This window comes from uncultured Kluyvera sp. (assembly GCF_902485085.1).
Classification (GTDB): domain Bacteria; phylum Pseudomonadota; class Gammaproteobacteria; order Enterobacterales; family Enterobacteriaceae; genus Kluyvera; species Kluyvera ascorbata.
The window spans coordinates 1-47,440 of record NZ_CABTJS010000074.1 but is presented as its reverse complement, the minus strand read 5'-3'; the positions used below and the strand labels follow the sequence as shown (position 1 = coordinate 47,440).

General features: G+C 53.7%; 47 protein-coding genes and 1 tRNA gene. 21 read left to right on the top strand and 27 right to left on the bottom strand.

Annotated elements, in window-relative coordinates; genetic code table 11:
- Positions 1 to 8: 8 nt before the first annotated feature.
- Genes RDN66_RS08510 through RDN66_RS08500 form a run of 3 tightly spaced genes read right to left on the bottom strand, consistent with a single transcriptional unit; the run spans position 9 to position 1,261 of the window.
- On the bottom strand, positions 9 to 437 hold the full coding sequence (locus RDN66_RS08510) for a DUF2787 family protein (RefSeq protein WP_049012548.1): 429 nt from the start codon (positions 435 to 437) through the stop codon (positions 9 to 11).
- A 46-nt stretch (positions 438 to 483) separates the two neighbouring features.
- Positions 484 to 915 carry a hypothetical protein gene (locus RDN66_RS08505; RefSeq protein WP_308537774.1) on the bottom strand — a complete coding sequence of 144 codons (432 nt, stop codon included), beginning with the start codon at positions 913 to 915 and terminating at the stop codon, positions 484 to 486.
- The gene (locus RDN66_RS08500) at positions 908 to 1,261 is read right to left on the bottom strand and encodes a hypothetical protein (RefSeq protein WP_020838591.1); all 354 of its coding nucleotides are present in this window, start codon (positions 1,259 to 1,261) and stop codon (positions 908 to 910) included. The genes RDN66_RS08505 and RDN66_RS08500 overlap by 8 nt, the downstream gene beginning before the upstream one ends.
- A 518-nt stretch (positions 1,262 to 1,779) precedes the next feature.
- On the opposite strand from RDN66_RS08500, the gene RDN66_RS08495 reads away from it, so the two are divergent.
- The gene (locus RDN66_RS08495; RefSeq protein ID WP_308537773.1) at positions 1,780 to 3,102 is read left to right on the top strand and encodes a tyrosine-type recombinase/integrase; all 1,323 of its coding nucleotides are present in this window, start codon (positions 1,780 to 1,782) and stop codon (positions 3,100 to 3,102) included.
- 71 nt (positions 3,103 to 3,173) lie between these two features.
- The gene (locus tag RDN66_RS08490; RefSeq protein ID WP_123282586.1) at positions 3,174 to 5,105 is read left to right on the top strand and encodes a DUF927 domain-containing protein; all 1,932 of its coding nucleotides are present in this window, start codon (positions 3,174 to 3,176) and stop codon (positions 5,103 to 5,105) included.
- Positions 5,106 to 5,149: 44 nt separating this feature from the next.
- Here RDN66_RS08490 and RDN66_RS08485 read toward each other — a convergent pair whose 3' ends face one another.
- The 3 genes from RDN66_RS08485 to RDN66_RS08475 form a co-directional block, all read right to left on the bottom strand.
- Positions 5,150 to 6,337, bottom strand: coding sequence for a site-specific integrase (locus tag RDN66_RS08485; protein WP_104457553.1), 1,188 nt, complete (start codon positions 6,335 to 6,337; stop codon positions 5,150 to 5,152).
- Positions 6,338 to 7,053: 716 nt separating this feature from the next.
- Positions 7,054 to 7,129: transfer RNA gene (locus RDN66_RS08480), tRNA-Phe, on the bottom strand.
- Between the two features lie 105 nt (positions 7,130 to 7,234).
- The gene (locus RDN66_RS08475; protein WP_308537772.1) at positions 7,235 to 7,942 is read right to left on the bottom strand and encodes a DUF554 domain-containing protein; all 708 of its coding nucleotides are present in this window, start codon (positions 7,940 to 7,942) and stop codon (positions 7,235 to 7,237) included.
- Positions 7,943 to 8,360: 418 nt separating this feature from the next.
- On the opposite strand from RDN66_RS08475, the gene RDN66_RS08470 reads away from it, so the two are divergent.
- The gene (locus tag RDN66_RS08470; RefSeq protein ID WP_202217188.1) at positions 8,361 to 10,496 is read left to right on the top strand and encodes an ornithine decarboxylase; all 2,136 of its coding nucleotides are present in this window, start codon (positions 8,361 to 8,363) and stop codon (positions 10,494 to 10,496) included.
- Between the two features lie 29 nt (positions 10,497 to 10,525).
- On the opposite strand, the gene RDN66_RS08465 is transcribed toward RDN66_RS08470, so the two are convergent.
- Both RDN66_RS08465 and RDN66_RS08460 read right to left on the bottom strand, forming a co-directional pair.
- Positions 10,526 to 11,218, bottom strand: a complete 693-nt coding sequence (locus RDN66_RS08465) for a response regulator (protein ID WP_035892051.1) — start codon at positions 11,216 to 11,218, stop codon at positions 10,526 to 10,528.
- Positions 11,208 to 12,845 (bottom strand): sensor histidine kinase, encoded by a 1,638-nt coding sequence (locus tag RDN66_RS08460; protein ID WP_035892050.1) that lies wholly within the window; start codon positions 12,843 to 12,845, stop codon positions 11,208 to 11,210. Before RDN66_RS08460 ends, RDN66_RS08465 begins: the two co-directional genes overlap by 11 nt.
- A 348-nt stretch (positions 12,846 to 13,193) precedes the next feature.
- Between RDN66_RS08460 and RDN66_RS08455 the strand changes: the two genes are divergently transcribed.
- Genes RDN66_RS08455 through citG form a run of 8 tightly spaced genes read left to right on the top strand, consistent with a single transcriptional unit; the run spans position 13,194 to position 20,497 of the window.
- Positions 13,194 to 14,555 carry a 2-hydroxycarboxylate transporter family protein gene (locus RDN66_RS08455; protein WP_035892049.1) on the top strand — a complete coding sequence of 454 codons (1,362 nt, stop codon included), beginning with the start codon at positions 13,194 to 13,196 and terminating at the stop codon, positions 14,553 to 14,555.
- Between the two features lie 13 nt (positions 14,556 to 14,568).
- Complete coding sequence (locus tag RDN66_RS08450) at positions 14,569 to 15,432, top strand: fumarylacetoacetate hydrolase family protein (RefSeq protein ID WP_035892048.1); 864 nt, start codon at positions 14,569 to 14,571, stop codon at positions 15,430 to 15,432.
- Positions 15,433 to 15,445: 13 nt separating this feature from the next.
- Entirely contained in the window at positions 15,446 to 16,465 is a 1,020-nt protein-coding gene (gene citC / locus RDN66_RS08445) for a [citrate (pro-3S)-lyase] ligase (RefSeq protein ID WP_202217189.1), read from the top strand.
- A gap of 16 nt (positions 16,466 to 16,481) precedes the next feature.
- Positions 16,482 to 16,772, top strand: a complete 291-nt coding sequence (gene citD / locus RDN66_RS08440; protein WP_035892045.1) for a citrate lyase acyl carrier protein — start codon at positions 16,482 to 16,484, stop codon at positions 16,770 to 16,772.
- Positions 16,772 to 17,647 (top strand): citrate (pro-3S)-lyase subunit beta, encoded by an 876-nt coding sequence (citE, locus tag RDN66_RS08435; RefSeq protein ID WP_035892044.1) that lies wholly within the window; start codon positions 16,772 to 16,774, stop codon positions 17,645 to 17,647. Before citD ends, citE begins: the two co-directional genes overlap by 1 nt.
- A gap of 10 nt (positions 17,648 to 17,657) precedes the next feature.
- On the top strand, positions 17,658 to 19,175 hold the full coding sequence (gene citF / locus RDN66_RS08430; RefSeq protein WP_308537771.1) for a citrate lyase subunit alpha: 1,518 nt from the start codon (positions 17,658 to 17,660) through the stop codon (positions 19,173 to 19,175).
- 4 nt (positions 19,176 to 19,179) lie between these two features.
- Positions 19,180 to 19,719 carry a citrate lyase holo-[acyl-carrier protein] synthase gene (citX, locus tag RDN66_RS08425; protein ID WP_035892042.1) on the top strand — a complete coding sequence of 180 codons (540 nt, stop codon included), beginning with the start codon at positions 19,180 to 19,182 and terminating at the stop codon, positions 19,717 to 19,719.
- Positions 19,697 to 20,497, top strand: a complete 801-nt coding sequence (gene citG, locus RDN66_RS08420) for a triphosphoribosyl-dephospho-CoA synthase CitG (RefSeq protein ID WP_202217191.1) — start codon at positions 19,697 to 19,699, stop codon at positions 20,495 to 20,497. The genes citX and citG overlap by 23 nt, the downstream gene beginning before the upstream one ends.
- Before the next feature lie 45 nt (positions 20,498 to 20,542).
- Here the strand turns inward: citG and RDN66_RS08415 are convergent, their stop codons facing one another.
- The 4 genes from RDN66_RS08415 to mutY all read right to left on the bottom strand — a co-directional run bounded on the left by RDN66_RS08415 (position 20,543) and on the right by mutY (position 24,521).
- Positions 20,543 to 21,799: a nucleoside permease gene (locus RDN66_RS08415; RefSeq protein ID WP_123652540.1), complete on the bottom strand. Its 1,257-nt coding sequence runs from the start codon at positions 21,797 to 21,799 to the stop codon at positions 20,543 to 20,545.
- A gap of 240 nt (positions 21,800 to 22,039) precedes the next feature.
- Entirely contained in the window at positions 22,040 to 23,119 is a 1,080-nt protein-coding gene (mltC, locus tag RDN66_RS08410; RefSeq protein WP_202217192.1) for a membrane-bound lytic murein transglycosylase MltC, read from the bottom strand.
- A gap of 47 nt (positions 23,120 to 23,166) precedes the next feature.
- On the bottom strand, positions 23,167 to 23,442 hold the full coding sequence (locus RDN66_RS08405) for an oxidative damage protection protein (RefSeq protein WP_035892037.1): 276 nt from the start codon (positions 23,440 to 23,442) through the stop codon (positions 23,167 to 23,169).
- 26 nt (positions 23,443 to 23,468) lie between these two features.
- A complete protein-coding gene (gene mutY / locus RDN66_RS08400) occupies positions 23,469 to 24,521 on the bottom strand; it encodes an A/G-specific adenine glycosylase (RefSeq protein WP_202217193.1) in 1,053 nt (350 codons plus the stop codon).
- Between the two features lie 156 nt (positions 24,522 to 24,677).
- On the opposite strand from mutY, the gene trmB reads away from it, so the two are divergent.
- The 4 genes from trmB to RDN66_RS08380 all read left to right on the top strand — a co-directional run bounded on the left by trmB (position 24,678) and on the right by RDN66_RS08380 (position 27,618).
- Positions 24,678 to 25,397, top strand: a complete 720-nt coding sequence (trmB, locus tag RDN66_RS08395; protein ID WP_123652543.1) for a tRNA (guanosine(46)-N7)-methyltransferase TrmB — start codon at positions 24,678 to 24,680, stop codon at positions 25,395 to 25,397.
- 1 nt (position 25,398) lies between these two features.
- Positions 25,399 to 25,725: a YggL family protein gene (locus tag RDN66_RS08390; RefSeq protein ID WP_035892034.1), complete on the top strand. Its 327-nt coding sequence runs from the start codon at positions 25,399 to 25,401 to the stop codon at positions 25,723 to 25,725.
- Between the two features lie 52 nt (positions 25,726 to 25,777).
- Positions 25,778 to 26,497 carry a DUF2884 domain-containing protein gene (locus RDN66_RS08385; protein WP_202217194.1) on the top strand — a complete coding sequence of 240 codons (720 nt, stop codon included), beginning with the start codon at positions 25,778 to 25,780 and terminating at the stop codon, positions 26,495 to 26,497.
- A 116-nt stretch (positions 26,498 to 26,613) separates the two neighbouring features.
- Positions 26,614 to 27,618, top strand: coding sequence for a DUF1202 family protein (locus RDN66_RS08380; protein ID WP_308537770.1), 1,005 nt, complete (start codon positions 26,614 to 26,616; stop codon positions 27,616 to 27,618).
- Positions 27,619 to 27,766: 148 nt separating this feature from the next.
- On the opposite strand, the gene hemW is transcribed toward RDN66_RS08380, so the two are convergent.
- From hemW to RDN66_RS08355, 5 genes are read right to left on the bottom strand one after another with little or no spacing between them, the layout of a single operon-like run.
- Complete coding sequence (hemW, locus tag RDN66_RS08375; protein WP_123652546.1) at positions 27,767 to 28,903, bottom strand: radical SAM family heme chaperone HemW; 1,137 nt, start codon at positions 28,901 to 28,903, stop codon at positions 27,767 to 27,769.
- Positions 28,896 to 29,489, bottom strand: a complete 594-nt coding sequence (locus RDN66_RS08370) for an XTP/dITP diphosphatase (protein ID WP_202217195.1) — start codon at positions 29,487 to 29,489, stop codon at positions 28,896 to 28,898. Before RDN66_RS08370 ends, hemW begins: the two co-directional genes overlap by 8 nt.
- An 8-nt stretch (positions 29,490 to 29,497) precedes the next feature.
- Entirely contained in the window at positions 29,498 to 29,788 is a 291-nt protein-coding gene (gene yggU, locus RDN66_RS08365; protein ID WP_035892030.1) for a DUF167 family protein YggU, read from the bottom strand.
- Positions 29,785 to 30,351: a YggT family protein gene (locus RDN66_RS08360; protein WP_035892029.1), complete on the bottom strand. Its 567-nt coding sequence runs from the start codon at positions 30,349 to 30,351 to the stop codon at positions 29,785 to 29,787. The genes yggU and RDN66_RS08360 overlap by 4 nt, the downstream gene beginning before the upstream one ends.
- Positions 30,352 to 30,369: 18 nt before the next feature.
- On the bottom strand, positions 30,370 to 31,074 hold the full coding sequence (locus RDN66_RS08355; protein WP_308537769.1) for a YggS family pyridoxal phosphate-dependent enzyme: 705 nt from the start codon (positions 31,072 to 31,074) through the stop codon (positions 30,370 to 30,372).
- A 16-nt stretch (positions 31,075 to 31,090) separates the two neighbouring features.
- Here RDN66_RS08355 and RDN66_RS08350 point away from each other — a divergent pair, with 16 nt between their 5' ends.
- Positions 31,091 to 32,071 (top strand): type IV pilus twitching motility protein PilT, encoded by a 981-nt coding sequence (locus RDN66_RS08350; protein WP_202217196.1) that lies wholly within the window; start codon positions 31,091 to 31,093, stop codon positions 32,069 to 32,071.
- 523 nt (positions 32,072 to 32,594) lie between these two features.
- Complete coding sequence (locus RDN66_RS08345) at positions 32,595 to 33,248, top strand: LuxR C-terminal-related transcriptional regulator (RefSeq protein WP_035892026.1); 654 nt, start codon at positions 32,595 to 32,597, stop codon at positions 33,246 to 33,248.
- A gap of 101 nt (positions 33,249 to 33,349) precedes the next feature.
- Here RDN66_RS08345 and ruvX read toward each other — a convergent pair whose 3' ends face one another.
- The 8 genes from ruvX to metK form a co-directional block, all read right to left on the bottom strand.
- Positions 33,350 to 33,769 (bottom strand): Holliday junction resolvase RuvX, encoded by a 420-nt coding sequence (gene ruvX / locus RDN66_RS08340; protein WP_035892025.1) that lies wholly within the window; start codon positions 33,767 to 33,769, stop codon positions 33,350 to 33,352.
- Positions 33,769 to 34,332 carry a YqgE/AlgH family protein gene (locus tag RDN66_RS08335; protein ID WP_035892024.1) on the bottom strand — a complete coding sequence of 188 codons (564 nt, stop codon included), beginning with the start codon at positions 34,330 to 34,332 and terminating at the stop codon, positions 33,769 to 33,771. The genes ruvX and RDN66_RS08335 overlap by 1 nt, the downstream gene beginning before the upstream one ends.
- A gap of 145 nt (positions 34,333 to 34,477) precedes the next feature.
- Complete coding sequence (gene gshB, locus RDN66_RS08330) at positions 34,478 to 35,425, bottom strand: glutathione synthase (RefSeq protein ID WP_035892023.1); 948 nt, start codon at positions 35,423 to 35,425, stop codon at positions 34,478 to 34,480.
- Positions 35,426 to 35,437: 12 nt separating this feature from the next.
- Positions 35,438 to 36,169, bottom strand: coding sequence for a 16S rRNA (uracil(1498)-N(3))-methyltransferase (gene rsmE / locus RDN66_RS08325; RefSeq protein ID WP_123652550.1), 732 nt, complete (start codon positions 36,167 to 36,169; stop codon positions 35,438 to 35,440).
- A gap of 78 nt (positions 36,170 to 36,247) precedes the next feature.
- Complete coding sequence (gene endA, locus RDN66_RS08320) at positions 36,248 to 36,955, bottom strand: deoxyribonuclease I (RefSeq protein WP_064542663.1); 708 nt, start codon at positions 36,953 to 36,955, stop codon at positions 36,248 to 36,250.
- Between the two features lie 94 nt (positions 36,956 to 37,049).
- The gene (locus tag RDN66_RS08315; RefSeq protein WP_072011338.1) at positions 37,050 to 37,550 is read right to left on the bottom strand and encodes a SprT family zinc-dependent metalloprotease; all 501 of its coding nucleotides are present in this window, start codon (positions 37,548 to 37,550) and stop codon (positions 37,050 to 37,052) included.
- A gap of 77 nt (positions 37,551 to 37,627) precedes the next feature.
- A complete protein-coding gene (locus RDN66_RS08310; protein ID WP_035892019.1) occupies positions 37,628 to 39,022 on the bottom strand; it encodes a sugar porter family MFS transporter in 1,395 nt (464 codons plus the stop codon).
- Positions 39,023 to 39,411: 389 nt separating this feature from the next.
- Positions 39,412 to 40,566 carry a methionine adenosyltransferase gene (gene metK, locus RDN66_RS08305; RefSeq protein ID WP_202217197.1) on the bottom strand — a complete coding sequence of 385 codons (1,155 nt, stop codon included), beginning with the start codon at positions 40,564 to 40,566 and terminating at the stop codon, positions 39,412 to 39,414.
- A 648-nt stretch (positions 40,567 to 41,214) separates the two neighbouring features.
- Here metK and yqgB point away from each other — a divergent pair.
- From yqgB to speB, 3 genes are all read left to right on the top strand, one after another.
- On the top strand, positions 41,215 to 41,346 hold the full coding sequence (gene yqgB, locus RDN66_RS08300; protein WP_147281523.1) for an acid stress response protein YqgB: 132 nt from the start codon (positions 41,215 to 41,217) through the stop codon (positions 41,344 to 41,346).
- Positions 41,347 to 41,354: 8 nt separating this feature from the next.
- Positions 41,355 to 43,331 (top strand): biosynthetic arginine decarboxylase, encoded by a 1,977-nt coding sequence (speA, locus tag RDN66_RS08295; RefSeq protein ID WP_072011337.1) that lies wholly within the window; start codon positions 41,355 to 41,357, stop codon positions 43,329 to 43,331.
- Between the two features lie 216 nt (positions 43,332 to 43,547).
- Entirely contained in the window at positions 43,548 to 44,468 is a 921-nt protein-coding gene (speB, locus tag RDN66_RS08290; protein WP_123652553.1) for an agmatinase, read from the top strand.
- Between the two features lie 103 nt (positions 44,469 to 44,571).
- Here the strand turns inward: speB and RDN66_RS08285 are convergent, their stop codons facing one another.
- Positions 44,572 to 45,840, bottom strand: a complete 1,269-nt coding sequence (locus RDN66_RS08285; protein WP_308537768.1) for an OprD family porin — start codon at positions 45,838 to 45,840, stop codon at positions 44,572 to 44,574.
- A 388-nt stretch (positions 45,841 to 46,228) separates the two neighbouring features.
- Positions 46,229 to 46,987 (bottom strand): M48 family metallopeptidase, encoded by a 759-nt coding sequence (locus RDN66_RS08280; RefSeq protein WP_202217200.1) that lies wholly within the window; start codon positions 46,985 to 46,987, stop codon positions 46,229 to 46,231.
- Positions 46,988 to 47,255: 268 nt separating this feature from the next.
- On the opposite strand from RDN66_RS08280, the gene RDN66_RS08275 reads away from it, so the two are divergent.
- Positions 47,256 to 47,440: hypothetical protein (locus RDN66_RS08275; protein WP_308537767.1), on the top strand; the 185-nt coding region annotated here is incomplete at its 3' end.

Below are 47,440 nucleotides of genomic sequence, written 5' to 3'. Positions count from 1 at the left end.
GTGAACACTCAGCTTTCCCACAACGTACGGACCGTGAAAACCCCCATATCGTGGTAAGCCATAAAGTTACTTTCCCATAGCGACCAGAACTCACGGGCGTCGACATGAGAGATATCGCCACAACGGGAAAGCCACGTGTATTGTTGCGTCCAGCTCACATCGACATCTTTTTCAAGCTCAGGCCACGGATGCCCTGCATAGTGAAAATCGGTGACGTAATCGAGCTGCCAGTCTTCTCCGGCAGGGATGAGGCGTATTTCGACCGGATGCCAGCCGCCCTTTTCTGGTGAGTATTCAGGGTCACGGAAGTTAATGGTTAATCCGGTGATGGGGTGACGATGAGGCGGTTTTTGCGCGAGGATATCCAGAAGCAGTTGGGTAAACGACCGGGAGAGAGGCAGCACATAGCCGCCCTGCAATATTACGGGTGATGACATAGTGAATTTCCTGATTTTTGGTTAACAGAACACAGAAAAAGCGGGGTTAGTCCTGGCTGAGCGTAGCAAGCTGCGTTAGACGATGCTGCCAGTCGGAATAGCAGCGGTGCATAAAGAGTCTGCTGCTGTCCGCTTCGATAAGGCAGATATCCGGACTTCTGAGCACAGCAGCAAGAAAACCTGCGTTATTGGTGCTGCCCTGACCAAACAGTGGGCGAAATACACGGGATGGAAAGCTGTCTGGCTGCTGTTCCAGAATGGCGTGAATCGCATCAAGCGCTATCCATTCACGGGAGAACAGGCCCCCTTCGCCATTGGCGGTTAAGCGTAGGGCAAGACTCCCGGTTTCACCCTCTTTACCCAGCTCATACGTCAGCAGTCCCTTGCTGTGGGGGCTGATTTTCTCGGCTTCACCCCTGTAGAACACGGTATAGCTTTCGGTGACGGCGGCTTCGGTAGCGACTTTTTTCTTACTCATGGTTCAGCGCCTCAATCAGGTTCTGGAGTTGAGTGATAACTGTCGTGTCCGGGAACACCAGATAGATACCCTGTCCGTTATCGCAGACGATACCGAGCAGGAGATACCAGCCATCATCAAGTGCGGTGACGTATTCCGGGTTAGCCAGTGCCACTGCCAGCAGCGGGTCTTCGGGGAGTGTGTCATCGTGGTTGAGATGCCAGAGCAGGGTTCCCGTTTCGTTCCAGAAGGCGGTAAACAGGTCGATATCATCGACAGGGCCAAGGATTTCATTGCTGAGGGCCACCAGTGCGGAGGCGGGCAGGTTGAGAAGGGGAAGACTGGTGGGAGTCGTGAGTTTAAACATGATTATCTCCATAAGTAATTGATTCATATTGATAATATGTTTTCAAATGACTTTTAGTTACATTTTTTTTACGTTGTTTGCTTTTTATGGATTATGCCCTTAAATTTAGTTCTAACCTGGCATTAAATCCCGTTTTTTTTAGATTTTTAGCGTTTTATAAAGAAATTAGCATGTGCTGTTTTAACTGAAAATGAGAGAAGGCTTGCGCACAATTGCTATTGATTTTCTTACTTATTTTCTCAATCACAAAACGCCTTAAATAGTTCAAAAAACAATCAACACCCCATAATCGATATTATTTATGGGGAGAAACGACGTTTAAGCCTGAAAGTGGGGGAGTGGCACTTTCAGGAGATTAAGGAGGCAAACAGGCCTCTTTAACGCGTGTTTTTCTCACCAAAATGTCAGAACCGGTGATTTGCACTTCAGTATTTCTGCCAATACTATTCGCTCCATGTGCTGGCCAGCATCTAACTCAATACCCTTAATCTGTATTAATTGAGCGAGATGTATGCATTATGAAACCCGATAGTTCTTTAAACCAAATAACGCAGACAATGAAACGGAATGATGTTGATTCTGTGGATAGTCGCTTTTTTGAGTCAGCGCAAAACATGAAAACCAGCGTTGACGTTGAAGATTGCTGCGTTGAAGTGATGGTTCGACATCACAGCCCAAAGAATCAAAGAGAGGCATTCACTAAAGCTTTTTTTGATGAGTGTAAAATCCGTGCAGTACAAACTGGCCGGACTATCGAAGCCAGCGATACAAAATGTACCGGGCTTAAGGCTATATTCCACTCATCAGGACGCATTAAGTTTATTGTCCGCAAAAGTATTCGCGGAAAGAATGTTTACGTTGCAGTAGGAAGTTACCCTGAATTTTCCATTAATAACGCAAGGGAACATGCCTTTAAAATAATTCAGGAGCTTAAGGCTTCCGTTGAGACTTATGGTGAGCGTTTTCTTACGCACAGCAAAATAACGTTTAATGAACTTGTGGAACAGTATGTGAAATGCGTACTTAACACGGGCGTTAAGCGTTCAGCTAACACCGACCTTTCTAAGATCCGTAAATACCTGCGCCCTCTTCTCGGTGACAAAAAGCTGGCAGGTATGACGGAGGCAGATGTTCTGAGCTATCTGCACGATCTCGATCTTAAGCCTGCCACACGCAACCGCCACCTGGCGCTCATTAAAGCGGTCTTTACCTGGGCTATACGCATGGGATACACCAGCCGCTCTCCGGCGCTTTATATCAAAGCGCTGCCTGAAGTGACGTCAGATCGCCGCGCCATGGATGACTCCCAGCTTCAGCGCTGGATGGAAGTCTGTGAGTGCTGGCGTAATGGTAAACCCGATCATGAAGCCCTTGCTCTGCTCATGTTCCTTGCCCTGACGGGGCTGCGTCTGGGGGAAACCCGTCACCTTCGTCTTGAAGATGTGGACTGGAGCCGCAAGGTTATCACCCTTCGCCATACCAAAAACGGCAAACTCCGCCGTGTACCGGTATGTGATAAGGCTTTCGTTCTTCTGACAGAACAGCGTCAGCATCTGGGTGATGAAGGCTGGGTATTTCCGGGCAAGGGGACCGACAATCCGGTTTCTGAGCCGCGTCGCCTGCAAAAACGGCTTTGTGAGGCTGCGGGTATTCCACCGTTCACCATCCATGAGATGCGCCATACCTTTGCGACAAAACTCATTGAGAGCGGGGCCGACATTCACACCGTCAAAGACTTACTGGGTCACAGCACTATCAAAGTAACCGAAATATATTTGCATTCGAGCCCTGCGCGTTATCACGAAGCCGTTAATCGGGCGATGAACAGTTTTCCGGCATAAGCAGAATTTTATTCAGGCTGGAGCATTCTGCGTTCTCCTGCCTGTATCCCCCCTTTTAAAGGACCAGATAAATGAACAAAACAACAACGCTGTCCCCTTTGACTACAATGGCCCCGGCTCTTTTTACCTGCCTGAAACTGAACGCATTTCTCGCCCGCCGTGCGTTACATCTGGCTAATGCACAAAAAAGTCTTAACAAAGCGGCTGCTATCAATATTGGGGCTGATGACATTGCTGAAAATGGATGCCGTGATGGTCTGCCAGATGATTTTGTGAATACGTCAACAGGACTTTTTTATGACAATGGCAAGAAACTGACACAGTTCAGTTCGACGCCCATTGTTCCTGTTAACAGGCGTTACTCTGATTGTAAAACGCGCAATATGGGCATTGAGTTGATGACAATCAACCATGCCGGAGAGTTCGTCTGCGCTGAGATCTCATTGAGTGATGTGACGGTAAATCCCGATAATGTGATTGCATATCTTGCAGGCAAGGGCTTTGGTATTTCCTCGACGATAAGGGCTAAAGATCTACTGGCGTATTTTTTACAGGCCTGTATGAAGAAATCGCTGGCGTTGCCCACTTATCTTGTCGCAGATGCGATGGGGTTTGTACCAGGCAAAAAAGCATTTTTACATGGCGCAATGCCCATTGCGCAAAGTGTTAGCGGGTTTGATTATCTGGTTCCTGGTGTGCGTGTACCGACAGGACTCGTTGAATCCGGTAAGCTGAATGACTGGAAGTCTCTAGTGGAGACGTATGCTCATGGATGGCCGCAGGTTTTTGCATTGTGTGCATCCTTTGCTTCTATGCTGGTGAAATTGTACAAAATGGATGTCGCGCTGTTTCACTTTTATGGCGGGTCAACGACCGGAAAGACCATTCTTCTTCAGTTAGCCATGTCGGTTCATGGTCATGGCGGTGAGCCGGGAAGTGCATCGGGTGTTAACATTCTCCGCTGGAATACAACGGCGAATGCGCTGGAGAAAAGTCTGAGTTTATTCTCCGGGCTGTTAGCCTGTATTGACGAACTGGGAGCGTACAAACAGAAAGACTTCGCCTCACTCCTGTACAACATTACCGCCGGACAGGGCAAAAGCCGGATGGACAAGAACCTGGACGTACGGGAGGCTTATACATGGGAAATGTTTATTCTTTCATCAGGTGAAATGTCTATCCCCGAAAAGCTTGCCACACAGAAAGAGCAGATTCAGGGCGGGCAGGAGCATCGCGCCATCAGTATTAATATTTTGCCTGAAGATGCCCGTAAAAAGGGCGAATCAGCGGAAGAGGTTCGTTGTCGTGCTGAGGGCCTGAAAAATGGTCTGGGTGATATTTATGGCGTAGCGGGTAAGGCGTTTATCGCTAACTTGTTGACGATGGACGACGATGAGGGTGAACCGCTGTCCTGGCATGAAATGTGTGAATTTGTCCGGGATGCAACAAATGACTGCTTCAGCATTCTGGTCAGCGACCTGCAAGAAGAAGGCTATTCCCTCAGTGATATTCAGAAGCGTGCCTTAAAACGTTTTGCCTTATGCTGGTTCGCCGGGTTGATGGCAAGAGAATGGGGTATCGCTCCGTTCAGTGAGGAGGATATCTCGGAGGCGATAATGAGTGCTGCTCGTCGCTGGCTGGATGATAAGCCAAACCAGTACAGCCCGCTGAAGCAGGTGCTGACTGCCATTCAGTTAGATCTCATCAAAACCAGAACAGCCCATTTTATGCCATTGCTTGATGAAGATGCGTATACCCCGTCAAACCACTGGGGATTCATTGATAAGAATGATGACATGATGATTTTCGTTCCTGTTTTTGAAGACTGGTGTATCCAAAAAGGCCTCAAGCCTGTTGATGTGGCAAAGGCGCTGGCACAAAAAAATTATCTCAAACCAGAAAGTCAGGGTCACTACAAGAAGCGCCCTCAGAAGGGAATTAAACAACCCTTTTATTTGATAACGAGTGTATTTCTTGGCTGTAACATTGCGACCGATTTTTAATTTCATCAGTGACATGTCAGGCAGAGGATCTCCTCTGCCTTTTTTTATATCAATGAAGGTAACTGAGCACTGATCCGCTCGGCAAGTAACTGACTGGTATTCTGCAAACGCTGTGGGTGAAGATGCGCATACCGTTGGGAAGAATGACTGCTGCGATGCCCCAGTTGGGCCTGAACGTCATACAGTGTTCCGCCGTAGGAAACAATCAGGGCGGCAACTGAATGACGACAGGTATGAATACACACTTCTTTATCGAAAATACCCGCCCTAAGAACGATACGCTGAAAAGCCTTAACCGGGTTATTCAGCGGCATTCCCTGCTTTTTGCCGATAAACAACCACGGATTTCCCCGCTGCGTTGGCAGCGCTCTGATAACGTCCATAGCCAGTGAATTAAGGTGAACAATGCGACCATAACCATTCTTGGTTTCCGGAAGCCATAATGTACGTTTTACCGGGTCAACATGCTCCCACTTTGCCAGACGCAGTTCATCGCGGCGAAGCCCTGTCAGTAGCAGCAGCTTGACATAGCGGGCAGCAACGGAGTTGGTATCCTTATCAGCAGAGAGAAAAATACGACGAATTTCATCCTCGGTGAAATAGCGCTGTCGGGCGTTATTTTCCCTCAGTAACTGTACAACCCGTGCCGGGTGAGCCGATGTGATGCTTTGCCTTCCGGCCCATGTAAAGACAGCTTTAATCAGTACGATGATGCGGTTACAGGTTGCAGCAGAAAGAGAAGTGCATAACGTCTGCTGAAGGCGAAGAATACTGGCAGGGGTGATATCACTGAGTAACGTGTGACCTATAGCGGGGCGGATATAATCTCTGTAGCGCTGAACATCCTTCCCCCAGCTACGTTTGGCAGACATAGCCCATTGTAGATAATGCTGACTAAAGAGTTCATCAAACGTCATCTCCTTACGCTTGTTTTCACGTTCCTGCTTTGGGTCAGTGCCGGTGGCAAGAGAGCGTTTATGTTCCATGGCAACGCGGCGGGCAAAGGTGACATCCACCTCAGGCCAGTGACCAATAGCTATAGCGCGTTTTCTCCCATGATAGAGATAGCGGAGCAAAAACTTTTTACGACCTTCTCCTTTGCTTACCAGACATTTGAGACCAGAAATCTCGGTATCACTGTACTCAGCATCGGTGCTGCGTGACTCAGGTGGATTAGGGGGAAGGCATTTGATGAGCTGATTAGTAAAACGAAAGCGTGTCAGGCTGCACATATTAGCTCCTTGATTGGCGTAAAGAACGTCAGGGTTGAGCCATCCCTGGTACGGCAGTGTTTATGACAGAGTGGATTTACTGTTGTGGCGAAGGGTATGCAGGTGCCACAGAAGAGGAATAAAGACGTGAAAAGCAGACGATACAGGCTTTACGGTCCTGATCTGGTCTGAAGGGTAAAGATGCCGTGGGAAGGTACTCAAAGAAATAATATGTGTCTGAGTCAGTTCGTATTACATCTCACTGGAATGGTTTTATTTTGACGGGGGAAACGGGGAAGTGTCATGATCATATGACTTAAAAGGAAAATAGACTTTTATTCTAGTGGGCGGAAAGGTGGGTTTCCCCGAACAACAGGTGGGAAATGTATGTGATCAGATTGCCCCCGAGTGCAGAAGGGGAGTCCCCCACTGTTTTCCCCGTATCAGAAACCCTTAAAGACCAGTAGATTAAGGCTAAATACCGATTCCCCCATTTCCCCCGCGTTTTTGAATCATTATGAACAACCAGAGAGAAGAGAAACCGTAACTGACCGTAGAGAGACCGTAGCCGGGGGCAAGATATAGACACATTAGAGGGTATAGATGTTTTTAAAAGCAAAGAACAACTAAGAAAACGACGAAGAATCCAGCAAACAAATAACGTTCTGTAACTACCAGAAATCTACCGTAGCCAGAAACGAAAAAAGCCTCGCTTTTCAGCAAGGCCTTATGAATAGTGGTGCCCGGACTCGGAATCGAACCAAGGACACGGGGATTTTCAATCCCCTGCTCTACCGACTGAGCTATCCGGGCAACGGGGCGCATTAAACCGTAATCGCCTCGACTCGTCAACGAAATTTATAAAATTTGCGGCGAGTTGCACAATCTATCACCACTTTGCCCGTTTTGCACGCCAGGTCAGGCAAAAAACGCCGCCCAGGCCGCAGAAATCGGCATCGCCAGCAGCAGCGCAGGCAGCATATTCACCACTGCAAACATCTTAATTCCGCAGATGCGCAGGCCCGTTGCCAGCAGCAGCAGACCGCCGACGGCGGTGAAATCGGCCATCATGGCGGGGGTGGTCAGCGGCAGAATCAGGAATGCGCAGAACGCCAGCGAGAGCTGGATGATAAGCATCGGCACGCTGATGGCGCAGACCGCAAAACCGAGCGAACAGGCAAAGATCATCGCGGTGAAGAAATCGAGGAACGACTTGGCGATAAGAATGGTCGGGTCGCCGGTCATGCCTTCATGCATTGACCCAAAAATCCCCGTTCCGCTGGCGCAGAACAGCACGATAATCGCCACGAAGCTTTGAATAAAGTTCTCATGCTGGCTGCTTTTGCCCGGCTTGAGCATCCGCTTTTGTATGCTAGAAACGGCTTTATTGATGCCTTTTTCCAGAAAGCAAAACTCGCCAATCAGCGCACCAACCAGCGTCGCGAGCACCATCACCGGCATATTGGCGCATTTGATAACGAGCAGCAGGCCAATCCCCAACGAGGCAAGACCAAAAATCGAGGTCATTGAAACACGAATGCGCTCGGGTAAACGCTGGCTGAGCAGCGCGCCGATCAAACCACCGACCAGCACCGCGCCGGCATTAATAAATGGGCCTATTACCACGTTAACTCCTGTTACTTATCGATAAGTCCTGCATTATTATGGACTGATTAATCGGTTCAGTGCTTGTTTCTCCGTGGTATTAGTGCATAAAAATTTCGTCTTGCACCCCCTGGCTAATGGTGCCATGATTGCGCGAATTTTCTCCTTTTCTGAATCGGGGCCGCCTGCAATGACATCTTTGCCATTACATCGCCAATGCCACTTCGCCTGCTCGCGACGGTCTGCCCCTTCCTCATTGCCCACCATGCGGTGAAGCCAACGCACGCTCACTGCAGGACAACAGTAAGATTAGACCATGTCTGCTTTTACTGATGTCTGGCGGTCGGAGCTGTAACCCAGTTGCACCCAGACGCTTTATGGGGCAAAGCCAGCGGCTTTGTCCGGGGCTTTTACTCTCCCTGAGTGGGTCGTTGCGCTTATGAAATCAATGCACATTGCTGCCAGTCGCGAACTGGTTTCCCGTCTCTCAACCCATCGTCGCGTGGTGGCGCTGGACGGCACCGACTTTACCGATGTGGCAGCAGTCGTCATTACGGTGGCGGACAGCCACAGCGGCATCCTGGCATTACTCAAACGGACCGGCTTTAACCTGCCGGTCTTCGTGCTGACGGCGGACGCTATCAGCACGCCAGAAGGCGTGAATGCGGTTATTAGTGGAAAAGAGCAGGAGTGGCTGGAGCTGGAAGCGGCGGCCTCTCGTTACGAGGAAGACCTGCTGCCGCCATTCTTCGACACCCTGACCCAGTATGTTGAGATGGGCAACAGTACCTTTGCTTGCCCAGGCCATCAGCACGGCGCGTTCTTTAAAAAACACCCTGCGGGACGTCAGTTCTATGACTTCTTTGGCGAGAACGTGTTTCGTGCCGACATGTGCAACGCCGACGTGAAGCTCGGCGATCTGCTTATTCACGAAGGCTCAGCCAAGCACGCGCAGAAGTTCGCGGCGAAGGTGTTTAACGCCGATAAAACCTACTTTGTGCTGAACGGCACCTCAGCGGCCAACAAGGTGGTGACCAACGCGCTGCTCACCCGCGGTGACCTGGTGCTGTTCGATCGCAACAACCACAAATCTAACCACCACGGCGCGCTGATCCAGGCCGGGGCGACGCCGGTCTACCTGGAAGCGGCACGTAACCCGTTCGGCTTTATCGGCGGCATTGATGATCACTGTTTTGACGATAGTTATCTGCGCGAGCAAATCCGCGAAGTAGCACCAGAGAAAGCCGATGATGCGCGCCCGTTCCGTCTGGCGATTATTCAGCTTGGCACCTACGACGGCACGATTTACAACGCCCGTCAGGTGGTGGATAAAATCGGCCACCTCTGCGACTACATCCTGTTTGATTCCGCGTGGGTAGGCTACGAGCAGTTTATCGACATGATGGCGGACACCTCGCCGCTGCTGCTGGATCTTAACGAAAACGATCCGGGGATTTTTGTCACTCAATCGGTGCACAAACAGCAGGCCGGGTTCTCGCAAACCTCGCAGATCCACAAAAAAGACAATCACATTCGTGGTCAGGCGCGCTTCTGCCCGCACAAGCGGTTGAACAACGCCTTCATGCTGCACGCCTCAACCAGCCCGTTCTACCCGCTGTTTGCGGCACTGGACGTGAACGCCAAAATTCACGAAGGGGAGAGCGGCCGCCGACTGTGGGCGGAGTGCGTCGAGCTGGGCATTGAGGCGCGCAAAGCGATTGTGGCGAACTGCAAGATGATCCAGCCGTTTATCCCGCCGATCGTCGACGGTCGCCCGTGGCAGGATCATCCAACTAAAACCATCGCCAGTGAACGTCGCTTTTTTAGCTTTGCGCCAGGTGCACGTTGGCACGGCTTTGAAGGCTACGCGCAGGATCAATACTTCGTCGATCCCTGTAAGCTGCTGCTGACCACGCCGGGCATTGATGCACAAACCGGAGAGTACACCGAGTTCGGTATTCCGGCGACGATCCTCGCGCATTACTTGCGTGAGAACGGCATCGTGCCGGAGAAGTGCGATCTCAACTCGATCCTCTTCCTGCTGACGCCAGCAGAATCCGCCGAGAAAATGGCGCAGTTGGTGGCGATGCTCGGCCAGTTCGAACAGCATATTGAAGACGACACGCCGCTGGCCGACGTGCTGCCGACCATCTACAACAAATACCCGGTGCGCTATCGCGACTACACCCTGCGTGAACTGTGCCAGGAGATGCACGACCTGTACGTCAGTTTCGACGTGAAGGATTTGCAAAAGGCGATGTTCCGCAAAGCCAGCCTGCCTGCGGTAGTGATGAACCCGCAGGATGCCAACAGCGAGTTTATTCGCGGCAACGTGGAGCTGGTGCGCATCAGCGAAGCACAAGGGCGTATTGCCGCCGAAGGTGCGCTACCGTACCCGCCGGGCGTGCTGTGCGTGGTGCCGGGGGAAATCTGGGGCGGCGCGGTGCAGCGCTACTTCCTGGCGCTGGAAGAAGGGGTGAACCTGCTGCCCGGCTTCTCGCCGGAGCTTCAGGGGGTGTACAGCGAGAAGGATGCCGACGGTATCAGCCGATTGTTCGGCTATGTACTGAAATAAAGCAGGCCCCTCATCCCGCGGGTGAGGGGTTATGCGGCGCTGCGTCGGTACATCCGGCGCGGGTGTCCAATCTTGCCGTACAGCATTTCCACGCTTAAAAAGCCCGCTTCTACGCAGTGTTCCAGGTAGCGGCGGGCGGTGGTTTTACTCAAACCCGTTTCGCTGACGACCTCATCCACCGAGAAGCAGTGTGCGGCCTGGTCGTTAAATAGCTTTTGCACTAATCCCAGCGTTTTCTCCTCAATACCTTTGCTGCCGCTGTCCTGGCGATAATTTTTGGCCTGGAGCTGGTAGAGCGAGTCGACGTTTTGCTGGTCGACGATTTTCCATACCCGTTGTTGCTCTGCGAACTGCACAAAGCGTTCCAGCGATTGGCTAAGACGTTTCCATGATACCGGCTTGAGAATATAGTCAAAGGCGCCGTTGCGAATCGCCAGGCTACAGGTGTCCATGTCGCTGGCGGCGGTAATGAAAATCACCGAGCAGTTGGCCTGCACCAGCATTGGGTTGCTGATGAGCGTAATTCCTTTGCCGTCAGGCAGATAGTTATCCAGCAGTAAAAGCTGCGGCTGCTTGCTTTCGAGCTGCGCCTGAGCGTCCGCCAGCGAAGAGGCCACGCCGACGAGCCGCAGGCGCGGGTGTTTACTGATAAGCTCCGCGTGCAGCTGTGCCAGTTCATTTTCATCTTCAACGATCAGTACATCGATAAGTTCATGTTGCATAGTCGGTATCTTCCAGTTCCTGTGAGGTACACCGGGCCGTTCCCGTTGCCGGAATAAACAGTGAGAAAATCGTGCCGCGTGGCGTGTTATCGGCAACTTCGATTAAACCGCCAGCCTGGGTAACATAACTCTCGATCAGGTACAGCCCAATCCCGTGATCGCCCCGCGTTTTGGTGGTGATCCCGCGTTCAAATATCCGCTCGCGGATCTCCGGTTTAATGCCGATCCCCTGATCGGCGACCTCGATAATTAACTCTCGATCGTTCAGTTTGATCATCACCTCTACGGGTTCATGCGGAAGCGGGGCGCGCTGCGTGGCTTCGATGGCGTTATCCAGCAGATTACCAATAATGGAAATCACCTCGGACTCCGCCAGCGGGACAAACGGCCTGTCCATCAGGCAACCGGGGTCAAAGCGTAGCGCGACGCCTTTTTCGCGGGCGCGAGCGGCTTTCCCCAGCAGCAGGCCGCACAGCGTCGGTGAGCTAAAGCGTGAGGAGATAAAGTCTAGCAACTCCTGCGCGTGCTCTGACTGGGCCTGGATAAAGCGAATGGCCTCGTCGTAGCGCTCCATATGCAATAGCCCGGAGAGGGTGGTCATCCGGTTGAGCTGTTCATGGCGCATGATGCGCAGGTTATCAACGTAGCGTTTTACCTGGCTTAGCTGGGCGCTGAGAGAGTCAATTTCGTTGCGATCGCGGAAGGTGATTACCCAACCCTGAAGCGAATTTTCCATCATGATCCTTACCCGGCTGGCGATGACCGTCAGATCGTTAAAATGGCAAATCTCATCGTGGGTGTCCTGCTTTAGCATGGTGTCGCGGTTGAAGAACGGCATCGGGGCGATGACATCGCTAATCAGCTGTCCGCGCAGATGACGCGCCGGAAGGCTGAGGCCAAGCAGCTTTCTGGCCGCTTGGTTAATCACTTCAATGCGCAGGTTATCGTCAATGGCGATAACGCCTTCGTAGATAGACTCCATCATGGCCTTTTGCTGGCGCACCAGCAGCCCTATCTCACGGGGCTCGAGGGAGAAAATCTGCTTTTTAATACTGCGGGTGAAGAACCACGAGAAGATGAACAGCGCCAGCAGCAGCAGGACAGCGGCAATCAGGATATTCACCACCTTGTTGACGGTTATGCTGTCGAGGTAGCTGGTGAGATAGCCGACGGAGACAATCCCTATCACCTTACCCTTATCATCAAAAATAGGCGCTTTGCTGCGCAGCGAAATGCCCAACCCGCCCTGGCGAATAGTGGTGGTGCTTTTACCCCGTAACACTTCTTCGTTATCGCCGCCGACAAGCGTGGTACCCACCCGATCGTTAAATACCGAATGAAATAGGTGCCGGCCTTCATTATCACCAATGACAATAAAACTGGCGTCGCTTCGTGCGGCTAATCGCTGCATAAAATCATGGATTGCAGGAATGTTTTTATCGGCAACCTGTTTCCGTAGACTTGGGATGATGGCAATTTCTTCCGCCTGTATTTTGGCGCGACCACTCATCTCTTGATAGAGCTGTCTACCCATATCGATATAATAATAGCTACCCAGCAGCGCAAACAGCACCGAGAAAAAGGCAACCAGCGAAATAAACAGTTTTATCTGGAATGATACTTTCATTACTCTCACGCAGGGCCGCAACGAATTCCGCCAATATATCATCTTTTTTGACGATGCCAGCCTGTTTGCCGGAAACTTGTGATCCCTTGCACAGCCGCGCCCTGACAGGGAATTTTCTGAAAAGCGGGTTTAATTAAGGTTAAATTAATAAATGTTATTTATTTGTGCAATTTAGAAAAGAAACCATAAAAACCACGCTTATAAATAAGGCATTAATCACATTAAATAAAAGAAACCATTAAAACCATAGGTGCCATTAAAACTTCGGTTTTAATATGCTTTCACTCACATAAAGTAAGCCTTTAAGCCCTTAGACTACACACACAAAATAACCAAAAGGGCTTCATTATGAGCACAACTGATGATTCATTCTCTGTTACCCACGATCCGATAGAAATTCAGCGTCCGGCGCTTAAAGAACGCTGGTGGCATATTATGGATACCTGGAAAGTTGGCATTATTCCGCTGCCGCTGTTTCTGCTGGCTGGGGTACTCATCGCCATTGATTGCTTAGGTGGCAAACTGCCGAGCGATATCGTGGTGATGGTGGCGACACTGGCGTTTTTTGGTTTTGCCTGTGGCGAGTTTGGTAAGCGCCTGCCGATTGTTGGCAAGCTGGGCGCGGCGGCGATTTGCGCCACCTTCATTCCTTCGGCGATGGTGTATTACGGCCTGCTGCCGGACGTTGTCGTGGAGTCGACCACCAAATTCTATAAATCGACCAACATTCTCTATCTCTATATCTGCTGCATTATCGTTGGCAGCATCATGAGCATGAACCGTACGGTGCTGATTCAGGGCTTCCTGCGCATCTTCTTCCCGATGCTGTGCGGCGAAATTGTCGGCATGATTGTCGGTATGGGCGTTGGTATGGCGCTGGGCCTCGAGCCATTCCAGATCTTCTTCTTTATCATTCTGCCGATTATGGCGGGTGGCGTAGGTGAGGGGGCGATTCCGCTGTCTATCGGTTACGCCACGCTGCTGCATATGGATCAGGGCGTGGCGCTTGGTCGCGTACTGCCGATGGTCATGCTTGGCGGCCTGACTGCCATCATTATTTCCGGCTGCCTCAACCAACTGGGCAAACGCTATCCACACCTGACCGGCGAAGGCCAGCTGATGCCAAACCGCGCTAACGCGGATACGCAATCTTCGCAGCCAACGGTATCGGGTAAAACCGACGTTACCACCATTGCCTCCGGCGCGCTGCTGGCAGTCCTGCTCTATATGCTGGGGATGCTGGGTCACAAACTGATTGGCCTGCCAGCGCCGGTCGGCATGCTGTTCATGGCGGTGCTGGTGAAGCTGTGCAACGCCGCCTCTCCGCGTCTGCTGGAAGGTTCTCAGGTGGTTTATAAATTCTTCCAGACCTCCGTGACCTATCCCATTCTGTTTGCTGTGGGCGTCGCTATCACCCCGTGGCAGGAGCTGGTTAACGCTTTCACCATCAGCAACCTGCTGGTCATCGTCAGCACCGTTTCGGCGCTGGTCGCCACCGGCTTCTTCGTCGGTAAAAAAATCGGCATGCACCCGATTGATGTCGCCATCGTCTCCTGCTGCCAGAGCGGCCAGGGCGGTACCGGTGATGTGGCCATTCTGACCGCCGGTAACCGTATGAGCCTGATGCCGTTCGCACAGATTGCAACCCGTATCGGCGGCGCGATTAACGTTTCCATCTCGCTGCTGGTGCTGGGCAACTTCCTCGTTTAATCAGGACTGAATAATGAAACTCGCAAGCTTTATCTATCAGGGCGTACGCAGCTACGGCATCGTAAAGACCCAAGGGATGATTGATTTAGGCCGCCGTCTCGGCGACCGCTACGCTGACCTGAAGGCGCTGCTGGAGGGCAACGGCCTGGCGGATGCCACGCGCTATCTAAACGATGCCGTGGACGTACCGATGGACGCCGTGACCTTTTTACCGGTGATTGAACACCCGGAAAAGATCCTCTGCGTGGGCATGAACTACGCCGAAAAACGCAAAGAGTTTGACCAGCACAATCCGGCACCGACGCTGTTTGTCCGCTTCCCGGATTCCCAGACGGCGCATAACGCACCGGTACTGAAGCCGCGCCATTCGCGTGAGTTTGACTATGAAGGCGAGCTGGCGGTGATTATCGGTAAAGGCGGTGAAAACATCAGCCGTGAAGAGGCGCTGCGCCACGTGGCAGGCTACAGCTGCTATATGGACGGCTCCGCCCGCGACTGGCAGCACACGTGGTTTACCGCGGGCAAAAACTGGCGTCAGACCGGGGCGTTCGGCCCATGGATGGCTACGGCGGATGAAATTCCCGACCCGCACCAGCTTGCCATCCGCACCTGGCTGAACGGCCGCATGGTGCAGGACGATAACACCAGCAGCATGATCCACAAGGTCGCGGAGCTGATTGAATACATCAGCACCTTCACTCGCCTGAGCCCCGGCGATGTGATCATCACCGGTTCCCCTGGCGGCGTCGGCAAAAAGCGTAACCCGCCGCTGTTTATGCAGGAAGGCGACCGCATTGAGGTGGAAATTGAGCACATCGGCCATCTCAGCAACATCATCATGGAAGCGCCAGCGAACACGCTGACGGCAGCGCACTAAGTAAGGCGGCACGATGCACACGCAACCCACTTTCGATTTCCGGGTTACCCAGGTAGCGGAACATCCGGAACGTTTAGATTCGATTCGTTCGCTGCTGGTTGACAGCGGTCTCGGGATGGACAGCGACATTTCGCTGTTTGTTGAAGCCTGGTCCGGGGAAACGCTGGTGGGCTGTGCGGGTCTGGCGGCGAACGTTATTAAGTGCGTGGCGGTCGATGAACGCCAGCGCGGCGCTAACCTCAGCGCCCGCCTGCTGGCAGAGGTAGAAAACGTGGCGCTGGCCCTTGGCCATTTCCACCTTTTCCTTTGCACGCGCCCGTGCAACAAAGAGCGCTTTGCCCGCAGCGGTTTCTGGCCGATAGCCCAAAGCGGTAACAACGCGGTGCTGATGGAAAACACCCCGCAGGGGATCCAGCGTTACTGCCGAGCGCTCAGCCAGAAACGCAAGCCGGGGGAAAAGGTGGGGGCTATCGTGATGAACGCTAACCCGTTCACCCTCGGTCATCGTCATCTGGTGGAAACGGCGGCGGCGCAGTGCGACTGGCTGCACCTGTTTGTGGTGCGCGAAGACGCGTCGTTCTTCCCGTTCCAGGCGCGTCTGGAAATGGTGCGTGCTGGCGTGGCACATCTGCCCAACGTGACGGTGCATGAGGGCTCGCAATACATCATTTCCCGCGCCACTTTCCCGGCCTACTTCCTGAAAGAGTCCGGCAAGGTGCAGCAGGCGTGGAGCGAAATCGACGTGCTGCTGTTCCGCAATAACATCGCCCCGGCGCTGGGCGTTACCCATCGTTTTATCGGCTCCGAACCGTTTTGCGATGTCACCCGCCAGTACAACCAGACGCTGCACGCGCTGCTCGAGGACGACATCACGGTGGTAGAGATCCCGCGCATTAAGGTGACGGGAAACGCCATCTCGGCATCGGAAGTTCGCCGCTTACTGAAAACGCAGCAATTTTCTCGAATCCGGGACATTGTCCCGGCATCCACTTTCGCGCATTTAGAAGCGCATTACAGCGCGGAAGTCGCATAACTATCAGGACTAAATCATGAAAATCGTAAGGGAGGCGCTGGCCGGAACGCAGGAGTCCAGCGACCTGATGGTGAAAATCGCCCCCGCCGACGGCGAGCTGGAGATTGTCATCCACAGTGAAGTGATGAAGCAGTTTGGCGAGCAAATTCGCCAGGTTGTCGAAGAAACCCTGCGCACGATGGGCGTGCAGCAAGGGCTGGTTATCGTCGAAGATAAAGGCGCGCTGGATTGTGTTATCCGCGCCCGTCTGCAAAGTGCGGTGTTACGCGCAACTGACACGCAGCAGATTGCCTGGGAGAAACTGTGATGAGCAAACTTCGCCGCAGTATGTTGTTCCTGCCGGGCGCCAATGCCGCCATGCTCTCCACCGCGTTTATCTATCGCCCCGACTCCATTATGTTCGACCTTGAAGACGCGGTGGCGCTGCGTGAGAAAGACACCGCGCGCCTGCTGGTCTTCCATGCCTTGCAGCATCCGATGTACCAGGACATTGAAACCGTCGTCCGTATTAACCCATTAAGCACGCCGTTTGGCCTGCTGGATCTGGAAGCGGCGGTTCGCGGCGGTGTTGACGTGATTCGTCTGCCGAAAACCGATACCCCGGACGATATCTTCGAGCTGGAAGGCCACCTTGAACGCATTGAACGTGAGTGCGGGCGCGAAGTGGGTTCCACCCGCGTAATGGCGGCCATTGAATCGGCGATTGGCGTGATTAACGCCGTAGCGATTGCCCGCAGTTCTCCACGGCTTATCGGCATTGCGCTGGCGGCGTTTGACTACGTGATGGATATGCAGACCGAACGCGGCGACGGCACCGAGTTGTTTTACGCCCGCTGCGCCGTGCTGCACGCTGCGCGCGCGGCCCATATTGATGCCTTCGACGTGGTGTGGTCAGACGTTAACGATGAAGCCGGGTTCCTGCGGGAAGTGGAGCTGATTCGCAAGATGGGCTTTAACGGTAAATCGCTGATTAACCCACGACAGATTGACCTCTTACACAACGCCTACGCGCCAACGCAGCAGGAAGTCGACCACGCGCAGCGGGTGATTGAAGCTGCGGAAGAGGGCGAGCGCAACGGGCTGGGCGTCGTGTCGCTCAACGGCAAAATGGTGGATGCGCCGATTATTGACCACGCGCAGCGGGTGCTGGAGCGCGCGGCGGCTTCCGGCGTGCGTCGTTAAGGATAAAACAATGAATCAGACAGAACTTCTTCACGTGAATTTCCCCCATCTGCGGGCGCTTAAACCTTTTGATACCGCTCATAGCGCGACGCCGTGGCTGAACGACATCGACGCAAAACATCACCGCAAACTGTGCGACTCGATTGAGCAAGCCGTGGTGCGCAGCGGTCTTAAAGACGGCATGACCATTTCCTTCCATCACGCGTTCCGCGAGGGCGACCGGGTTATCAATAACGTCGTGGCGAAGCTTGCGCAGATGGGCTTTAAAAACCTGACGCTGGCCTCCAGTTCGCTGATGACCTGCAACGACGCGTTGATTGAACACATCGAAAGCGGCGTGATCACCCGTATCTACACCTCCGGTATGCGCGGCAAGCTGGCGGATGCTATTTCTCATGGATTGATGGACGAACCGGTACAAATCCATTCACACGGTGGCCGCGTGAAGCTGCTACAGGACGGCGAGCTACAGATAGACGTCGCGTTTCTCGGCGTGCCGTGCAGCGATGAGTTTGGCAACGCCAACGGTACGCACGGCAAGTCCTGCTGCGGTTCGCTGGGCTACGCCATGGTAGACGCACACTTTGCTCGCAAGGTGGTGCTGTTGACCGAAGAGCTGGTGCCGTTCCCGAATATGCCCGCCAGCCTGGTGCAGGATCAGGTGGACTACATTGTGCAGGTTGAAAGCGTCGGCGACCCAGCGAAAATCAGCGTTGGCGCAGCGCGCGTCACCAGTAACCCGCGTGAGCTGAAAATTGCCCGCGATGCGGCGGAGGTTATTGAACACTCCGGCTACTTCAAGCCTGGCTTCTCCATGCAGACCGGCTCCGGTGCGGCGGCGACCGCCTGTACCCGTTTTATGGAAGAGAAGATGGAGCGCAGCGGCGTAACCGCCCGCTTCGCGCTGGGCGGTATTACCGGCAGCCTGGTGGATCTGCATGAAAAAGGGCTGATTGAAAAGCTACTCGATACCCAATGTTTTGACGGCCAGGCGGCGGCGTCGCTGGCGCGTAACCCTAACCACGTGGAGATCTCGACTAACGTTTACGCCAACCCCGGTAGTAAGGCAGCCTGCTGTGACCAGCTTGATGTGGTTATTCTCAGTGCGCTGGAGATTGACGTCGACTTCAACGTTAACGTGATTACCGGTTCCGACGGCGTGATGCGCGGCGCGTCAGGCGGCCACTGCGATGTTGCGGCGGCGGCGAACCTGACCATCGTGGTGGCCCCGCTGCTGCGTAGCCGTATTCCGACGGTGGTGAAGCGGGTGACTACGCGCCTGACGCCGGGGGAAAGCATTGATGTACTGGTCACCGACCACGGCATTGCGGTCAATCCGGCACGTCCGGAGATCCGCGAACGGCTGATGGCGGCCGGGTTAAAGGTGGTGGATATCGAAACGCTGTACGACCGTGCGGTTTCACTGACCGGCCTGCCGAAGCCCATTGAGTTTACCGATAAAATTGTCGGGGTCATCCGCTATCGCGACGGCAGCGTGATTGACACCGTACGTCAGGTGAAGGAGTAACATCATGACCACCGCGACACCCGTGCAGACGGGTGTCAGCCTGGAGGCGCTGCTGGCGGCGAAAGAGAGCCGCGCGGCGCGTCAGGCTGACTGGCTAACGCATTATCAACAGCCGATTATTTCCCTGACCCTGGTGACGCCGGGGGCGGTTAAAAACAGCCTGCGCTATCGCAATACCATGGGTGTGGCGCTACAAATGTGCGATCAAATGCTGTGGCAAAACGGCTGGCAGGTGCTGGATCGCCAGGTCTTCTGGCTGCCTACCGGGCCGGAAGCTATGTGGTGCGTGGCGCATCAGGCACCGGAAATCAAAGCTCACTGCGCGGCGCTGGAACAGAGCCATCCGCTAGGGCGGCTGTGGGATCTCGACGTAATTTGCCCACAGGCCGGACACGTGGGGCGCTTATCGCTGGGGAGCCATATGCGACGCTGCCTGATTTGCGATGAACCGGCGCATGCCTGCTCTCGCTCGCGTAAGCATCCGCTTGAGCAGGTGGTTGGCTGCGTGGAGAAGATGATTGATGACTGGTTTATTCGCGACTAAATCCAACGCCACGTGCATCGCGGCGCTGGCGGAAGAGGCGCTGTGGCAGGAGCTGGAGCTGACTCCAAAGCCGGGGCTGGTGGATAAATACAACAACGGCGCGCACCGGGATATGGACCACGCGCTGTTTGTTCGCAGTATTGCGGCTATTACCCCGTGGTTCTCTCGGTTTACGGAGCTGGGTGAGAAGCACGCGCATCTTCCTGCGAGCGAGCAACTGCGAATGATTCGCCCGATGGGGATTGCCTGTGAACAGGCTATGTACGCGGCAACCGGCGGCGTGAACACCCATAAAGGCGGCATTTTCGCGCTGGGGCTGCTTTGCTTTGCCGCGGGGAGATTAGGTGAAGTAAACCCGCAGCGGTTGTGCAGTGAAGTGAGCGATATCTGCCGTGGCCTGGTTGAGCGAGAGCTGGCAGCCCGTTCATCGCAGGCGACCGCGGGCGAGCGCCAGTTTCATCAGTTTGGCCTGACAGGAGCGCGGGGGGAAGCAGAGAGCGGATTCGCCACGGTTCGCAAGGCGCTGTCGGGCTGGAATCGTCGCCAACTGCACGCGCTGCTGCTGCGTTTAATGGCGGTGAACCCAGACAGTAATCTGGTCTCGCGCGGTGGAATGAACGGTCTGCGCTACGTACAGGATTACGCCCACGATTTACTGGAAAACGGTTGGGATGAAGGCGCGCTGATTGCAATGGATAACGCGCTGATTACACGGAATTTAAGCCCCGGCGGCAGCGCAGATTTGCTGTCAGTAGGATGGGTGCTATCGAAGATATAGTAGCCCGGCCGAGCAAAGCGACGCCGGGCTACGTTGGTGGGAAACTTAGTGGGCAACCGTCTGTACACCGGCAGGCGTACGTTCATGTTTGTATTTGAACAGCCCAACAAACGCCACCGCCAGAACCAGAGAGTACCCGGCGAAAATTAACCACACGCTCTGCCAGTCGGTAATGCCGTCCACGGTATACATCTCAACAACCTTCCCGCTCGCCATGCCGCCGAGGATACAGCCGAAGCCGTTGGTCATCATCAGGAACATACCCTGCGCACTGGCGCGAATTTCCGGGCGAACTTCTTTCTCTACGAACACCGAACCGGAGATGTTGAAGAAGTCGAAGGCGCAGCCGTAAACAATCATCGACAGAACCAGCAGCACGGTGCCGAATGGCGTTGGGTCGCCGTAGGCGAACAGACCGAAGCGCAGCATCCACGCGAAGATACTAATCAGCATCACGTTCTTGATGCCGTAACGGCTTAAGAAGAACGGAATGGTAAGGATGAACAGGGTTTCGGAAATCTGCGAAATCGACATCATCACCGAGGCGTGCTGCACGATAAAGCTGGTGGCAAACAGCGGGTCTTTATCGAAGCTGTGCAGGAAGGTGTTGCCGAACATGTTGGTGATTTGCAGTTCTGCGCCCAGCATCATGGAGAAGATAAAGAAAATCGCCATGCGCTTATTTTTAAACAGCGCGAATGCATCCAGCCCCAGCATGCTGCTCCAGCTCTGTTTCTGCTGCTGGTTAGAAACCGGAATATGCGGCAGGGTCAAGGTAAACAGCACCAGCACGACCGACAGCGCAGCACCGATGTACAGCTGCATATGGCTCAGTTCGAAGCCGGAGAAACTCACTGCCCACATCGCCAGAATGAAGCCGATGGTGCCCCAGATACGAATCGGTGGGAAATCGTTAACGATATCCATACCGGCCGTTTTCAGGCGGTAGTAAGAAATGGTGTTAATCAGGCCCAGCGTTGGCATATAGGCCAGCGAGTTGAGCAGAATTACAAAGAACATCGCCCCCGGTGTGGTGACTTCGGCCGCCATAAACAGCGTACCGGCCCCGACCAGGTGGCAGAAGGCGTAAACCCATTTGGCGCTGATCCACTTATCCGCCACGATGCCGAGCAGCGTTGGCATAAAGACGGCAGCGATACCGAGGGAACTATAAACAGCGCCGATAGCTGCGCCGTCGAATTTAAGCGTGACAAACATGTATGAGCCGAGCGTGGTGAGCCAGCTCCCCCAAAGACAGAACTGCAGGAACGACAGTATCTTAAGCTGCAGCTTTAAATTCATGTTACTTTCCTCACAAAATTTGGCGTGGTGTGTTGCTTGGATAACATTCAGAGGCGTTATTTGCGCTGATTCTATCAACGTGGATGGTGAGACATTGTTAAGCGCCGCATAATTTTGCAATTATTTTTACTTTGCAAAACGATTTAGTGACAAAAGTAACATTTTTATGAAGAAGGACGATGGGGATACACTCTCATCCCGGTGGATTCGGGATGAGAGCGCTGGAGCGTGTGAAAATAATTACTTACGACGATAGCTCTTCTGCGCGGTATTCACCTTGTACAGATAGCGGCGTGATTCAGCAGACGGATGGCGGGTGGTCAGGGTCTGGTAAACATCGCCTGGTGCCATGCTGTTGATAATATTCGCCGCCTGAACCTTATCGTTGGAGAAGACGCGCAGCACGCTACCCGCGCCGCCGTTATAGGCGGTGATCACCGCATAGCGACGTGACGTTGGGTTACTGATACCGCCCAGATAGACATTGCTCAGCATCGCCAGATAGGCGGTACCGGTGTCGATGTTGCTGGCCGGATCGAACAGGAAGCTACGGCTCGGCGTGCCGGATTTCCCCTGCGAACGGAACACATCTTTCCCGGCGGTATGCTGCACCACCTGCATCAGCCCCATCGCGTCGGAACGGCTGACCGCATACGGGTTGAAGGAAGATTCGGTCTGCATAATCGCCAGAATTAACGACTCGTCGACGCCGTATTTACGGGACGCCTGACGCACCATGCCCAGATATTTATGCGCACGCTTATCCAGGTGGTTTGGCACCAGATTAATGGTCACGCTGTAGATAATGTGCAGGCCGCTGGTGCGTTTTTTCATCCGCGTTTGCAGCAGGTAGTCGGCAAAGCGCTCGGCGCGCCACTGCCAGCGAATGGCTTCGCCGGTGTTATCGACAACCTGTCCGTAGAGGAACGGCTCTTTGGAAATCTGAATATCGTCGGCGTCGGAGTACAGGTCGACCGAGCCTGGATCATCGCCCATTAACAGCGTGGTGACGATGGCCTGACGTAGACGAACTGCGGGGTCGGTGCCAGCGATGGTTTCAACGGTGATGGTACCGGCGTCGAAGTTGATGTGGCTACGGGTTTGATAGCCGTCGGAATACTTAACGTAGTCCTTCGGCCCTGCAATCAGAACTTCGTTGAAGCCCCAAATGTTTTCAATGTTATGGGCGAACTGCCCCATCAGAATGTCAAAACCGTTGGTGTCTTTTACCCACGCCTCGTTATAGGTATCGCCTTTCTTATTCGAGGAACAGGAGACCAGCAACGGCGCTATCAGTGCCAGAGCGAGTAATTTTTTCATTATTCCGGGAGCGCGTGTTGTGGTTGTCTTAAAGGCCCGTCGGGCCCTTACTGTTTTTCAGGCGGCGTGTAGCCTTCAATGTGCACATCTTTGCCCTCAAACAGGAAATTGATCATTTCCTCTTCCAGAAGCTTACGGTGCTCCAGGTTCATCATGTTCAGTTTCTTTTCATTGATGAGCATGGTCTGCTTCTGCTGCCACTGTTTCCAGGCTTCTTTCGAGATCTCGTTATAGATACGCTTACCCAGGTCGCCCGGATAGAGCTGGAAATCCTGTCCTTCGGCATCGCGCTGCAGGAAAGTACAAAAAATGGTTCTGCTCATAATCAATCCTCTTATGACGCCGCTCGCTAAACGAGTGAATCGGCGCGTAACTGCTGCAACAGGCGCTCAACCGGTGCGGCCAGCCCAACGACGGGCGGCTGCGCTAAGTTATACCAGAGAGCGCTGCCTTCATCCATGCATGACGTGAATGAGGACACAGTAAGCCACATTGGCACAATGTCCAGATGGAAATGGCTGAAAGTGTGGCGGAAAGCGGTAAGCTGGGTCAGCGTATCGGTAGGGATGCGCCGTGCCTCCAGCCAGTCTCGCAGCGCCTCTTCGGTTTCAAACTGCGGGAAACAGTATAGACCGCCCCACAGCCCGCTGGGCGGACGCTGCTGCAGAAAGACGTCGCGGTCGTTTTGCATCATCAGGAAATAGCCGGTACGTTCCGGGATGGTCTGCTTAGGTTTTTTGCCCGGATACTGCGCCCAACTGCTATTCGCTGTGGCGACGCAGCCGTTCTCCAGCGGGCAGAGCGAACACTTCGGCTTAGAGCGGGTGCAGACCATCGCGCCGAGATCCATCATCGCCTGATTAAAGCGTGATACGCCAATCGCGGGCGTTACTTGTTCGCTGATATCCCACAGCTTTTTCTCAACGTCTTTTTTACCCGGCCAGCCGCCCACGGCGTAGCAGCGTGCCAGCACGCGCTTCACGTTGCCGTCGAGAATCGGGAAATGCTTGCCGAGTGACAGCGACAAAATCGCCCCAGCGGTGGAACGCCCAACGCCCGGCAGCGCGGCCACTTCATCGAAGGTTTCCGGGAAGCGCCCCTGATGAAGCGTAGCGACCTGCTGCGCGGCTTTATGCAGATTACGCGCGCGGGCGTAGTAGCCGAGCCCGGTCCACAGGTGCAGCACATCGTCGAGCGGTGCGTTGGCGAGATCGGTTACGGTTGGAAAACGTGCCATAAACCGTTCAAAGTAAGGAATGACGGTGGTAACCTGCGTTTGTTGCAGCATTACCTCAGACAGCCATACTTTGTAAGGCGTCTTTTCAATTTGCCAGGGCAGGGTTTTACGCCCGTATTTGTCGTACCAGTCCAGCACCTGGGCTGAAAATTGAGACGCTTGCATGGTCAAAGCTGAGCTTCCAGTATCGTACTATTAGGGGGCCAGATTGCAGCACAGCGGTACTATGCTGTAAACAGGAACTTTCCGGTGCTTGCATCCGGCAACTAACTTTGGATAATGCCCGTTTCCCGAACACTCTCACAAGCAGACTTAATTTTTATGAAGAACGACGTCATTTCACCGGATTTTGATGAAAACGGCCGCCCACTGCGCCGCATTCGTAGTTTTGTTCGTCGCCAGGGGCGACTGACAAAAGGGCAGGAACACGCGCTGGAAAACTACTGGCCGGTGATGGGCGTTGAATTCAGCGAAGAGCCTGTCGACTTCGCCGCCCTGTTTGGCCGCGAAGCGCCAGTCACGCTGGAGATTGGTTTTGGGATGGGCGCTTCGCTGGTGGCAATGGCCAAAGCGCGTCCGGAGCAGAACTTCCTCGGTATTGAAGTGCACTCACCGGGCGTGGGCGCATGCCTGGCATCCGCGCACGAAGAGGGCGTCGATAACCTGCGCGTAATGTGCCACGATGCGGTCGAAGTGCTGCACAAGATGATCCCGGACAACTCCCTGAACATGGTGCAGCTCTTTTTCCCTGACCCATGGCACAAAGCGCGTCATAATAAACGCCGTATCGTTCAGGTACCTTTTGCCGAGCTGGTAAAAAGCAAACTGAAGCTGGGCGGCGTGTTCCACATGGCAACCGACTGGGAAGCCTATGCGGAACACATGCTGGAAGTGATGTCCTCCATTGACGGATATCAGAACCTGTCTGAAAGTAAAGACTATGTACCGCGCCCGGAATCACGCCCGGTAACCAAATTTGAACAGCGTGGCCATCGTCTTGGCCACGGCGTATGGGATTTAATGTTCGAGAGGGTGAAATAAAATGGCAAAGAATCGTAGCCGTCGTTTGCGTAAAAAAATGCACATCGATGAGTTTCAGGAAATTGGCTTCTCCGTTGCATGGCGTTTCCCGGAAGGCACCAGCGCAGAGCAGATCGATCAGGAAGTCGACCGGTTTATCGATGAAGTGATCGAGCCGAACAAACTGGCCTTTGACGGCAGCGGCTATCTGGCTTGGGAAGGTCTGATTTGCACCCAGGAAATCGGTAAATGCACCGAAGAACACCAGGCTCTGGTCCGCAAATGGCTGGAAGACCGTAAGTACGAAGAGGTCCGCACCAGCGAACTTTTCGACGTTTGGTGGGACTAATAAAGCATATAGGGTCAGCATTCGCTGGCCCGATTTGTATTAAGGGAAAGTGATGATGCGCAAAACGCTGCTGACGGCAGTTTTAACCTTCACGGCGATGTCCGCCCATGCTGACTACCAGTGCAGCGTAACCCCCCGCGATGACGTCGTTCTTAGCCCGAAAACCGTGCAGGTGAAAGGTGAAAACGGTAACCTGGTGATTACCCCAACCGGCGATGTGACCTACAACGGTAAGGTCTACACGCTGAGTGCTGCCCAGCGCGAGCAGGCGAAAGATTACCAGACCGAACTGCGTAGCGCGCTGCCGTGGATTGACGACGGGGCTCGCAGCCGCGTTGAAAAAGGCCGCGTAGCGCTGGATAAAATCATCGCCAAAGAAGTGGGTGAGAGCAGCAATATGCGCGGTCGTCTGACCAAGCTTGATGCTCAGCTCAAAGAACAGATGAACCGCATTATTGAACACCGCACCGACGGCCTGACCTTCCACTACAAAGCTATCGACGAAGTTCGCGCCGATGGCCAGCAGTTGGTGAACCAGGCGATGGGCGGTATTCTCCAGGATAGCATCAATGAAATGGGCGCCAAGGCCGTGCTGAAAGGCGGCGGTAACCCGCTTCAGGGCGTGCTGGGGAGCTTAGGTGGTCTGCAGACGGCCATTCAGAACGAATGGAAAAACCAGGAAGCTGATTTCCAGGCTTTCGGTAAAGACGTTTGTGGCCGCGTGGTGTCGTTGGAAGAGAGCCGCAAGGCGCTGGTGGGCACCCTGAAATAACCCCTTCTTAACTGGCTGCCTGCTTTTCGCGGGTAGCCAGAATCAGATTTCGTTTATCCTTCCTTCCTTCGCAGATTCCGTATGATGTCCTCTCACTCATAAAAAGGAATTTGCCGATGAAACTCGCCTGGAAATTCGGGATGTTGCTGCTGAGCTGTTTTGCTCTTCATGCGCTTGCCGATAGTAATGTCCCTACTGATGATGTTATCAAACAGCAGTTTGCGAAACAGTCTGGCGGTATGATGCAGATGGATAATCTGAAGCTGCATCCTCTTGATGCCGTAGGCAATCAAGCCACCTACTCTGTGGAAGGTGATATGATAGCCACCGATAATCTCTACAGTGTCGTGGGTGGCGCTGGGGACTATCTGTTCTATGAACGTACCTGGACTAAAGGCCATCCGGTCAAATTTTCCGCAATGATGACCGCCGTAGGCACTCCCGCCTCCGGCTGGAGAACCACCTTTTTTTCGATGCAAATGGCGGCAAAAAATTCGGGCAGGCCGTTTAGCGAAAAGGAGGATTTGAGTAAATCGTTGGTGGTTAACGACAGCGGTTTTATGGCGCAGTTTGCGAAGATTGATGCCCAGTTCTCCGTAAGCAAGGTCCAGGTGGAAAAACAGCAAGCGCAGTATGCGTCGCTGAAAAAAGAGGTTGAAGCGTTAGATGAACAAATAAAACAGTCCTGGGGCAAAGATGCCAACGGTAAGTCGCTTGACCGGGATGCCGTGCAGCATGCACTAAACGCAGAAGTGTATGCGGTGGATCGTAAAAATGACATGAACAAATTTGCCAATCAGTACTACATCAACGTTTTCGAACCCGCGCTGATCGCTTGTCAGAAAAAAGCGGTTTGCGATGACAAACCGATTCGTGCCGCGAGCGATAAGGCGCTTGAGGAGCAAAAGCAGGAATATTATCGTCAGCACAATCTGATAGATCAAAAGAACAAAGCCATCATGGCGGAGAAAGATAAACAAGTGGCGCCGTTGCAGAAAAAACGCGAGTCACTTCGCGGGCAGATGGTGGTGCTGGAGTCGAGCAATTACGAGCTGCAACGCGATGAAACGTTCTGGCGGGAAGGCGTGGCGAAAATGCGTAAAGAGGGCGTCATTCCGTAAGCCTGTCTTATGATCCCGAAATGTACCGGGCCCATCCCCTGATCCTGAGCGATCGGCAGGAAGGTATTCGTTAAAATGAATTGGGGGAGTTCGGAACAAATGAGGTATATATTTGCCGTTATTAATTACGGCAAATATATAGTTTTCTTTATTCGCTGAGGAATAACTCCAGCAGCGAGTTCAAAAACAGCTTCCCGTGCTCGGTAATCTGCCAATACTCCTCGCACTCGGTCAGGTAATTCTGCGCCAGCGCTTCATCAAGCTGCGGGCGGATTACGCTTTCATCGAGTCCGGTGTAGGCGCTGAACTCCGCGCGTGGGGCTGGCTCCAGCAGGCGAAAACGGTTCATAAAGAACTCGAACGGTTTATCCGCATTTTCGACGTCATGCTGACGTTCCAGATAGCGCCCTTCCATATAACCGCGCGGGTGACGGGTCTTCGCCGTACGCAGAATGCGCCCATCCGGGAAGGTTACCTTACCGTGTGCGCCGCAGCCAATACCGAGATAGTCACCAAAGCGCCAGTAGTTGAGATTGTGCTGGCACTGATAGCCCGGTTTAGCGTAGGCCGAGGTTTCATACTGCTGATAGCCTGCGGCGGTCAGAAGCTGATGGCCCTGCTCGAAGATATCCCACAGCGAATCGTCGTCCGGCAATACCGGTGGGCGAGAGCCGAACAGCGTATTTGGCTCAATGGTCAGCTGATACCAGGAGAGGTGCGGCGGTGAAAGCTCAATGGCCTGACGCAGGTCGCTCAGCGCCTCTTCCAGCGATTGATCCGGCAGCCCATGCATCAGGTCGAGGTTGAAGCTGCGTAGCCCCAGCCCGCTTGCCAGACGCGCGGCGCGCTTAGCCTCTTCCGGCCCGTGAATACGCCCCAGCCGCTGCAGCTTGCTGTCGCTGAAGCTCTGCACGCCGATGGAGATGCGGTTCACCCCCGCGCGCTGATACTCCACAAAGCGGTCTGCTTCGACGGTACCAGGGTTGGCTTCCATGGTGATTTCCGCGTCGCTTGCCAGATTCAGGCGCGCACGCACGCCGTCGAGCAAGGTCTGCATCGCCGGGCCTGAAAGCAGGCTCGGCGTACCGCCACCGATAAAGATGGTCTTCACTTCACGTCCCTGTGCCCAGGCGGCATCGGCGTCTAAATCGCTCAGCAGATGCTGGACGTAGTCGTCGTGCGGCACTTCACCCTTGAGCGCGTGCGAGTTGAAATCGCAGTACGGGCATTTCTGCACGCACCACGGGATATGAATGTAGAGACTCAGCGGGGGCAGATTAACCATTACGCATGGCTTCCAGTAACAGCTTCAGCGCCTGACCGCGGTGAGAGATAGCAATCTTCTCTTCGCGCGTGAGTTCGGCAGCGGTTTTCCCTTCCGACGGCACGAAGAAGATGGGATCGTAGCCAAAGCCGCCGGTGCCTACCGCTGCGCGTGTAATCACGCCAGGCCAGCTACCGTGGCACACCAGTGGGGTTGGGTCTTCCGCGTGGCGCATATACACCAGCACACAATGGAACTGCGCCTGACGCTGGTCGTCCGGTACGTCTTTCAGCGTCTCCAGCAGTTTTTCCAGGTTTTGCTGGTCGCTGGCATCCACGCCGGAATAGCGGGCGGAATAGATACCCGGCGCGCCGCCAAGCACGTCAACGGCGAGGCCGGAGTCATCGGCAATTGCCGGCAGGCCCGTCACCTGTGCGGCATGGCGTGCTTTGAGGATTGCATTCTCAATAAAGGTCAGCCCGGTCTCCTCGGCGGATTCTACGCCAAGCTCGGTCTGGGCAACGATATCAAGACCAAAATCAGCGAGCAGCGAGGCAAGCTCGCGCACTTTACCGGCGTTACCGGTAGCGAGGACAACTTTTTGCATGGGATATCCTAATTTGTCAGGGCAGCGATGCCCGAAGGAATGTTTTGCGGATGAATAATTTTAACCTGTTTATGCCGCCCCAGTTCACCTTTCTCAATGATGACCTGGCTTTTGGCGACCTTAAACTGTTTGGCGAGAAATTTCACCAGATGGGCATTAGCCTGCCCATCAACGGGTGGGGCGGTGATGGCGACTTTTAATTCGTCGCCATGCTCCCCGACAATCGCGTCACGGCTGGCCTTTGGCTGAATATACAGCCGCAGTACCAGCCCGTCATCACAAGGAGTGATGGCACTCATAGCGCCATCCACAGCCCTGGCAGCAGCATATTGCCGGTCGCCTGCAGAACTTCAGCGATGCCCATATTGGCAGCGTACAGCAGCAGCACCAGTATCATTGGGGAAAAATCGATGCCCCCCATGGACGGGAGCAGTCGGCGGATAGGGCGCAGCAGCGGATCGGCCAACTGCATCAGCACGAACTCCACCGGGCTACGGCCCTGGCTGACCCAGCTCATAATGGCCATCAGCAGCAGAACCCAGAAGATCAGCAGGCCGATGGTTTTCAGCAGAATCAGCACCGCCGAGATCCAGATGATCGGCTGGAAGGTGATGACCATAAACAGCACGATGGCCTTGATAACGCACAGGATAAACGCCAGCAGCAGCGAAGCGCTGTCCAGCGGCCCCATCGGTGGAATGATGCGGCGCAGTGGGCCAACGATAGGCTGAGTTATCTTCACCACGAACTGCGAGAACGGGTTGTAAAAATCACAGCGCGCCCACTGCATCCAGACGCGCAGCAGTAGCACCATTGTGTACAGTTCAATAACTGTCGAGAGCAGGAAGGTCAACGTCTTCATGGCGTTCCTTGAGGTTCCTTATTTTTTTGTGTAATCACGCGCACCGAAAATGGCGGTGCCGATGCGTACCATTGTACTACCCGCCGCGATGGCGGCTTCCATATCGTCAGACATACCCAGAGATAATGTGTCGACGGTTGGGTAGTCTGCTTTCAGCCGCGCGAACGCGGCTGCCATCTGTTGAGCGACGGCAAGTTGCCGCTCGTACTCTGTTTCCGGAGCCGGAATGGCCATCAGGCCGCGCAGGCGGACGTTTGGCAGCGCGGCAATGTCGGCGGCCAGGGCATCCAGGGCGTCCAACGGAATACCGGATTTGCTCTGCTCATCGCTGATGTTGATTTGAATCAGCACGTTAAGCGGTGGCATCTCTGGCGGACGTTGCTCGCTAAGACGTGTTGCTATCTTGAGGCGATCGACGGTGTGGCACCAGTAGAAATGCTCGGCAACCAGACGACTTTTGTTGGACTGCAACGGGCCGATAAAGTGCCATTGCAGTGATGTAACGCCTTTTTCACGAAAGTGGAGGATCTTTTCCACCCCTTCCTGAACATAGTTTTCGCCAAATGCACGCTGCCCGGAGGCGACGGCTTCTTCGACCGCGCTCGCAGGTTTGGTTTTGCTCACTGCAAGCAGCGTAACTTCTTCTGAATCCCGACCGCAACGTGCTGCTGCCGCTGAGATTTTCTCCCTGACCTGTGCCAGGTTATGCGCAATATCGTTCATATGTGCTGGTGGGTCTATGGATATACAAGAAATGGTGTCGCTTAGTGTAAAGCATAACGTATCGGATCTACACCTATGTAGCAGCGGGATGGCACGCTGGCGCCAGGCCGGTCAGCTGTTAATTGCGCCATTTCCGTCGCCTGAGCCGCAAATACTGCTGGATGCATGGTTAAGTGAAACACAGCGGCGCGAGTGGCAGCAGCGCCAACAGCTTGATTTTGCGCTCTCCCTTACCGGTTGCCCGCGCCTGAGGGCAAGCGCCTTTGCCCATAGCGGCGGGGTTTCATTGGTACTGCGGCTGTTATCAACACATTGCCCAAGGCTTGATGAACTGCACACGCCGGTAGCACTCGCGGAGTTACTGCGAGAAGAGAGCGGGCTGATTCTGGTGACGGGGTCCACCGGTAGCGGCAAATCAACCACGCTCGCCGCGATGGTTGATCACCTCAATCATCAGCTTGCCGGGCATATTGTGACGCTTGAAGACCCCGTCGAATTTCTGCATGAAAGCGGAAGCTGTTTGATACATCAGCGGGAAGTTGGCCTGCACACCTCCTCATTTTCCGAGGCGCTACGGGCAGCGCTACGTCAGGACCCCGATGTGATTCTACTGGGTGAGCTACGTGACAGCGACACCATTCGGCTTGCGCTAACGGCTGCGGAAACCGGGCATCTGGTGCTGGCAACGCTGCACACGCGAGGGGCTGCTCAGGCTATCGAACGGTTGATTGACGTGTTTCCCGCGCAGGAAAAAGATCCGGTGCGTAATCAACTGGCGAGCAGTTTATGCGCGGTGCTATCCCAAAAGCTGCAGCCGGATAAACACGGAGGGCGCGTTGCGCTGTTTGAAATGCTGATTAACACGCCGGCCGTCGGCAACCTGATTCGTGAAGGTAAGACGCATCAGCTTGCTGGCGTGATGCAAACCGGGTTACAGAGTGGAATGCAGACTTTTAGCCAGAGCTATCAACAAAGAGTAAAAGCCGGGATGCTATAACTTTGCGAAGGGAGTATAATTTTCACCCCGACTTCTGGTAGATAAATCTACTCTTATTCTGAAACATTTTCGCCTACCACAATATATACATTAATAATGTGATGCGTTTCTTATTCTTTGAAAGATACCACTTCATTAATTATGCTTAAAAATTGGTTTGTAAATATAATTATTTATACTGTTGCATGAATGTGTTTTTTTGTAATTTGCGAGTGATGGTTAACAAAACATTTTTCTAACGTCATACTATTTTTATTCTAATATGATGGTTTTATCTAATCCTTTAGGATGAGTTATTTGTAATGACCTAATTACATTATGTTGCGTAGGCTTACAAAAAAAGGTTGATATTCTTTTGACACTTCTTGGTTCTTCGTTCTATTCTATTTGGGTAATTAGGACTAATCTTATGAAATATTATTTCACTTCTTGATGAGTCCTTATTATTAATGGTATTAGGTTTACCTTTGCTTTGACTTATAAAACACCATGATGGTGGATATTGACTATGGAGAGTTTCAAAATGTTTGAAGTAACAGAGAGTGTATCTAATTCCCGCAAGATTATCCTAATCACCCATCCGTCAGTACAAGCAAACGCATTTGCCAACTACCTTGCTGAATTACTGTCCGTTTCTGTAGATGTCCACAACATCAACAAACCCCTGATGCAGCGCCTGAACAAAGGTACTGTGGTGCTGTTCGATATCGCGGTATCTAACAAGAAATTGAACGGTATCTGGCGTGATATTATTCGTACCCAGTTTGATTCTCCACGTCTGCTTATTATTAATAGCGCGCAGAAGTATGAATTATACGAAATGGCTCAATGGCCAGCATTGTACGGCGTTTTCCGTCACGACGACGAAGAATCGCGCTTAATTGAGGGCGTCAAAGCGGTCTTAAACGGCGAGCAGACGGCTGAATTGAGCGTGATGCACCCGGCGATGTATGCAGTTGAACATACAGAAGAAACTCATGACAGTGTTCCTCTGACCGAGCGTGAATGCGAAATTCTGAATGAATTACGTCATGGTGCGACCAATATGGATATTGCTCGCGCATTGTTCATCAGTGAAAATACCGTACGTACCCATCTGTATAATGTATTCCGCAAGCTCAGCGTGAAAAACAGAACCCAGGCGGTAAGCTGGGCGAACGAAAATCTGCGTCACTAATTCAGGCATGACCGCAGGTTGTGAATACGCAGTTTGCGTATATCAACTTAGCGATGTCTAAAGGTCTGTTCCCGGGAATTCATTTCCCGGGGGCTGCCACGCTAGAAACCCTGGTCGAAATAACTTTCCAGAATCACCACCGCAGACGCTGAGTCGACGCTACCTTTATCCAGCGCGCGAAATCCCCCGTGTTCAAACAGCCCGGCACGTGCCTCAACGGTGCTTAATCTTTCGTCATGCAGCGTAATCGCGACGCCAAAGCGGCCGTGGATCTTGTTGGCAAAATTACGCGCGCGGGCGGTCAGCGGCTGCTCGGTACCGTCCATATTGAGCGGTAAACCGACGATCACCGTTTCCGGCTGCCATTCTTTGAGCAAACGAGCAATCAGGTTCCAGTCCGGCGTGCCGTCCTGCGCCTTCAGCGCTGCCAGCGGGCGTGCTGTGCCGGTAATGCGTTGCCCAATGGCTACGCCGATGCTGCGCGTGCCGAAATCAAAAGCCAGCAGTGTTCCACTACTCATTATGCGTGCCCCGCAGCGCCAGACATGGTCAGAATATTGATACCAATCAGCTTAGCCGCTTCTTTCCAGCGTTCGCCAATTGGCGTTTTAAACAGAATATTGAGATCCGCAGGCGCAGTCAGCCAGGCGTTATCGAGGATCTCTTGCTCCAGCTGTCCCTTCTCCCACGAGGCATAGCCCAGCGCCACCAATACGTCATTTGGCTGACGCTCAGTGCCCAGCGTCTCCAGCACGTCGCGTGAGGTGGTGACGATGGTATTGTCGGAGATGCGGATGCTTGAGGAGAACGATGCTGGCGGTGTGTGCAGAATAAAGCCACGATCTTCCGCCAGCGGGCCACCCAACATGACGGGTTTATCCAGCCGAATGGCAGGATCGCGCGGTTCAGCGGTGATCTTCAGCTTCTCGAGGATGCCATCGATCTGTAAATTTTCCAGAGGTTTATTAATGATGATGCCCATCGCGCCATCGTCGTTGTATTCGCAGATGTAAACCACGGAACGGCGGAAGATAGGATCCTGAAGGGACGGCATAGCAATAAGGAAGTGATGCTGTAAATTCATTATCAGAGGTTCTTGTCCTGTTTCAATACGCAGCTATGCCCAGTATGCGGGGAAAGTACACGGCTGTCACCAGGCTTGCCCGTTTGTGGTGGGGCGAAAAACCTGATTGGCGGCGGGTTCCCTCCCGCCGTTTAAAGGCAATAGCTTATTTTTGCAGGCGTTTTTCAATCGCGTCCATCAGCATACCGGTGATAGAAATCGGATATTCTGCCTCGATTTCGCGCACGCAGGTTGGGCTGGTGACGTTAATTTCCGTCAGACGATCGCCGATAATGTCGAGGCCAACGAAGATAAGCCCTTTGGCTTTCAGCGTTGGGCCGACTTTGCGGGCAATGGCCCAGTCGCTTTCGCTCAGCGGACGCGGCTCACCACGACCACCGGCAGCCAGGTTGCCGCGAGTTTCGCCGCCCTGCGGAATACGCGCCAGGCAGTAAGGCACCGGCTCGCCGTCGATGACCAGCACGCGCTTATCGCCATCTTTGATGGCTGGCAGATAGTTCTGCGCCATGCAGTAGCGGCTGCCCAGTTCGGTCAGGGTCTCGGCGATAACGCCAATGTTCGGATCGCCTTCTTTCACGCGGAAAATAGAGGCGCCGCCCATGCCGTCCAGCGGCTTCATGATGATGTCGCCGTGCTTTTCCCAGAACGCTTTCAGTTGGGCTTTGTTGCGGGTCACCAGCGTTTCCGGCGTTAAGTCGGAGAACCAGGCGGTAAACAGCTTCTCGTTACAGTCGCGGAGGCTCTGCGGCTTGTTGACGATCAGCGTCCCTTTCTCTTCCGCGCGCTCCAGAATGTAGGTGGCGTAAATAAATTCGGTGTCGAACGGCGGATCTTTACGCATCAGGATAACGTCGAGGTCGGCGAGCTTAATATCCTGCTCGCTGCCGAACTCGTACCATTTATCGTAGTTCTGCTCAACGCTCAGAAGACGCGTACGGGCGTGGGATTCGCCGTTGATCAGATAAAGATCGTTCATCTCCATATAATGGAGTTCATAGCCGCGACGCTGTGCTTCCAGCAGCATAGCGAAGCTGGTGTCTTTCTTGATGTTGATGCTTGCGATGGGATCCATCACGATGCCGAGCTTGATCATTATTGTTCTCCTTTAACCCAAATCACCAAAACGCACCTGCAGTGCGGTGATGGCGGTGAGTGCGGTAGTCTCTGTGCGCAAAACGCGAGGCCCCAACAGAATATCAGTAAACTGGTAGCGTGCGGTCATGGCAATTTCATCCGCCGACAGGCCGCCTTCTGGGCCAATCAGCAGGCGAACGCGTTCCACTGGTAGCGGCAGCGTGTTGATGCTGGCGCTGGCGCGCGGGTGCAGATTGAGCTTCAGCGCATCATCCTGCTCGGCGCACCACGCCTCGACGTCCATCGCCGGGCGAATTTCCGGAACCTGGTTGCGACCGCACTGCTCGCAGGCGGCAATCGCGATTTTTTGCCACTGCTGAATCTTCTTATTCAGACGCTCGGCATCCAGTTTAACGCCGCAGCGCTCGGAAAAAAGTGGCGTAATGAGGCTTACACCCAGTTCAATCGATTTCTGGATAGTAAATTCCATTTTATCGCCGCGCGACATCACCTGGCCTAAGTGAATATGGATAGGGGATTCGCGGTCATCGAGGGCGCTGCTCTGTATTTCAACCGTCACGTTCTTTTTACCGGCATCGGTGATAACGGCCTCAAAGACGTGATTGCTGCCGTCAAACAGCTGAATAGCCTGGCCTTTACCCATGCGCAAAACGCGCCCGACGTGATTCGCCGCATCTTCGCATAGGGCAACCTGCGTGCCGACGGTGAGTGATTCTGGATGATAGATGCGAGGGATGCGCATAGTCTGAATTCCATCTGTGGCTACGCCCTCTCCGCCAGGAAGAGGGCAGGGCAAAATAACAATTGCCGCTAGTGTAGGTTAGCTCTTTTGCGCCTGGCAAGCCTGCAGCACATATGGATTATGGTTGCCCTGAATTTTGGCGATGCGCTGGTCGCGTTCGCACTCCCATTGGCTGACGGGATACATTTTGTCCCAGGCGTTGAACAGCTGGGTTTGCTGGCGGGAGAGCGTCAGCTGGTAGCGGTCGCGCATATAGAAGTAGATACGGGCGATGGCGCCGCGTGAACGCTCCGGTGGCTCGGCGACTTTCTCTTTAAAGTCGACCTTCATCGCGCACTGGCCGTACTGGCCTTCGCCGCCGTTCCACTGCCCGTACATAAAGTTGCCGCGGTCACCATTCACCTCGCCGACGGCGGGTTGCAGGTTATGCATATCGCTCTCCATCTTGCGGTATTCTGGGTCTTTGGCACAGTTCTTCCTACCGCCATCCTGCCAGCACTGGCGCTGATGGCCGAACTGCCACGCAGGCACGACGTGCTCCCACTCGACGCGGCTGGCGCGGTTTTCATTTTTACGCACTTTATAGCCACAGGATTCCAGATCGATAACGCCTTTCTTACCCTGCCAGTTAATTTTACAGCCGCAGTAGAAATCGCCGGGAACGTCGCTATTCACTTTTACACCCGCGCTTTTCGCCTGGGAAAAACTGTTAATACCCTCGGCTAGCGCCTGTCCAGAGAGGGCTGCCGCGACAAACGCCACGGCAAAAGACAAATTACGGTACATCACGAACTCCATCTCAAAACGAGCCCGCAACGTAACGAATGTGGTTGTCAGATGCAATCAGTCAGGTCAGAAAACTTCCAGATATTTCCGTTAGTTACATTTCGGCAACTAATGGTTCGCCGCAGTGAACGCAGCGATAGGTGGCTTCACCGCGCACCACGCGATTATGGCGGCGAACGGTGAGCTGATGCTGCTGGCAGCGGCAGCGATAGGGGAAAGTATTTTTGCGCACGGACTCCAGCTCGAACTGATGGGTACGACGCGCCGGTACGCCGAGCACGCTCTCCATCATCCACTTCCACTCTTTGCCATGCGGCGCGACACGGCCAAAGTGCTTCCAGACCAGCAGGTGAGCCAGCTCGTGCGGTACCACTTCATCAATAAACGCCTGCTGATTTTCCTGTAGCAACACGGGATTGAGGCGAATTTCATACTGCTGAAGCCAGGCGGTACCCGCAGAGGTACCGCGCTGCTGATAGACAAGCTTCGGTTCTGGGTAGTTACGCCCCAGCGCCTGATTGGCCTGAGCGAGTTTTTCCCGCAGGCTGCGCATGACGTTTTGCTGGACGGCGATAGGAATTCGAGGGGTTTTCATAACGGCTGAGGATAGAGCGTGAAGCAAGGTGGTGCAAGAGGAAGCTTCCTCCCTGGCGGGAGGAAGCGGGATGAAGGTTAGTCGCGTGCGCCAATTTCGCGCAGCGGACGGCCCTGCATCAGGTTACGTTCAATGTGTTCCAGAGAGACGTTTTTGGTTTCTGGAATCAGCCACAGGGTCAGGAAGATGAACAGCACGTTCAGGCCGCCGTATACCCAGAAGGTGTTGGCGCTGCCGAGCGAGTTCAGCATGGTCAGGAAGGTGGCCCCGACAATCATGTTCGCAATCCAGTTAGTGGCGGTAGAGCAGGTGATACCGAAGTCGCGGCCTTTCAGCGGCTGAATTTCAGAGCACAGTACCCAAATCAGCGGACCGGCGCTCATGGCGAAGCCAACGATAAACATCAGCAGCATCAGCACGGCGAAGTACTGGGCAACGGCGGAGTGAATACCGATGTGCATCATCGAGCCCAGCACGCCCATACCAACGGCCATCACGATAAAGCCAAGGATAAGGGTTGGTTTACGGCCCCAGCGGTCAACCAGACCAATGGCGATGAAGGTGGCCAGTACGTTGGTCAGGCCAACGATAACGGTACCCCACATCTGTTCAGTGGTGTTGGTGTAGCCTGCCAGTTCGAAGATTTTTGGTGCGTAGTACATGATGACGTTCATACCGGTGAACTGTTGCATCACCTGCAGCAGTACGCCGAGGAACACTGCGCGACGGAAGTTGCTGTTCTCTTTGAACAGCGCCCAGCCGCTCTGTTTCACCTTCAGGCTTTCACGGATTTCATCCAGTTCACGTTTGGCTTCGGCGCTGGTATCACGCAGACGCATCAGCACGCGCTCGGCATCGTTAAAGCGACGTTTTGCCGCGAACCACCGCGGGCTGTCCGGCAGGAAGAATACGCCTATCAGCAGCAGTACCGCAGGGATGATGATAACGCCGAGCATCCAGCGCCATGCGCCGCTATAGCTGAACGCGGTGTCGGACAGGTACGCGCCGAGAATACCGATGGTGATCATCAGTTGGTACATGGAAATCATACTGCCGCGGATTTTCTCCGGCGCGATTTCAGACAGGTACAGCGGTGCGGTGTAGGAGGCCACACCGACAGCCAGACCGAGCAGTACGCGGGAAAGCAGCAGTACTTCAACGTTCGGCGCGGCGGCGGAGAACAGGGAACCGGCAACGAACAGGATCGCACCGATCATCAGGCTTTTCTTACGACCCAGCTTGAAGGAGAGCCAGCCGCTGCCTACCGCCCCTACCGCTGCGCCAAACATCATGGAACTGACCACCCACTCCTGCGTATGCGGGCTGAGTTGGAAATCGGTAGTAATAAAGGGCAATGCACCGGCAATAACGCCGATATCAAGGCCAAACAGCAGTCCGGCCAGCGCCGCTAAGAAGCAGACAAAGAAGGTCATTGTCTTGTTCGAGCGACCCTGTTTTTTATTGTTAGGCATGATGCTCTCCAATTGAGTCATTGATTCTATCGATGCTTAGGGTAGGAGAGTATGTAGTAAAAAAATGTGATTACAATCACGACTGTGTAATCGGTTACACTGCGGATTAGGTTATGCTTTGGTTAAATATTAATAAAATCATAAGGTTGATTGTGTTTCAGGTAAAATGAAAAACTCAATAATGAGACTTTACTGAAACATGACGCATTAATATGAAAAGGTGTTTCATGGCTTATGATAAAGGCTTGTGTGGCGCGGTGTCATTAATGTAATCGCTTTCACAAAATTGTGTGCAACTGTAAATTGTTACGTAAAAGGAATGACTCCAGGCCTACAACGGGCATAAAAAAAGCCAGCACAAGGCTGGCTTTTATCAAAACGGGTAAACCTTATTTCAGGCCAGCCGCTTCGCGCAGCTGAGCTGCTTTGTCGGTTTTTTCCCATGGGAAGGTTTCGCGACCAAAGTGACCGTAAGCCGCCGTTTCTTTGTAGATCGGGTGCAGCAGGTCCAGCATCTGGATCAGGCCGTATGGACGCAGGTCGAAGAACTCGCGAACCAGCAAAATCAGTTGCTCAGCAGGCACTTTCTCGGTACCGAAGGTTTCCACCATGATGGAAGTTGGTTCAGCGACGCCGATAGCGTAGGAAACCTGAATTTCACAGCGGTCAGCCAGGCCTGCGGCAACGATGTTTTTCGCCACATAGCGCGCTGCGTAAGCTGCGGAACGGTCAACTTTAGAAGGATCTTTACCGGAGAATGCACCGCCACCGTGACGAGCCATGCCGCCGTAGGTATCCACGATGATTTTACGACCGGTCAGGCCACAGTCACCCATTGGGCCGCCGATAACGAAACGACCGGTTGGGTTGATAAAGAATTTGGTCGACGCGTTCAGCCATTCAGTAGGCAGAACTGGCTTGATGATCTCTTCCATCACTGCTTCTTGCAGGGATTTCTGATCGATGCTTTCAGCGTGCTGGGTAGACAGAACCACCGCATCAATACCGACAACTTTACCGTCGTCGTACTGGAAGGTGACCTGGCTTTTCGCATCTGGACGCAGCCATGACAGGGTGCCGTTTTTACGCACTTCAGCCTGACGCTGCACCAGACGGTGTGCGTAGGTGATTGGCGCTGGCATCAGCACGTCGGTTTCGTTGGTCGCATAGCCAAACATCAGACCCTGGTCGCCCGCACCCTGTTCCAGCGGATCGGCACGGTCAACGCCCTGGTTGATGTCCGGAGACTGCTTACCGATAGCGCTCAGTACGGCACAAGAATTGGCATCAAAGCCCATATCAGAATGCACATAGCCAATCTCGCGAACGGTTTTACGGGTGATCTCTTCGATATCGACCCATGCGCTAGTGGTGATTTCACCACCGACCAGCACCATACCGGTTTTGACGTAGGTTTCACACGCTACGCGCGCTTTTGGATCCTGCTCGAGGATGGCGTCCAGCACGGCGTCGGAAATTTGGTCAGCGATTTTGTCAGGATGCCCTTCAGATACAGACTCGGACGTGAAAAGGTGTTTTGCCATATTTAATATCACCCAATGAGAATTTGGTTAGCTCAAACTGTTGTCTTGAATAATCACGATGGAAGATTATACCACGGACTTGATGGTTGCCGTCACTGGCAGTCTGAGTGTTAATCGGTATAGATGGATTAACATCTGGACGGCTATTTTAGGTCACATCTTCACCTCATTGCCAGTTTTTTTTGAGATAGCTCGCATTCTGTTGCAGTGGCTAACGGAAATTTTTCCTGACACCGCTGGCAATGCGCGCATTTATATTTTGCATTTTAGGTGGGTTATCGGTATAAAACGCCGCGCGCGGCTCATACAAAAAAGCACACGTCATTTTTCGTGTTGCCACTTCCAGCCGGGCTAAGACTTTTGCTTTGGCTTGAGGTTCGTCTTTCGAGGCGGCCGTGGAGGTGATACGAGATAATGAACCGTTGTATTCTGCTGATTCTACCGTGCCGTCCTGGCGCGACTATGTTCCCCGCAACCCCCCATTCTGCTTTGCATACCAGCCGATGTTATACCCATTTCGGCGCTTCTCAGGACTCCAGAGCCGGTAGGTAACTGAAGACTGAACAAGGGCGCTCTTGTCAAAACAAGAGTTTTCTCGTGGTTTCTCTGAACCGTCATAATGTGTTCAGGTGCTTGTTTTATAATGATATGAATAAGAAACCGGTCGCACAGTCGGAGCGTCAGCATGTTCTGCTGCCTATTCGGGCTGTATATGGGTTGTTATCGCAACGTCACGCTGCGATAGTAGTTAACTGTTTTACACTTGTTATAAATAATTGAGGTTCGCTATGTCTGACGACATTTCATTCGATTCGCATTCGTCAGCAGGCGAACGCGGTGTACTACGTTCCATGCAGGAGGTTGCGATGAGCTCCCAGGAAGCCAGCAAAATGCTACGCACATACAACATTGCCTGGTGGGGCAATAACTACTACGACGTCAACGAGCTTGGCCACATCAGCGTCTGCCCGGATCCGGATGTACCAGAAGCGCGCGTTGACCTCGCCGAGTTGGTAAAAGCCCGTGAAGCGCAGGGGCAGCGTTTGCCTGCACTGTTCTGCTTCCCGCAGATCCTGCAGCATCGTCTGCGTTCGATTAACGCGGCGTTCAAACGCGCGCGTGAATCTTACGGCTACAACGGCGACTACTTCCTGGTTTACCCCATCAAAGTAAACCAGCATCGTCGCGTCATTGAATCGTTGATCCACTCCGGCGAACCGCTGGGTCTGGAAGCCGGTTCTAAAGCTGAATTGATGGCAGTGCTGGCGCATGCGGGCATGACCCGCAGCGTGATCGTCTGTAACGGCTATAAAGACCGTGAATACATTCGTCTGGCGCTGGTCGGCGAGAAGATGGGCCACAAGGTCTATCTGGTCATCGAAAAGATGTCGGAAATCGCCATCGTGCTGGAAGAAGCTGAGCGTCTGAACGTGGTACCGCGCCTTGGCGTGCGTGCGCGTCTGGCCTCTCAGGGTTCCGGTAAATGGCAGTCTTCCGGCGGCGAAAAATCCAAGTTCGGCCTGGCGGCGAACCAGGTGCTGCAACTGGTGGAAATTCTGCGCGAGCGCGGTCGTCTGGACAGCATCCAGTTGCTGCACTTCCATCTCGGTTCGCAGATGGCGAACATTCGCGATATCGCCACCGGCGTGCGTGAATCCGCCCGTTTCTACGTTGAGCTGCACAAGCTTGGCGTGAACATTCAGTGCTTCGACGTGGGCGGCGGCCTGGGCGTGGACTACGAAGGTACCCGCTCGCAGTCCGACTGCTCCGTGAACTACGGCCTGAACGAATATGCCAACAACATCATCTGGGCGATTGGCGATGCGTGCGAAGAGCACGGCCTGCCGCACCCGACGGTGATTACCGAATCTGGTCGTGCGGTCACCGCGCACCACACGGTGCTGGTGTCTAACATCATCGGCGTTGAGCGTAGCGAACACACCGAAGCGACGCCGCCGGCAGCCGATGCGCCGCGCGCGCTGCAAAGCATGTGGGAAACCTGGCAGGAGATGCACGAGCCGGGCAACCGCCGCTCGCTGCGCGAATGGCTGCACGACAGCCAGATGGACCTGCACGATATTCACGTCGGCTACTCTTCAGGCACCTTTAGCCTGCATGAGCGCGCGTGGGCCGAGCAGCTTTATCTGAACATGTGCCATGAAGTGCAGAAACAGCTCGACCCGAGCAACCGCGCGCACCGTCCGATTATCGACGAACTCCAGGAACGTATGGCGGATAAGATTTACGTCAACTTCTCTCTGTTCCAGTCGATGCCGGATGCGTGGGGTATCGATCAGCTGTTCCCGGTGATGCCGCTGGAAGGGCTGAATCAGGCGCCGGAGCGCCGCGCGGTGCTGCTGGATATCACCTGTGACTCCGACGGTGCTATCGACCATTACGTTGACGGCGACGGGATTGCGACCACCATGCCAATGCCGGAATATGACCCAGAGAACCCGCCAATGCTGGGCTTCTTTATGGTGGGGGCGTATCAGGAGATCCTCGGCAACATGCACAACCTGTTCGGCGACACCGAAGCGGTTGACGTGTTTGTCTTCCCTGACGGCAGCGTGGAAGTTGAGCTGTCTGACGAAGGCGATACCGTGGCGGACATGCTGCAGTATGTACAGCTCGATCCAAACACCCTGCTGACGCAGTTCCGTGACCAGGTGAAAAACACCGATCTCGACGCTGAGCTGCAGCAGCAGTTCCTGGAAGAGTTTGAAGCCGGTTTGTACGGCTATACTTATCTGGAAGACGAGTAACGGTAATTGCCCGGTGGCGCTGCGCTTGCCGGGCCTACATCTGTAGGCCGGATAAGGCGAAGCCGCCATCCGGCATTGACGATGTCAGCTTGAATCCGTACAAAATAACGGCGATAATTTGCCACAAATATGCAGTTACCAAATCAATCCCTTCCTCGTCGGGCCTAACGACGCGGAGGGGATTTTTTTTACAGTAATTTTAAAAGAGGTCAGCACATGAGCACCTTAGGTCATCAATACGATAACTCCCTGGTTTCCAACGCGTTTGGTTTTCTTCGTCTGCCGATGAACTTCATGCCGTACGACAGCGACGCGGATTGGGTCATTACTGGCGTACCGTTTGATATGGCGACCTCAGGTCGTGCCGGTGGCCGTCACGGCCCGGCGGCCATTCGTCAGGTTTCCACTAACCTGGCCTGGGAGCACAACCGCTTCCCGTGGAACTTCGACATGCGCGAGCGCCTGAACGTGGTTGACTGCGGTGATCTGGTTTACGCTTTCGGCGACGCCCGTGAGATGAGTGAAAAACTGCAGGCGCACGCGGAAAAACTGCTGGCGGCTGGTAAGCGTATGCTCTCCTTCGGCGGCGACCACTTCGTCACGCTGCCGCTGCTGCGCGCGCACGCTAAGCACTTTGGCAAAATGGCGTTGGTGCACTTCGATGCTCACACCGATACCTACGCTAACGGTTGCGAGTTTGACCACGGCACCATGTTCTTCACCGCGCCGAACGAAGGCCTGATCGACCCGAACCACTCCGTGCAGATTGGTATTCGTACCGAGTTCGACAAAGACAACGGCTTCACCGTACTGGACGCTGGTCAGGTGAACGATCGTACCGTGGACGACATCATCGCGCAGGTTAAGCAGATCGTTGGCGATATGCCGGTCTACCTGACCTTTGACATCGACTGCCTGGATCCTGCGTTTGCACCGGGTACCGGTACGCCGGTGATCGGCGGTCTGACGTCCGATCGCGCCATTAAACTGGTTCGCGGCCTGAAGGATCTGAACATCGTCGGGATGGACGTGGTGGAAGTGGCTCCGGCCTATGACCAGTCCGAGATCACCGCACTGGCGGCGGCGACCCTGGCGCTGGAAATGCTCTACATCCAGGCTGCGAAGAAGGGCGAGTAAGACATTCGCGGTAGTTCCCCGGCGTCGGCCTAAACGCCTCGGCCGGGCTACGATTAACATGTAGCCCGGCCGAGCGCAGCGACGCCGGGAGTACACTCAACGATTAAAACGCGTTAAACGGGTACTCGACGTAAACGCGAACTTCATTCCCGCTGACGTTGTAGTCGCTGGCGTTGCTGGAAACACGCAGCACCGAATAGCGAACTTTAAACTTCAGATCTTTCGCCGGGCCGTCCTGGACCTGGTACTGCACCTGGTTAAACCACTCGTGCTCTTTACCGTTGTTGGTTTCTGCCGTTTTGATGTTATCGCCGCGAACGTACGCAGTGGTCCAGCTTAAGCCCGGTAAGCCCAGGCCGCCAAAGTCCAGCGCATAAGACGCCTGCCATGAGCGTTCGTCTTCACCGTTAAAATCAGACCAGTAAGAGTTCGCCAGCCAGATGGTGTTGCCGCCGTCGCCGACGCCGCCCTGATTCTGGTAGCTGCCGTAGTGATAGCCGGTGCTGCCGCTGCTCTGCTGGTAGGCAATTTTGAAGGTGTGGATATCCCAGATATAGCTGGTAGCCAGGCTCCAGATGCTGTTGCTGCGGCCGGTATCCAGCGAGTCGGCGTATTCCTGATCCAGGCGAGAGTTATAGCCGTTGAAGTCGAAGACCAGCTTCTGATTGGTCGCCAGCGGCTGCGCGTAGTTCAGGCCGAGGTACTGCTTGTTCAGCACGTCTTCAACGTTAGAGGCGTACAGTGCGCCGCTCAGTTGGTCGTTAAACTGATAGCTCGCGCCGCCGAAGGTAATGCTCTTCAGGCCGCTGTTGTGGCTGTCGTCGCTTTTACGCTGCTCGTCGGTGAAGTAACCGGCGTTCACTTCCAGGCCGTCGATCTCTTTGGAGGTCAGCATGGTCCCGGTGAAGGTTTCATAGAGTAGGCGCGAATCGTCGGCGTAGAGAATCGGTAACGCTGGGCGCTGGGTACCGTAGCTCAGTACGGTATTGGAGAAGCGCATTTTGGCGGTCGCACCGAATTTGGCTAAATCAGATTTTGCACGGCCGTCGTTATCCTGGGCGAAAAAGTCGATGCCGCCCGCACCGCTGTTCCCACGGCCGCCGTCCAGGCGCACGCCGTACTGGGCGATACCGTCCACGCCGAAGCCGATAGGGCCCTGAGTGAAGCCGGATTCAAAGGTCGCGATAAAGCCCTGGCCCCATTCGCTCTTATCATGTAGCCCATCGCGATAATCACGTTTGATATACGCGTTACGCAAGAAGAGATCCAGATGGCTGTCATTAATAAAACCCTGGCTGTCGGATTGTTGGCTCGCGAAAGCCGGCGCAGAGGCAATAATACTTAAAGCAATTAACGTTAATTTCTTTTTCACGGAGGGAACTTCTCTGTTTATCTGACGGTCGAATTGTGTTGTTACAATTCGGATATTCGCCTGAATAAGTGTCAAAAGCAATCATTGTATGAATGGATGTGTCGCTGGGATGTATCATGCAGGGCGCGCCATAACTGGCTTTACTAAACCCCTCTGGACTATTTAAAAATAAGGTAAAAGAACTTCCTGAAAGGTAAATAATATAATTTTGATTTGATATTCAGGATAAGTGTTTGAGTGCGGCGGGGTCGGTTTATATATTTGACCGATGTGACATCTACGTATATTTAACGGTTCGTGCGCTTAAATTATCAATTCATGCCGTTTAGCCATTATTAATATTTTTTGCTTATCAAAGCAAGAGGGGCAATATTGCCCCTCTGAATAATTATTTAATGCCGTCCGCCTGTAAGCGATCGCGAATGTGCTGGGCACGCGCCTGAGAAGCCGGGTGATCGTCAAACATTGAGCTTTGACGACCATCTTCGAGTTTAGATAACTTCTCGAAGCTGGTGGCAAGCCCGGTCGGATTGATCCCTCGCTTGCGCAGCAGATCATAAGAGTAGTCATCGGCTTCCGATTCCTGACGCTGGGAGAACTGCGAGTTCACCAGTTTTTCGCCAAGATCGCCAAGCTGTGACTGCGACAAGCTGCCCACGATGCCGCCAGCGGATGCCGCCGCTGCGCGCAGGGCGTTGGTGCCAATCGCCACCTGCATCCCTTTCTTCACGTGGCCGAGCGCAACGTGGCCCATTTCGTGGCCAACTACGGCTTCGACTTCATTATCATTCATCAGATCCATCAGGCCGCTATACACGCGGATACAGCCGTTGGCCATGGCGAAAGCGTTGACGTCTTTCGCCACGTAGACTTTGTAGTTCACCGGTTGACCGTTAATGTTATCGCCAAGCGCCGCCGCTATCTTATTGAGTCGCTGTACATAAGCGCTGTCTGCCGGTGCGATGGTAGCCTTACTGTCCATATCCTTACAGGCCTGGTCGCTTAGCGCCTGAACCTGTTGATCGCTCAAGGAAAATGCCTGCAAAGCGCCGGTACTTGAGCTCAAAAAACCATTTGAATCCATATTCTGACAGCCGCTTAGCAGTAAAGTCGCGCCAAACGCCAGAATCGCCGCCCGTTTCTTCATGAGATTGCTTCCAAAGTCGTTTATCTGAAAATGCTCCGGAACTGCACCACCAGAGTTAGGCGTAAGTATAAAGAATATCGCGGCTTTCGAGCGAGTGGATTACATCTTGTTAACCTCTGTTCCAGAGATTTCTGAAGTGGCAAAAGGATGCTCCATGTACATGCTTTGTCGCATAGGTTACATTGTTGACACTTTTTTCTGGCATAGCCCGTAACGTGCGCCTCTCGTGACGTTAGGGTTGCCTTCAACAGTCCGAACTGGAGTCAAAATGTCCTCACGTAAAGAGCTTGCTAATGCTATTCGTGCGCTGAGCATGGACGCAGTACAGAAAGCCAATTCCGGTCACCCGGGTGCCCCTATGGGTATGGCTGACATTGCCGAAGTCCTGTGGCGTGATTTTCTGAACCATAACCCGCAGAACCCGTCCTGGGCTGACCGTGACCGCTTTGTGCT

Excerpts from the sequence above, each read along its gene's own strand:
- trmB (WP_123652543.1), top strand. The coding sequence starts at position 24,678 with ATGAAGAACGACGTCATTTCACCGGATTTTGATGAAAACGGCCGCCCA.
- yggU (WP_035892030.1), bottom strand. The coding sequence starts at position 29,788 with ATGAGTGCCATCACTCCTTGTGATGACGGGCTGGTACTGCGGCTGTAT.
- hemW (WP_123652546.1), bottom strand. The coding sequence starts at position 28,903 with ATGGTTAATCTGCCCCCGCTGAGTCTCTACATTCATATCCCGTGGTGC.
- speA (WP_072011337.1), top strand. The coding sequence starts at position 41,355 with ATGTCTGACGACATTTCATTCGATTCGCATTCGTCAGCAGGCGAACGC.
- gshB (WP_035892023.1), bottom strand. The coding sequence starts at position 35,425 with ATGATCAAGCTCGGCATCGTGATGGATCCCATCGCAAGCATCAACATC.
- RDN66_RS08355 (WP_308537769.1), bottom strand. The coding sequence starts at position 31,074 with ATGAACGATATTGCGCATAACCTGGCACAGGTCAGGGAGAAAATCTCA.
- RDN66_RS08370 (WP_202217195.1), bottom strand. The coding sequence starts at position 29,489 with ATGCAAAAAGTTGTCCTCGCTACCGGTAACGCCGGTAAAGTGCGCGAG.
- RDN66_RS08455 (WP_035892049.1), top strand. The coding sequence starts at position 13,194 with ATGAGCACAACTGATGATTCATTCTCTGTTACCCACGATCCGATAGAA.
- endA (WP_064542663.1), bottom strand. The coding sequence starts at position 36,955 with ATGTACCGTAATTTGTCTTTTGCCGTGGCGTTTGTCGCGGCAGCCCTC.
- RDN66_RS08495 (WP_308537773.1), top strand. The coding sequence starts at position 1,780 with ATGAAACCCGATAGTTCTTTAAACCAAATAACGCAGACAATGAAACGG.
- RDN66_RS08310 (WP_035892019.1), bottom strand. The coding sequence starts at position 39,022 with ATGCCTAACAATAAAAAACAGGGTCGCTCGAACAAGACAATGACCTTC.
- citX (WP_035892042.1), top strand. The coding sequence starts at position 19,180 with ATGACCACCGCGACACCCGTGCAGACGGGTGTCAGCCTGGAGGCGCTG.
- RDN66_RS08465 (WP_035892051.1), bottom strand. The coding sequence starts at position 11,218 with ATGCAACATGAACTTATCGATGTACTGATCGTTGAAGATGAAAATGAA.
- speB (WP_123652553.1), top strand. The coding sequence starts at position 43,548 with ATGAGCACCTTAGGTCATCAATACGATAACTCCCTGGTTTCCAACGCG.
- citC (WP_202217189.1), top strand. The coding sequence starts at position 15,446 with ATGCACACGCAACCCACTTTCGATTTCCGGGTTACCCAGGTAGCGGAA.
- yqgB (WP_147281523.1), top strand. The coding sequence starts at position 41,215 with ATGAATAAGAAACCGGTCGCACAGTCGGAGCGTCAGCATGTTCTGCTG.
- RDN66_RS08390 (WP_035892034.1), top strand. The coding sequence starts at position 25,399 with ATGGCAAAGAATCGTAGCCGTCGTTTGCGTAAAAAAATGCACATCGAT.
- RDN66_RS08345 (WP_035892026.1), top strand. The coding sequence starts at position 32,595 with ATGTTTGAAGTAACAGAGAGTGTATCTAATTCCCGCAAGATTATCCTA.
- RDN66_RS08360 (WP_035892029.1), bottom strand. The coding sequence starts at position 30,351 with ATGAAGACGTTGACCTTCCTGCTCTCGACAGTTATTGAACTGTACACA.
- citG (WP_202217191.1), top strand. The coding sequence starts at position 19,697 with ATGACTGGTTTATTCGCGACTAAATCCAACGCCACGTGCATCGCGGCG.
- mltC (WP_202217192.1), bottom strand. The coding sequence starts at position 23,119 with ATGAAAAAATTACTCGCTCTGGCACTGATAGCGCCGTTGCTGGTCTCC.
- RDN66_RS08405 (WP_035892037.1), bottom strand. The coding sequence starts at position 23,442 with ATGAGCAGAACCATTTTTTGTACTTTCCTGCAGCGCGATGCCGAAGGA.
- RDN66_RS08350 (WP_202217196.1), top strand. The coding sequence starts at position 31,091 with ATGGATATACAAGAAATGGTGTCGCTTAGTGTAAAGCATAACGTATCG.
- RDN66_RS08335 (WP_035892024.1), bottom strand. The coding sequence starts at position 34,332 with ATGAATTTACAGCATCACTTCCTTATTGCTATGCCGTCCCTTCAGGAT.
- RDN66_RS08470 (WP_202217188.1), top strand. The coding sequence starts at position 8,361 with ATGAAATCAATGCACATTGCTGCCAGTCGCGAACTGGTTTCCCGTCTC.
- RDN66_RS08450 (WP_035892048.1), top strand. The coding sequence starts at position 14,569 with ATGAAACTCGCAAGCTTTATCTATCAGGGCGTACGCAGCTACGGCATC.
- RDN66_RS08500 (WP_020838591.1), bottom strand. The coding sequence starts at position 1,261 with ATGTTTAAACTCACGACTCCCACCAGTCTTCCCCTTCTCAACCTGCCC.
- RDN66_RS08460 (WP_035892050.1), bottom strand. The coding sequence starts at position 12,845 with ATGAAAGTATCATTCCAGATAAAACTGTTTATTTCGCTGGTTGCCTTT.
- RDN66_RS08510 (WP_049012548.1), bottom strand. The coding sequence starts at position 437 with ATGTCATCACCCGTAATATTGCAGGGCGGCTATGTGCTGCCTCTCTCC.
- RDN66_RS08380 (WP_308537770.1), top strand. The coding sequence starts at position 26,614 with ATGAAACTCGCCTGGAAATTCGGGATGTTGCTGCTGAGCTGTTTTGCT.
- rsmE (WP_123652550.1), bottom strand. The coding sequence starts at position 36,169 with ATGCGCATCCCTCGCATCTATCATCCAGAATCACTCACCGTCGGCACG.
- mutY (WP_202217193.1), bottom strand. The coding sequence starts at position 24,521 with ATGCAAGCGTCTCAATTTTCAGCCCAGGTGCTGGACTGGTACGACAAA.
- RDN66_RS08485 (WP_104457553.1), bottom strand. The coding sequence starts at position 6,337 with ATGTGCAGCCTGACACGCTTTCGTTTTACTAATCAGCTCATCAAATGC.
- RDN66_RS08490 (WP_123282586.1), top strand. The coding sequence starts at position 3,174 with ATGAACAAAACAACAACGCTGTCCCCTTTGACTACAATGGCCCCGGCT.
- citD (WP_035892045.1), top strand. The coding sequence starts at position 16,482 with ATGAAAATCGTAAGGGAGGCGCTGGCCGGAACGCAGGAGTCCAGCGAC.
- citF (WP_308537771.1), top strand. The coding sequence starts at position 17,658 with ATGAATCAGACAGAACTTCTTCACGTGAATTTCCCCCATCTGCGGGCG.
- RDN66_RS08505 (WP_308537774.1), bottom strand. The coding sequence starts at position 915 with ATGAGTAAGAAAAAAGTCGCTACCGAAGCCGCCGTCACCGAAAGCTAT.
- metK (WP_202217197.1), bottom strand. The coding sequence starts at position 40,566 with ATGGCAAAACACCTTTTCACGTCCGAGTCTGTATCTGAAGGGCATCCT.
- ruvX (WP_035892025.1), bottom strand. The coding sequence starts at position 33,769 with ATGAGTAGTGGAACACTGCTGGCTTTTGATTTCGGCACGCGCAGCATC.
- RDN66_RS08415 (WP_123652540.1), bottom strand. The coding sequence starts at position 21,799 with ATGAATTTAAAGCTGCAGCTTAAGATACTGTCGTTCCTGCAGTTCTGT.
- RDN66_RS08280 (WP_202217200.1), bottom strand. The coding sequence starts at position 46,987 with ATGAAGAAACGGGCGGCGATTCTGGCGTTTGGCGCGACTTTACTGCTA.
- RDN66_RS08385 (WP_202217194.1), top strand. The coding sequence starts at position 25,778 with ATGATGCGCAAAACGCTGCTGACGGCAGTTTTAACCTTCACGGCGATG.
- RDN66_RS08315 (WP_072011338.1), bottom strand. The coding sequence starts at position 37,550 with ATGAAAACCCCTCGAATTCCTATCGCCGTCCAGCAAAACGTCATGCGC.
- citE (WP_035892044.1), top strand. The coding sequence starts at position 16,772 with ATGAGCAAACTTCGCCGCAGTATGTTGTTCCTGCCGGGCGCCAATGCC.